Source organism: Acidovorax sp. SRI_002 (assembly GCF_057586455.1).
Genome location: NZ_JBYCZW010000003.1, coordinates 503879 through 560791 on the forward strand (window position 1 = coordinate 503879; position 56913 = coordinate 560791).

At 67.1% G+C, this 56913-nt stretch carries 46 protein-coding genes and 1 pseudogene (1 of these 47 running past the window's edge); 27 read left to right on the plus strand and 20 right to left on the minus strand.

Annotated elements, in window-relative coordinates; genetic code table 11:
* Positions 1-151 precede the first annotated feature (151 nt).
* Genes AC2YJX_RS10490 through AC2YJX_RS10500 form a run of 3 tightly spaced genes read left to right on the plus strand, consistent with a single transcriptional unit; the run spans position 152 to position 3759 of the window.
* Complete coding sequence (locus tag AC2YJX_RS10490) at positions 152-1858, plus strand: NAD(P)-binding protein (protein ID WP_487255999.1); 1707 nt, start codon at positions 152-154, stop codon at positions 1856-1858.
* A 6-nt stretch (positions 1859-1864) separates the two neighbouring features.
* Positions 1865-2386 carry a L,D-transpeptidase family protein gene (locus AC2YJX_RS10495; RefSeq protein WP_487256000.1) on the plus strand — a complete coding sequence of 174 codons (522 nt, stop codon included), beginning with the start codon at positions 1865-1867 and terminating at the stop codon, positions 2384-2386.
* Complete coding sequence (locus tag AC2YJX_RS10500) at positions 2383-3759, plus strand: MATE family efflux transporter (protein WP_487256001.1); 1377 nt, start codon at positions 2383-2385, stop codon at positions 3757-3759. Before AC2YJX_RS10495 ends, AC2YJX_RS10500 begins: the two co-directional genes overlap by 4 nt.
* Positions 3760-3858: 99 nt before the next feature.
* On the opposite strand, the gene AC2YJX_RS10505 is transcribed toward AC2YJX_RS10500, so the two are convergent.
* Entirely contained in the window at positions 3859-4110 is a 252-nt protein-coding gene (locus AC2YJX_RS10505; protein WP_487256002.1) for a hypothetical protein, read from the minus strand.
* Positions 4111-4299: 189 nt separating this feature from the next.
* Here AC2YJX_RS10505 and AC2YJX_RS10510 point away from each other — a divergent pair, with 189 nt between their 5' ends.
* From AC2YJX_RS10510 to bufB, 6 genes are all read left to right on the plus strand, one after another.
* A complete protein-coding gene (locus tag AC2YJX_RS10510; protein ID WP_487256003.1) occupies positions 4300-5655 on the plus strand; it encodes an esterase-like activity of phytase family protein in 1356 nt (451 codons plus the stop codon).
* A gap of 78 nt (positions 5656-5733) precedes the next feature.
* Positions 5734-6438 carry a riboflavin synthase subunit alpha gene (locus tag AC2YJX_RS10515; RefSeq protein WP_121508127.1) on the plus strand — a complete coding sequence of 235 codons (705 nt, stop codon included), beginning with the start codon at positions 5734-5736 and terminating at the stop codon, positions 6436-6438.
* 22 nt (positions 6439-6460) lie between these two features.
* On the plus strand, positions 6461-6961 hold the full coding sequence (locus AC2YJX_RS10520; RefSeq protein WP_487256004.1) for a GNAT family N-acetyltransferase: 501 nt from the start codon (positions 6461-6463) through the stop codon (positions 6959-6961).
* Between the two features lie 35 nt (positions 6962-6996).
* On the plus strand, positions 6997-7485 hold the full coding sequence (locus AC2YJX_RS10525; protein WP_487256005.1) for an NUDIX hydrolase: 489 nt from the start codon (positions 6997-6999) through the stop codon (positions 7483-7485).
* 146 nt (positions 7486-7631) lie between these two features.
* On the plus strand, positions 7632-7925 hold the full coding sequence (bufA2, locus tag AC2YJX_RS10530) for a BufA2 family periplasmic bufferin-type metallophore (RefSeq protein ID WP_121421663.1): 294 nt from the start codon (positions 7632-7634) through the stop codon (positions 7923-7925).
* Positions 7926-8077: 152 nt separating this feature from the next.
* Entirely contained in the window at positions 8078-9739 is a 1662-nt protein-coding gene (gene bufB / locus AC2YJX_RS10535; protein WP_487256006.1) for an MNIO family bufferin maturase, read from the plus strand.
* A gap of 76 nt (positions 9740-9815) precedes the next feature.
* On the opposite strand, the gene AC2YJX_RS10540 is transcribed toward bufB, so the two are convergent.
* Together AC2YJX_RS10540 and AC2YJX_RS10545 are read right to left on the minus strand one after the other, a co-directional pair.
* The gene (locus AC2YJX_RS10540; protein ID WP_121508130.1) at positions 9816-10814 is read right to left on the minus strand and encodes a Bug family tripartite tricarboxylate transporter substrate binding protein; all 999 of its coding nucleotides are present in this window, start codon (positions 10812-10814) and stop codon (positions 9816-9818) included.
* A gap of 21 nt (positions 10815-10835) precedes the next feature.
* Positions 10836-11720: an N-formylglutamate amidohydrolase gene (locus AC2YJX_RS10545; protein ID WP_218300795.1), complete on the minus strand. Its 885-nt coding sequence runs from the start codon at positions 11718-11720 to the stop codon at positions 10836-10838.
* 106 nt (positions 11721-11826) lie between these two features.
* Between AC2YJX_RS10545 and AC2YJX_RS10550 the strand changes: the two genes are divergently transcribed.
* Positions 11827-12771, plus strand: a complete 945-nt coding sequence (locus AC2YJX_RS10550) for a LysR substrate-binding domain-containing protein (RefSeq protein ID WP_487256007.1) — start codon at positions 11827-11829, stop codon at positions 12769-12771.
* Positions 12772-12814: 43 nt separating this feature from the next.
* Here the strand turns inward: AC2YJX_RS10550 and AC2YJX_RS10555 are convergent, their stop codons facing one another.
* The 5 genes from AC2YJX_RS10555 to AC2YJX_RS10575 all read right to left on the minus strand — a co-directional run bounded on the left by AC2YJX_RS10555 (position 12815) and on the right by AC2YJX_RS10575 (position 18599).
* Positions 12815-13789 carry a Bug family tripartite tricarboxylate transporter substrate binding protein gene (locus tag AC2YJX_RS10555; protein ID WP_487256008.1) on the minus strand — a complete coding sequence of 325 codons (975 nt, stop codon included), beginning with the start codon at positions 13787-13789 and terminating at the stop codon, positions 12815-12817.
* A gap of 40 nt (positions 13790-13829) precedes the next feature.
* The gene (gene tcuB / locus AC2YJX_RS10560; RefSeq protein ID WP_487256009.1) at positions 13830-15011 is read right to left on the minus strand and encodes a tricarballylate utilization 4Fe-4S protein TcuB; all 1182 of its coding nucleotides are present in this window, start codon (positions 15009-15011) and stop codon (positions 13830-13832) included.
* Entirely contained in the window at positions 14998-16464 is a 1467-nt protein-coding gene (gene tcuA, locus AC2YJX_RS10565; protein WP_487256010.1) for an FAD-dependent tricarballylate dehydrogenase TcuA, read from the minus strand. The genes tcuB and tcuA overlap by 14 nt, the downstream gene beginning before the upstream one ends.
* 192 nt (positions 16465-16656) lie before the next feature.
* A complete protein-coding gene (locus tag AC2YJX_RS10570; RefSeq protein ID WP_487256011.1) occupies positions 16657-17649 on the minus strand; it encodes a LysR family transcriptional regulator in 993 nt (330 codons plus the stop codon).
* Positions 17650-17771: 122 nt separating this feature from the next.
* Positions 17772-18599: an IclR family transcriptional regulator gene (locus AC2YJX_RS10575; protein ID WP_487256012.1), complete on the minus strand. Its 828-nt coding sequence runs from the start codon at positions 18597-18599 to the stop codon at positions 17772-17774.
* 104 nt (positions 18600-18703) lie between these two features.
* On the opposite strand from AC2YJX_RS10575, the gene AC2YJX_RS10580 reads away from it, so the two are divergent.
* The 4 genes from AC2YJX_RS10580 to AC2YJX_RS10595 are packed head-to-tail and all read left to right on the plus strand — an operon-like array spanning position 18704 to position 22933.
* Positions 18704-19735: a tripartite tricarboxylate transporter substrate binding protein gene (locus tag AC2YJX_RS10580; protein WP_487256013.1), complete on the plus strand. Its 1032-nt coding sequence runs from the start codon at positions 18704-18706 to the stop codon at positions 19733-19735.
* A gap of 29 nt (positions 19736-19764) precedes the next feature.
* Positions 19765-21291, plus strand: a complete 1527-nt coding sequence (locus AC2YJX_RS10585; protein ID WP_487256014.1) for a class I adenylate-forming enzyme family protein — start codon at positions 19765-19767, stop codon at positions 21289-21291.
* Between the two features lie 17 nt (positions 21292-21308).
* Complete coding sequence (locus tag AC2YJX_RS10590; RefSeq protein ID WP_436129394.1) at positions 21309-22103, plus strand: citryl-CoA lyase; 795 nt, start codon at positions 21309-21311, stop codon at positions 22101-22103.
* Positions 22100-22933: an SDR family NAD(P)-dependent oxidoreductase gene (locus AC2YJX_RS10595; protein WP_436129393.1), complete on the plus strand. Its 834-nt coding sequence runs from the start codon at positions 22100-22102 to the stop codon at positions 22931-22933. The genes AC2YJX_RS10590 and AC2YJX_RS10595 overlap by 4 nt, the downstream gene beginning before the upstream one ends.
* Positions 22934-22940: 7 nt before the next feature.
* Here AC2YJX_RS10595 and AC2YJX_RS10600 read toward each other — a convergent pair whose 3' ends face one another.
* The 3 genes and pseudogenes from AC2YJX_RS10600 to AC2YJX_RS10610 form a co-directional block, all read right to left on the minus strand.
* Positions 22941-24014, minus strand: coding sequence for a porin (locus AC2YJX_RS10600; protein ID WP_487256015.1), 1074 nt, complete (start codon positions 24012-24014; stop codon positions 22941-22943).
* 55 nt (positions 24015-24069) lie between these two features.
* Positions 24070-25068: a Bug family tripartite tricarboxylate transporter substrate binding protein gene (locus tag AC2YJX_RS10605; protein WP_487256016.1), complete on the minus strand. Its 999-nt coding sequence runs from the start codon at positions 25066-25068 to the stop codon at positions 24070-24072.
* A 41-nt stretch (positions 25069-25109) separates the two neighbouring features.
* A pseudogene (locus tag AC2YJX_RS10610) lies at positions 25110-26198 on the minus strand (4-oxalomesaconate tautomerase); the annotation flags it as partial.
* A 179-nt stretch (positions 26199-26377) separates the two neighbouring features.
* Here AC2YJX_RS10610 and AC2YJX_RS10615 point away from each other — a divergent pair.
* From AC2YJX_RS10615 to AC2YJX_RS10650, 8 genes are all read left to right on the plus strand, one after another.
* The gene (locus AC2YJX_RS10615) at positions 26378-27319 is read left to right on the plus strand and encodes a LysR family transcriptional regulator (RefSeq protein WP_055398073.1); all 942 of its coding nucleotides are present in this window, start codon (positions 26378-26380) and stop codon (positions 27317-27319) included.
* Complete coding sequence (mnmA, locus tag AC2YJX_RS10620; protein WP_487256017.1) at positions 27316-28446, plus strand: tRNA 2-thiouridine(34) synthase MnmA; 1131 nt, start codon at positions 27316-27318, stop codon at positions 28444-28446. Before AC2YJX_RS10615 ends, mnmA begins: the two co-directional genes overlap by 4 nt.
* Positions 28447-28778: 332 nt before the next feature.
* Positions 28779-29255: a cellulose biosynthesis protein BcsD gene (gene bcsD / locus AC2YJX_RS10625; protein WP_233559526.1), complete on the plus strand. Its 477-nt coding sequence runs from the start codon at positions 28779-28781 to the stop codon at positions 29253-29255.
* Between the two features lie 44 nt (positions 29256-29299).
* Positions 29300-29836: a cellulose biosynthesis protein BcsP gene (bcsP, locus tag AC2YJX_RS10630; RefSeq protein ID WP_121508143.1), complete on the plus strand. Its 537-nt coding sequence runs from the start codon at positions 29300-29302 to the stop codon at positions 29834-29836.
* On the plus strand, positions 29833-30615 hold the full coding sequence (bcsQ, locus tag AC2YJX_RS10635) for a cellulose biosynthesis protein BcsQ (protein ID WP_055400301.1): 783 nt from the start codon (positions 29833-29835) through the stop codon (positions 30613-30615). Before bcsP ends, bcsQ begins: the two co-directional genes overlap by 4 nt.
* Positions 30612-32798 (plus strand): UDP-forming cellulose synthase catalytic subunit, encoded by a 2187-nt coding sequence (gene bcsA / locus AC2YJX_RS10640; protein ID WP_055400303.1) that lies wholly within the window; start codon positions 30612-30614, stop codon positions 32796-32798. The genes bcsQ and bcsA overlap by 4 nt, the downstream gene beginning before the upstream one ends.
* Positions 32799-32828: 30 nt before the next feature.
* Positions 32829-35153 carry a cellulose biosynthesis cyclic di-GMP-binding regulatory protein BcsB gene (gene bcsB / locus AC2YJX_RS10645; RefSeq protein WP_218300808.1) on the plus strand — a complete coding sequence of 775 codons (2325 nt, stop codon included), beginning with the start codon at positions 32829-32831 and terminating at the stop codon, positions 35151-35153.
* A gap of 90 nt (positions 35154-35243) precedes the next feature.
* A complete protein-coding gene (locus AC2YJX_RS10650) occupies positions 35244-39563 on the plus strand; it encodes a cellulose synthase subunit BcsC-related outer membrane protein (protein ID WP_487256018.1) in 4320 nt (1439 codons plus the stop codon).
* Positions 39564-39801: 238 nt separating this feature from the next.
* On the opposite strand, the gene AC2YJX_RS10655 is transcribed toward AC2YJX_RS10650, so the two are convergent.
* The 6 genes from AC2YJX_RS10655 to cysC form a co-directional block, all read right to left on the minus strand.
* A complete protein-coding gene (locus tag AC2YJX_RS10655) occupies positions 39802-41442 on the minus strand; it encodes a hypothetical protein (protein ID WP_228897149.1) in 1641 nt (546 codons plus the stop codon).
* Positions 41443-41862: 420 nt separating this feature from the next.
* On the minus strand, positions 41863-42576 hold the full coding sequence (locus AC2YJX_RS10660; protein WP_436129387.1) for a Bax inhibitor-1/YccA family protein: 714 nt from the start codon (positions 42574-42576) through the stop codon (positions 41863-41865).
* 86 nt (positions 42577-42662) lie between these two features.
* On the minus strand, positions 42663-43238 hold the full coding sequence (locus tag AC2YJX_RS10665) for a hypothetical protein (RefSeq protein WP_431151245.1): 576 nt from the start codon (positions 43236-43238) through the stop codon (positions 42663-42665).
* Positions 43239-43552: 314 nt separating this feature from the next.
* Positions 43553-44113: a single-stranded DNA-binding protein gene (gene ssb, locus AC2YJX_RS10670; RefSeq protein ID WP_055400317.1), complete on the minus strand. Its 561-nt coding sequence runs from the start codon at positions 44111-44113 to the stop codon at positions 43553-43555.
* Positions 44114-44241: 128 nt separating this feature from the next.
* Complete coding sequence (locus AC2YJX_RS10675; RefSeq protein ID WP_487256102.1) at positions 44242-45420, minus strand: MFS transporter; 1179 nt, start codon at positions 45418-45420, stop codon at positions 44242-44244.
* A 193-nt stretch (positions 45421-45613) separates the two neighbouring features.
* Positions 45614-46210, minus strand: a complete 597-nt coding sequence (gene cysC / locus AC2YJX_RS10680) for an adenylyl-sulfate kinase (protein WP_487256019.1) — start codon at positions 46208-46210, stop codon at positions 45614-45616.
* A gap of 113 nt (positions 46211-46323) precedes the next feature.
* Between cysC and uvrA the strand changes: the two genes are divergently transcribed.
* Complete coding sequence (uvrA, locus tag AC2YJX_RS10685) at positions 46324-49380, plus strand: excinuclease ABC subunit UvrA (protein WP_487256020.1); 3057 nt, start codon at positions 46324-46326, stop codon at positions 49378-49380.
* Between the two features lie 67 nt (positions 49381-49447).
* Here uvrA and AC2YJX_RS10690 read toward each other — a convergent pair whose 3' ends face one another.
* Both AC2YJX_RS10690 and AC2YJX_RS10695 read right to left on the minus strand, forming a co-directional pair.
* Positions 49448-50419, minus strand: a complete 972-nt coding sequence (locus AC2YJX_RS10690; protein WP_487256021.1) for an alpha/beta hydrolase — start codon at positions 50417-50419, stop codon at positions 49448-49450.
* 52 nt (positions 50420-50471) lie between these two features.
* Complete coding sequence (locus tag AC2YJX_RS10695) at positions 50472-51107, minus strand: hypothetical protein (RefSeq protein WP_487256022.1); 636 nt, start codon at positions 51105-51107, stop codon at positions 50472-50474.
* A 189-nt stretch (positions 51108-51296) separates the two neighbouring features.
* Here AC2YJX_RS10695 and AC2YJX_RS10700 point away from each other — a divergent pair, with 189 nt between their 5' ends.
* Both AC2YJX_RS10700 and AC2YJX_RS10705 read left to right on the plus strand, forming a co-directional pair.
* On the plus strand, positions 51297-52061 hold the full coding sequence (locus AC2YJX_RS10700; protein ID WP_487256023.1) for a response regulator: 765 nt from the start codon (positions 51297-51299) through the stop codon (positions 52059-52061).
* On the plus strand, positions 52058-53437 hold the full coding sequence (locus tag AC2YJX_RS10705; protein WP_487256024.1) for an ATP-binding protein: 1380 nt from the start codon (positions 52058-52060) through the stop codon (positions 53435-53437). Before AC2YJX_RS10700 ends, AC2YJX_RS10705 begins: the two co-directional genes overlap by 4 nt.
* Positions 53438-53567: 130 nt before the next feature.
* On the opposite strand, the gene AC2YJX_RS10710 is transcribed toward AC2YJX_RS10705, so the two are convergent.
* On the minus strand, positions 53568-55550 hold the full coding sequence (locus tag AC2YJX_RS10710; protein WP_487256025.1) for a methyl-accepting chemotaxis protein: 1983 nt from the start codon (positions 55548-55550) through the stop codon (positions 53568-53570).
* 259 nt (positions 55551-55809) lie between these two features.
* On the opposite strand from AC2YJX_RS10710, the gene AC2YJX_RS10715 reads away from it, so the two are divergent.
* Positions 55810-56250, plus strand: a complete 441-nt coding sequence (locus AC2YJX_RS10715; RefSeq protein WP_055400328.1) for an acyl-CoA thioesterase — start codon at positions 55810-55812, stop codon at positions 56248-56250.
* Positions 56247-56913: the 5' portion of an EamA family transporter gene (locus AC2YJX_RS10720; protein WP_487256026.1), read on the plus strand. 308 nt of this gene lie beyond the right edge of the window; only the first 667 of its 975 coding nucleotides appear in the window; it begins with the start codon at positions 56247-56249; its stop codon lies beyond the right edge, outside the window. Before AC2YJX_RS10715 ends, AC2YJX_RS10720 begins: the two co-directional genes overlap by 4 nt.

Genomic DNA, 56913 nt, shown 5'->3' on the forward strand with positions numbered 1-56913 from the left:
CGCGCCATCCCCCCGCTCTCGCAGCGCTGCGCGCAGCGGGCAGGGGGACGCCCCCAGCGCGGCGGGGCGGCCCTTGCGCGGGGGCCGCTGGTTTGGGCCGCGCCGGTCGCAAGCGGCGCAGGCGTTGCGTACACCCGGAGACACTGACGCCATGCAACGTCGCCATTTCCTAGCCACCGCCGCCGCCTCGACTGCCGCCGCGGTGCTCCTGCCGGGTTGCGACAAGGCCCCTCGCGTCTTGGAAGGCGGCTTCACCGGCATCGATATGGCGCGGGGCCACCAGCTGCGCGACCTGCTCAAGACCGGCACCTTGCCCGCTCCCAGCGTAGTCCGCCGCGCGCAGGTCATCATCGCAGGCGGTGGCGTGGCGGGGCTCGCTGCGGCGCGGTCGCTGCGGCTGGCGGGGGTGGAGGACTTTGCGCTGCTGGAGCTGGAAGACGGTGCAGGCGGCAACAGCCGGGGCGGGGCCGTGAGCGGCATTGCCTGCCCGCTGGGCGCGCACTACCTGCCCGTGCCCGGTGATGATGCGCGCGAGGTGCAGGATCTGCTGGAAGAGCTAGGCCTGCGCCGCCGCGTGGCTGGCCGCTGGCAGTACGACGAACGCCACCTGTGCCACAGCCCGCAGGAGCGCCTGTTTTTTGACGGCGAGTGGCAAGAAGGCCTGCTGCCCGTGCACGGTGTGGGCGAAGCCACGCTGGCCCAATACCGCCGCTTTGCACAGGCGGTGGAGCGAGAGGCGAAGGCCGCGCGGTTTGCCATGCCTGCGCTCAAGCTGTTGGGGCCAAAAAAGCCTCTAGCGCCCGCCCATCAAGCGCTGGATGCCATGACTTTCAGTGCTTGGCTGGCGCAAGAGGGCCTGGATGACGAGCACCTGCTCTGGTACCTGAACTACTGCTGCCGCGACGACTACGGCGCGGGCGTCGCGCGCGTGTCGGCCTGGGCGGGCATCCACTACTTTGCCAGCCGCCACGGGTTTCACGCGCCGGGCGAGGCGGTGGATGAGGCGCGCGAAAGCGTGCTCACCTGGCCCGAAGGCAATGGCTGGATCACCCAGCGCCTGGCCGAGCCGCTTGCCAACACTGTGAATGGGGGCGGCCAGCTGCGCACTGCCACCAGCGTGCTGCGCATCACAGAAACCCGCCACGGCGTGGAGGTGGACGCCTTCAACCATGCCACCGACAGCGTGGAGCGGTGGCAGGCGCCGCGCTGCGTCGTGGCGCTGCCCGTGTTCGTGGCGGCGCGGGTGGTGCACAACCCGCCCGCTTTTTTGACCGGCGCCGCGCAGCGCCTGCAGTCGGCCCCCTGGCTGGTGGCCAACATCCACATCGACAGCCCGCTCACCGACCGCCCCGGCGCTGCCCCCGCGTGGGACAACGTGCTCTACGCCGACCCCACTGCAGGCGGCCTGGGCTACGTGAACGCCGGGCACCAGCGGCTGGACACGGGCGCCGCGCTGGCCGGGCCCACCGTGCTCACCTACTACCAGGCGCTGGGCGATGTGCAGGGCGGCCGCCAGCAGCTGGCCACCCAGCCCTGGCAACCGTGGGCCGAGGCCGCACTGGCCACCCTGGCCGTGCCCCACCCCGACCTGCGCCAGCGCGCCACACGCGTGGACATCACGCGCTACGGCCACGCCATGGCCATCCCGGTGCCGGGTACACAGCAGTTTTTAAGCCAAATTGGCCTCCAGCGCTTATCAGGTAAGCGCAAACAGCTATCAAATGGTGAGCAATCGCCCTGGATTCCCACCCCCACCACGGCGCGGCTCGCGTTTGCGCACAGCGACTGGTCGGGCTATTCGGTGTTTGAAGAGGCCTTCACGCGCGGGCACGGTGCCGGGCTGGTGGCGGCGGGCTGAATGCCGATGGCAGTCCCCGAAGTGCACATCGACGTGGCGCGGCAGCAGCTCCACCTGATGCTGGACGGGGCCACTCTGCGCACCTACCCGGTATCCACCGCCCTGAGCGGCGTGGGCGAACACAACGGCAGCGGCTGCACTCCCCGCGGTCTGCACCGCGTGCGCGCCAAGGTGGGCGCGGGCTGTGCGCCTGGCACGGTCTATGTGGGGCGGCGCGCCACGGGCGAGGTGTATTCCCCCGAGCTGGCTGCAGCACACCCCGGCCGCGACTGGATCCTGAGCCGCATCCTCTGGCTCACCGGCTGTGAGCCCGGCGTGAACCGGGGCGGAGCGGTGGACACGCTGCGCCGCTACATCTACATCCACGGCTGCCCGGACGACTGCCCCATGGGCGTGCCGCGGTCACACGGCTGCGTGCGCATGACCAACGCGGATGTGATCGACCTGTTTGACCGGGTGGCCGTGGGCACGCGGGTGTGCATCCACAGCATCCAGACCCCCGGGCTCATGGAGGGCGCAGCACCATGACGGACAAGGCCCACCCCGGCAGCCCGCCGCCTTCGCTCGACCGGCGCTTTCTCGTGTTCCTGGGCCCCTTGGTGCTCACCAACATCCTGCAGGCGCTCACCGGCACGGTGAACCACATCTACGTGGGGCGGCTGCTGGGTGCGGGCTCGCTGGCGGCGGTGGCCTCGTTCATGCCGCTGTTCCTGCTGCTCAGTGCCTTCGTCTTCGGGCTGGGCAATGGGTCGTCCATCCTGGTGGGCCAGGCCTTTGGCGCGCGCAACCACGCGCGGCTGCATGCCGTGGCGGGCACCACGCTGTGCGCCGGGGTGCTGCTGGGCCTGGTGCTGGCCGCCCTGGGGCTGTTGGCCGTGCGGCCTCTGATGCTGCTGCTGGGCACGCCGGCCGACGTGCTGCCCCAGGCGGTGGCCTATGCGCGGGGGATGATGGTGCTGTTCCCCGTGCTGTTCACCTCCATGCTCACGGCGGCGCTGCTGCGTGGCACGGGCGACACCGTCACGCCGCTGCGCGCGCTGGTGGTGTCGCTGTCGGTCACGCTGGTGTGCGCGCCGCTGTTCATCCGGGGCGTGCCTGCCCTCGGGCTGCCTGCGCTGGGCATCCTGGGTGGCGTGGCCGCGCTGTTGCTGGCCACGCTGTGCTCGCTGGGCTACACGGCCTGGCACCTGCGGCGCCGCGCGCATGTGCTGGCCCCCACGCGGGCGCTGGCCGCGCATCTGCGGCTGGACGCTGCCTTGCTGCGCACCCTGGTGCGGCTGGGCGTGCCCACGGGCCTGTTCTTCATCACCGGCTCGCTGGCCGACCTGGGCCTGCTCAGCCTGGTCAACGCGCACGGCTCGGCAGCCACGGCGGCGTGGGGGGCCGCCAGCCAGGTGATGTCGTATGTGCTGTTCCCGGCGATGGCCGTGGCCATTGCGTCGTCGGTGTTTGCCGCGCAGGCCATTGGTGCGGGCCACGGGCAGCAGCTGGCGGCCGTCACGCGCACCGGCATGCGCATGAACCTGCTCCTCACCGGCGGCCTGGCCCTGCTGATGTTTGGCGCTGCGCCCTGGGTGGTGGGCCTGTTTGTGGCCGACGCCCGCGTGATCGACATCGCCGCACGCGTGCTGCCCATCACGGTGTGGGGCGCGGTGTTTTTTGGATGGGCCAGCGTGTATTCCGGCGTGATGCGTGCCAGTGGCACGGTGCTGGCACCCACGCTCATTTCACTGGGGTGCCTGGCCTGCCTCATCGTGCCGCTCGGCTGGCTGCTGGGGCGCCAGTTTGGGCTGGTGGCCACCTGGGTGGCCTACCCTGCCACGTACCTGTGCGCCCTGGTGCTGCAGGGGCTGTATTTCCACGGGGTATGGCGGCGCCAGGCATTGCAGCGGCTGGTGTGATGCGCCAGCAATTTGCACCAAAAAATGGACCTGTCGCTTATCCATCAAGCGCAAACGCTATGAAAATCATAGCGTTTGCGCGCAGCCCTCGCCTGCGTTTCAGCCGCGCCGCATGTCCAGCCACAGACCCGCACACAGCGCCACGCCCACCGCAAACAGCATCCAGGTCCGCGAAACCGCGTAGGGGTAGAACATGAGCGCCACGCCCCACCAGCGGGTGCGTAGCAGCTGCGCTCTTTTGCCGTGCCAGTAAGCCGCCATGCCGATCAGGCCAAACACGATGGCGCCCGCGATGTAGGCGGGGCTGGGCAGTTCCAGTCCGAGGGATTGCAATGCAGAAAGGGTGTCCATAGGGAATAGGGGCTGTCCAGCGTTGTGGGTGGGGAATGGTGGGGGAGCGCAAGGCGGGTGTGACTCTCGAACCTGGCAAAAGGTCCGTGTCCATCGGCTGTATGCCAGGGCATATCCTGGTGCCTGCCTTTCATGGTGGCGTCACAAGGGCGCGGCATCGTGCGGGTTTTGGCTTTATTCCCCATGAACATGTCCCGACTCTCCTTCATCGCCGCCAGTGCAGCCCTGCTGTGCGCCGCCTCTTCTGCAGCCCTGGCCCAGCAGTCCTACCCCGCCACGCTGACCGGCCACGCGGTGCTGCCCGCCCTGACGATGATTGCCGCGCCCAAGGATGCGCCACACGACCTGCAGGTGGCGGGCAAGTTCACCACGCCCCGCCGGGTGGACGCCGTGGGCAGCGTGATGGGCCAGTCGGGCGGCCGCGACACCGGCGTATCGCTGCCGTTCCAGGGCCAGCCCATTCAGGGCCACTCGGGCATCAAGCGCATGGCCGATGGATCGTTCTGGATCCTGACTGACAACGGTGCCGGTTCCAAGGCCAACTCGCCCGACTTCATGCTGCACCTGAGCCACTACACCGTGGACTTCAAAAGCGGCCAGTTCAATCGCCACAAGACCATCTTCCTGCACGACCCGGACAAGAAGATCCCGTTTCGCATCACGCACGAAGGCACGGCCACGCGCTACCTGACCGGCGCCGACTTCGACCCCGAGAGCTTCCAGTTCGCCGGTGGCGCGCTGTGGATTGGCGATGAGTTCGGCCCCTTCCTCATCAAGGCCGACCTGAATGGCAAGGTGCTGGGCGTTTTCGAGACCCAGGTGGACGGCAAGACCGTGCGCTCGCCCGATGCGCCCGGCGTGCTCATGCCCGGCGCGCCTGATGCCAAGCCCACTGCGTTTGTGGTCAAGCGCTCCAAGGGCTACGAAGGCATGGCCGCCAGCAAGGATGGCAGCAAGCTCTACGCCCTGCTCGAAGGCGCGCTGTGGAACGACGACGCCAAGGCGTATGAAAACGTGGGCGGCAAGCAGTACTTGCGTGTGCTCGAATTTGACGTGAAGACCGAGCAATGGACCGGCCGCCACTGGAAGTACGTGCTGGAGGCCAACCACCACGCGATTGGCGACTTCAACATGATCGACGCCAGCATGGGCCTCATCATCGAGCGCGACAACGGCGAAGGCACGGCCGACAAGGCCTGCCCAGAGGGCCAGAAGCGCGCGGACTGCTTCCACGACCTCGCCAAGTTCAAGCGCGTGTACAAGGTCGAGATGAGCGACGCCAATGTGGGCGGCGATATCCGCAAGATTGGCTACATCGACCTCATGAACATCCAGGACCCCAAGCGCCTGGCCAAGAAGCCGCTGAACAACGGCGTGTTGACCTTCCCGTTCTTCACTATCGAGAACGTGGACATCGTGGACAGCACGCACATCGTGGTGGGCAACGACAACAACCTGCCCTTCAGCAGCAGCCGCGACCCGAACAAGGCGGATGACAACGAGCTGGTGCTGCTCGAAGTGGGCGAGTTGCTCCGGGCCAAGTAACCCGGCGCCAGCGCGCGGTGGGGGCCGGGTGGCAAAATTCCCGGTTCCCGTTCCAACGTACCCGGAAGCCGCGCCACCATGTTCACAGGCATCGTCCAAGCCACGGCAGGCATTGCCGCCATCCACGACCGCGCAGGGCTGCGCACGTTCACGCTCGATTTCCCCGAGGGCTTCTGCCAGGACCTGGCGATTGGCGCCAGCGTGGCCACCGATGGCGTGTGCCTTACCGTCACCGAGATCCTGTCGCCCACGCAAGCCAACTTCGACGTGATGCTGCAGAGCCTGAACATCACCACGCTGGGCAGCTACGGCCAGGGCGACCGCGTGAACGTGGAGCGCGCGGCCAAGGACGGTGCCGAGATTGGCGGCCATCCGCTGTCGGGCCATGTGGACTTCACCGGCACGCTCATCGAGCGGCGCGAGTTCGACAACAACCTGGTGTGGCGCGTGGCCGTGCCCGAGGCGTTTCGCCGCTACATCTTTGCCAAGGGCTACATCGCCATCCACGGGGCCAGCCTGACGGTGGCCGAGGTGAACCGGCAGGAGGGCTGGTTCGAGATCTGGATGATTCCCGAAACACGCCGTGCCACGGTGTTTGAAGCCAAGAAGGTAGGCGACCGCCTGAATATCGAGATCGAGCGCAGCACCCAGGTCGTGGTGGACACCGTGCGCGAGGCCGTGCAGGAGAGCCTGGGCCGCCTGCAGCCCGTGCTGGAGGCGCTGCTGAAGGAAAAGGGCTTGTCGCTCGACGACTTCGTGCAGGCGCCCGTGCTGCCGCACTGATTGACCAAAACCAAGCTCACTCATGTCCGTGGTGGTGCGCCCGCTGGCGCTGAGCGATCTGGCCGACCTGCTGGCCGTGCAGCTGGCCTGCTATGGCGAGGGGTTTGTGGAAAGTGGCGAGGTGTTTGCCCGCCGCCTCGCCAGCCCCGCCAATTGCTCGCTGGTGCTGGAGCGCGGCGGCACGGTGTGCGCCTACCTGGCGGCCTACCGCAGCGTGCACGGCAAGGTCACCCCGCTGCACGGCGACTTTGAGGCCGTGGCCCTACACGACACGCTGTACCTGCACGACATGGCCGTGCTCCCTGCCCATGCGGGGCAAGGCCTGGCCCACGCGTTGCTGCAGCCCCTGTGGGCGCAGGCCCGTGCAGAAGGGCTGCGGCACAGCGCGCTGGTCTCGGTGCAGGGCTCGCAGGCCTACTGGGAGCGGCAGGGCTACGCGCTGCACCCCTTGCCGGACGCCGCCCAGCAGGCCCGCCTGGCCAGCTACGGCGAAGGCGCTGTGTACATGGCGCGCACGCTGTAGGCTTGGCGTCACCGCCCCTCGTCATAATGCGCGCCATGCCCCACCGCTGGAAACCCAACGTCACCGTGGCCGCCCTCATTGAGCGCGATGGCCGCTTTCTGCTGGTCGAGGAAGAAACCACCGACGGCCTCAAGCTCAACAACCCCGCCGGCCACCTGGACCCGGGCGAATCGCCCATCCAGGCCTGCGCCCGCGAGGTGCTGGAAGAAACCGCGCACGACTTCGAGCCCACGGCGCTGATCGGCGTGTACCTCAACCGCTTCACCAAGACGCGCACGGGCGACGACATCACCTACATGCGCTTTGCGTTTGCGGGCTCGCTGGGCACGCACCACGACTGGCGCACGCTCGACACCGGCATCGTGCGCACGCTGTGGCTCACGGCCGATGAGATCCGCGCCTGCCCCGAGCGCCATCGCAGCCCCCTGCTGCTGCGCGGCCTGGAGGACTACCTGGCGGGCCAGCGGTTTCCGCTGACGCTGGTGCACACCGACATTTCGGTGACCGAACCTTCTGCGCAATAGCGCCGAGGCACCACGCAAAAAAGTTTTTGGACTGCATGTAACCCGCAGCGTGCGGGGGACGAATTACCAGGCAGAGAGCGCGGCACGGTGCAGCGCGATCTAACCACCTGATTACTCATCCCTTAACGCCTACGGAGTTACCCGCCATGCTGTCCACGAACACCAAGACCACTGCATCTTTCGCCCTGTCTGCCGCGCTGCTGGCACTGGCATCCAGCAGCTTTGCAGCCGACGCGCCCAAGGGCTCCAAAGGCGCCGCCATCGGCGCCAACGACAAGGTGCACTGCTACAACGTGCACGACTGCAAGGGCAATAGCGACTGCTCCACGGCCGAGCACAGCTGCAAGGGCCAGAACGCTTGCAAGGGCCACGGCTTCAAGGCCAAGACCGCGGCCCAGTGCCTGATGGAGAAGGGCACCATCGGCGACATCAAGGGATAAGGCAACAAGCCCCCCTGAGGCGCTGCGCGCCATCCCCCCAGGGGGACACCGCCAGCGCGGCGGGGCGGCCCTTGCGCGGCGGTGCTGGCATCAGGGCGTGCCAGTCTCGGCGATCATGCCCAGTGCCCGCACTTTGATACCTTGATTTCGCCATGGCACATGACCTCATCGCTACGCGCGGCACCGGCTTTGGCCTGGGACTGCGCACGCAGCACTACGCCGATTTCCTCGCGCGCAAGCAGCCGCTCGACTGGTTGGAAATCATCACCGACAACTACCTCATCGACGGTGGAAAACCTCTGGCGGTGATCGATGCCATCCGGCGCGACTACCCCGTGGCCATGCATGGCGTGGCCATGTCCATCGGTGCGTCGCAGGGCGTGGATGTGCCGTATCTGCAACGCGTGAAGGCGCTGGCTGACCGTATCGAGCCGCTGTGGGTGTCCGACCACCTGTGCTGGACGGGCCCTGGCCCCGAGCAGTTGCACGACCTGTACCCGCTGCCCTACACCGACGAATCTGCACGCCATGTGATCGCACAGATCCGTCGCGCACAGGATGTGCTGGGACGCAGGCTGGTGCTGGAGAACGTGTCGAGCTATATCCGCTACCGGCATGACAGCGCGAGCGAGTGGCAGTTTCTGGCCCACATCGCGCAAGAGGCCGACTGCCTGTTGCTGGTGGATGTGAACAACATCTACGTGAGCAGCGTGAACCATGGATTCGACCCACTGACCTATCTGCATGCCCTGCCCGCGCACCGGGTGCAGCAAATTCACCTGGCTGGGCACAGCGACAACGGCGACCACATCATCGACACGCACGACCACCCGGTGGCGCAGCCGGTGTGGGACCTGTACGCACAGGCCTGCCAGCGTTTTGGCGCTGTGGCCGCGATGATCGAGCGCGACGATCACATCCCGCCGCTGGCCGAGCTGCTGGATGAAATGGCCATCGCCCGGCGCGTTGCCGCGGAGCATGTGGCCCCACCCGAGCCTGTCGCGATCACCTCCATCACCCTGGCCCCCACGGCAGACCTGACTGGGTTGGCTGCGGTGCAGCGCCACTTCGCCGACCGCGTGCTGGCGAATGCGCTGCCGCCCGAAATGCCCGACGACCTCATCACAGGTCGCCTGCCCATCTACCACCATGCCTACCGCGCCCGGCTGGCCGAGGTGCTGGCCGACACCTATGCCAAGACTTGCCTCTACATGGGGTCAGACACCTTCGAGGCCCATGCGCGCGACTACGCCGTGGCCCATCCGCCGCGCACGCGCAGCCTGAACCGCTATGGCGAAGGCCTGGTGGGCACGCTGCGCGCGGCGTACCCCGACAACCCCGAGCTGCATGAACTGGCCCAGCTCGACTGGGACCTGCGCACCCGCTTTGACAGTGCCGATGTGCCGGCCTTGGCGCCCGCAGCAGCCCAGGCGTCGGACACCTGGACCACCCGCCCTGGTGTACTGCACCCCAGCGCCTTGCTGCGCGCGATCACGACGAACGTTGTGGGGGTGTGGAACGCCATCCATACCGACGACGACGTGCCCGAGGCCGTGGCCCTGCCTGCACCGGCCACGCTGCTGGTCTGGCGCAAAGGGCACCAGCCGCACTTTCGCACGCTCGACGCGGCCGAGGCCGCCTGGGTGCAAGCGCTGCACGCCGGTGCCTCGGTGCACGACGCCTGCGCGGCGCTGCTGGGCAGCGGCCTGTGGCAAGGCGACCCCACTGTGCTCGGCGGCTGGCTTGCGCAGTTGCTGGATGATGGGCTGGTGCGAGCGGATGGGCCAGTTGAAGGCGATGTTCCAACGTACTGATGGCTTGCCCACATGCCCACATGCGCACGAGGTCGGGGATATGTTTCGTCCATTCCGCACGGATGGGGAGTGGGCACTATTGATCCACGGAGATCTTGTGGGTCTTCACGATGTTCTTGTAAAAACCGATGCGCTGCTGAATCTCCTTGCGAAACTCTGCGGGCTTCACGGTATCAGGCAGCATAGCGCCGCGGTCATTCCATGCCCTTTGTGTTTGCGGATCACGCAACACGGTACGCATCGCTTCGTAGAGCTGCGCAACGATGGATTCCGGCGTTTTTGCAGGTGCGGCAAGACCTGTCCAGGAAGTCAGGTTCAGCTCCGGCAACTTCAGCTCGTCGAAGGTCGGGACATCCGGCAGCTGGGGAGCGCGGATTGGCGATGCCACCGCCAGCGCGCGCAGGCGACCGTTCTGAGCCATGCTGAGGTTGGAGGACAGGTTGTTCCAGGTCATGTGCACCTGGCCCGCCTGCAGGTCGGTCAGCGCCGGGCCAGCGCCCCTGTAGGGGATGTGGGTGATGGACAGCCCCAGCTTGGCCTTGAGCAGCTCCATGCTCAGGTACGCCAGCGAGCCATTGCCCGAGGAGGCGTAGTTCAGCTTGCCTGGGTTCTCCTTCACGTATTTCACGAACTCGGCGAAGTTCTTCACGGGCAGGCCGGGGGTGATCAAGAGCACATTGGCCAGGCGATCAATCAGCGTGATGGGGGCGAAGTCATTGACCGCGTCGTAGGGCAGGCTGGCCGACAGGGCGGGGTTGATCACATGCGTGGTCTGCGAGGTGACGATCAGCGTGTAGCCATCGGGCTGGGCCTTGGCCACCTGCGTGGTGCCGATGGTGCCGCCAGCGCCCCCTTTGTTTTCCACAATCACGGGCTGCCCCAGCACTCGGCCCAGCCTGTCGGCTATCGCCCGGCCGGAGTTGTCTACGGCGCCTCCGGGCGGAAACGGCACCACCAGCGTGATCGGACGTGTGGGATAGCGGTCGGGCGCCTGGGCCAGTGCCGGCAGGGCAATGGCGCTCGTCACGGCGCTGGTCGATGCGATAAAACGGCGGCGGTTCATGGGGGTGGGCATGGTGGGTCCTCTTGGTTGAAATCAGGCGTTGTCCAGGCAAGCGCTGCGGATATGGGCGGCCATCTCGTGCAGCAGGTCGGTGATGTCCGCGCGCACGCGGTTGGCGTGTGGCAGCGGCTCCCGCGTCTGCTCGTTCAGGTAGATGGCCCGGTTGATCTCGATCTGCAGGCTTTCATGACCCCGCGAAGGCGCCCCGAACCGGCGCAGCAGCTCCTGGCCTGCATAGGGGTCGTTGATGGCCACGCAGTAGCCGCGGCGGCGGAAAGCTTCGGCCACGCGCTGGGTGAATGCGCTGCTGCAGCTGCGACCGTTCAGGTCGCCCAGCACCACGTCGGCCAGCGGGCCGGGCGCCACGCGGCCCAGCCGCTCGTAGGCATTGCTGGGCATGGAATGCAAGTTCAGGTGCCAACGCGGGCCACGCTGGGCGGCGGCCTCCAGTGCCTGTGCCAGCGCATGTTGGTATGGGCGCCAGTAGTGGGTGATGCGATGCGCAACCTCCTGGGCCGACAGGCGGCGCGCGTAGATGGGCTGGTGCGTGGGGGTGTGGCTGGGAACCAGCCCCATGCCCAGCTCCAAAGTGCGGGCGGTAGGGGCGGTATTGCCGGGCCAGGCATCGGCCAGCATGGCGGGGTCGATGTCGTGCTCATGGCGGTTTGGGTCGATGTAGCTGCGCGCAAAGGTGGCGTGCACCAGCGTGCCGCCCACACGCGGCACGGCGTCCCACAGCCAGTGCACATGGGTGTCTTCGCACTTGCGCAGATCGGCGGTGGAGACGGCATAGCCAAAGTCGGGCGGATAGTCGGTGCCGCTGTGCGGAGAGTCGCAGACCAAGGGGATGGCGGCATCGGTGGCGGGCAGGAGCACCTGGACGGGCGTGGCGGGAAGAAGGGCTTCGGGTAGCTGCATGGTTCTCGGGGATCAAGGTGGGGCAGATGGGCGAAGCGTAGGGAGTCAGGTGCCTGCGGGCAAACGACAATTTGATCTGCGCTGATAACCGGATGTAATCACCACCATGCAGTTCAAGTCCCCCTCGCTGCCCGAGTTGCACGCCTTTCTTGCGGTCTGCCAGCTGGGCAGTTTTCGACAGGCGGCGGGTGTGCTGTTCGTGACCCAGGCGGCTGTCAGCCGGGCAGTGCAGCGGCTGGAGCAGCGGCTGGAATGCACGCTGCTGGACCGCTCCGGCCCCCGGGTGCTACCCACGGCGCGGGGCCGCGAATTCCAGCAATTGGTGGAGGCCCATGTGGCAGGCCTGGAGACCGCCGTGAGCCGGTTCGGGGTGCGTGCATCGAAGCGCCGGCTGCGGGTCAGCGTAGTACCCACCCTGGCCACCCGCTGGCTGGTCCCACGGCTGGGCCAGTTCCACGCGCTGCACCCGGACATCGAGATCGAGCTGCGGCCGTTCCACCACGATGAGAGCTTCACGCGCGACGACGTGGACCTGTGGGTCAATGTGAAGCGCCCCGGGCGCGCTTGGCCGCGCGGCATCCGTGCACGCTACCTGACGGGGCGAGAGATCGTGCCCGCTTGCACCCCCGCGCTGGCGGCCAAGCTGCGCCAACCGCGTGATCTGCTCAAGGCAACGCTGCTGCAGCACATCAACTTTCCCGGCAATTGGGCGCTGTGGCTGCAAAAGGCCGCAGGGATAGACGTAGCCCCCGTACTGGGCCCGGGGTTTGATCTGGGCAACAACCTGATCGTTGCAGCCTGTGCGGGCATGGGGGTCACGGTGATCCAGCCCATGCTGATCGAAGCCGAACTGGCGTCGGGCCAGCTGGTGTTGCCCTTCAGCCCGGCCGTGAACACGGACCGGGGCTATTACCTGTGCAGCCGTGCAGCACTGGCCGAGAACGAAGCGGTCGCGCGGTTCACACGCTGGCTGGTGGGTGAGGCCCAGGCCAGCAGCGAACGGGCCGGCTTTTCAGCACGCGGCAGCGCGGCGCGCAAGAAGATGGCCTGACCTGCATGGGGCGGCGGGGCACCGCTTTCCCGCAGAGGCCAGCTCAGTCCGCCGTGAGCTTGCGCTCCTTGATGATGGCAGCCCACTGGGTCGACTCCTTCTTCATGAAGGTGGTGAGTTCGGCGCGTGAGGTGGGCTGGGGCGTCAGGCCGTGCTTGTTCAGTGCGTCCTTCACGGCCGGGTCGTTGAGCACCTTGACGATCTCCTGGTTCCAGCGCTCCAGCAGCGGCACCGGCGTTTTGCCCGGCGCCACAAACGCATACCAGTTGAGCGCCTCAAAGCCCGGAAAGCCCGATTCCGCCACGGTGGGGATATTGGGCAGATAGGCTGGCCGCGTGAGACCCGTGGTGGCCAGCGGGATCAGCCTGCCCGTTTCGATGTGCGGCAGGGCCGTGGGTGGGGCTGCAAAGTAGGAGGTGATGCGCTCGCCCAGCAAATCCTGCAAGGCGGGTGCCCCACCTTTGTAGGGCACGTGGGTCATGTCGATGCCCGCCCGCTGGTTGAACAGCTCGCCCGCCAGGTGCGATGCCGAGCCCGCGCCCGTGGAGGCAAAGTCAACGCTGCCAGGCTTCTTCTTGGACAGCTGCACAAACTCTGCCAGCGTCTTTGCGCCTGCAGCCTTGTGCACGACCAGCACGTTGGGGAAGTTCACGCCGCCTGAGATCGCCGCCAGGTCCTTGAACGGGTCGTAGGTGAGTTTCATCAAGTGCGGCGCAATGGTGAGCGGGCCCACCGAGCCGAACAGCAGCACCGTGCCGTCGGGTGCCGCATTGGCCACGAACTGGTGCGCGATATTGCCGCCGGCGCCACCTTTGTTGTCCACCACCACCGACTGGCCGATGTTCTCACCCAGCTTCTTGGCAATCAGTCGCGCCGCCGCGTCGGCTGCACCGCCCGCGGCAAAGCCCACGACGAGCGTGACGGGCTTCTTGGGCGGAAAGTCTTGCGCGGCAGCGCTGAACGCCAGGGGGGCGGTTGCCAGTGCCAGGGCACAGTGCAGCAGGGTGCGTTTTTTCATGGGTGTCTCCTTCATCGTGGGTGGTGTATGGATCGTTGGCTCAGTCGGCGCTCAAACCGATGGGGTGGGGCTGGCGCTTTTCCACCGCGTGGCGCAGCAGCGAAGCGGTGCGGAAAATGCCGTGCGCAAACTTGCCGTAGGGCATGGTGGCGAACAGCGCCATCACCGCGCCCAAGTGCAGGCACAGCAGCAGCGGGAGGGCAGCGCTTCCGCGTGCCCCCCACAGCGCCAGGCCGCTGGTGGCGGTGAGGAACAGCAGGGCGATGAAGGCGCGGTCCATGGGCTTTTGCGCGGCGTCGCCGTGTTGCGGGTGGCGGCGCAGGTTCAGCCGCCACAGGCCAGCCGTGCCAATCGCCAGGCTGATGCCGCCCACGCCGCCCAGCAGCTTGGGCAGGCTGGGCAGGTCGTAGGGCGCGGGCGCGCCCAGCAGGTAGTGGTACAGCGTGGCCACGCTGGTGGCCGCAAAACACAGCATGAAGCCGTAGAAGGTGAGGTGGTGGAAACGCCTGCGCGATAGGGTGTAGGCATCGTCCTCGTTGTGGCAGCCGTCGCCGTGGCCGCCGTCCAGGTACTTCAGGCGCAGCACGGCATCGGTGGCCTCGGCCGTGTCGGGCGCGCTCAGCGGCGCGCCGCTGGTGGCAGGTGTGATATCGCGCCAGAAACGGCGCACGCCCAGGCCCAGCGCGAGCAAAGCGAACAGGAACACCGGCGCGAACAGGCCCACCAGCAGGTTGTGCGGGAAGATGCCGTAGAAGCCGCCCACGGGCGCGTGCCACAGCGCCGCCAGCCCTTGCCCGTGCAGCGCCACGGCCAGCAGCAGGAACAGCGTGAGCCCGGCCACCAGCGCCAGCGCCAACGTGAGGCCGTTGCGCTGGTAGAGCTGGCCCAGAGCGGGTGGCCAGGCGTAGTCGGCGTAGGTCTGGCCACGCACCTGGGCCATGGCCTGCGGAATGTTCACCGCAAATTCGTGCGGCGGTGCGTACTGGCAGGCGTGCAAGCAGGCGCCGCAGTTGTGGCACAGGTTGGCAATGAAATGGATATCGGCCTTGCCAAATTCCAGCCGCCGTGTCATGGCCGGGAACACGGCGCAAAAGCCTTCGCAGTAGCGGCAGGCATTGCAGATCTGCAGCTGGCGCGCCACCTCGGTTTCGGGGGCCGACAGCACAATGCCGCCATTCGCCAGCGCTTTAGCGTCACGCGCCAGGGCTTCAAGCGTTTGCATCGTTTACTCCTGTTTTTATAGCTGTTTGCGCTTGTGGGATGTTCGCTGGGGCCTGTTTTGATGCCAATGCCGCCTGCGTGCCTGCAATGCGGCCAAACGCGGTGCCAATGCTCATGCCGACCCCGGCGGTGTAGCCTTTGCCCAGCACGTTGCCGGCCATCATTTCGCCAGCCACAAACAGGTTGGGGCTGGGCACGTTGCCAAAGCGCACGGCAGCGGTGTCGTCGGTGTGCAGGCCCAGGTAGGTGAAGGTGACGCCGGGCTTGAGCGCATAGCCATAGAACGGCCCGGTGTCGATGGGCCGGGCCCAGTGCGTCTTGGCGGGTGTCACGCCTTCGGTGTGGCAGTCGTCCAGCGTGGTGTGGTCGAACTGGCCCACGCGGCAGGCGGCGTTGTAGGCATCGAGCGTGTGGGTGAACGTGTCCACGGGCAGGCCAAGCTTCTGCGCCAGCTCGGGCAGGGTGTCGGCTTTCACGCCCGGGAACACGGGCGGCATGAAGCGGCCGATGGCCTTGCTGTCGATGATGGAGTAGCCGATCTGCCCCGGCTGCTGCGCCACCAGGCGGCCCCAGATGGCATAGCGCTTGGGCCAGAAGTCCTCGCCCTCGTCGTAGAAGCGCTCGCCGTTGCGGTTGACCACCACGCCCAGCGATACGCAGTCGATGCGTGTGCAGATGCCGCCGTCGTACAGCGGCGCACGTGCGTCGATGGCCACCATGTGCGCCTGCGTGGGGTCGCCAATGCGGTCCGCGCCATGGTCTTCAAGCAGGTGCCGGAGCAGCACCCCCTTGTTGTAGGCCGTGCCGCGGATCAGGAAGTTGTCGGCCGGCCACTCGCCGCGCTCGTTCTGGCCCCAGGCCTCGCGCAGCCATTCGCGGTTCGATTCAAAGCCGCCGGCGGCCAGCACGCAGCTTTTGGCGGCAATGCGCTCGCCGTTCGCCAGGTGGGCGGCGACGAAGCGGGGGCCCTCCATCTCGATGCGCTCCACGGGCGCTTCGTAGCGGATCTGCACGCCCAGCTGCTCCGCGCTGCGGTAGTAGGCATTGACCAACGCCTTGCCGCCACCCATGAAGAACGCGTTGGTGCGCGCCACATGGAGCGTGCCCGCCAGCGCGGGCTGAAAGTGCACGCCGTGGCGGCGCATCCAGGGCCGGCAGGTGCTCGACTCGCGGATCACCAGGCGCGCCAGGTGTTCGTTGGTGAGGCCGCCCGTTACCTTGAGCAGGTCTTGCCAGAACTCTTCCTCGGGGTAGGCATCCACCAGCACATCCTGCGGCGCATCGTGCATGCAGCGCAGGTTGCGCGTGTGGGCCGAGTTGCCGCCGCGCCAGGCGCGCGGGGCGGATTCGAGCAGCAGCACGCTGGCGCCCGCCTCGCGTGCCATCAGGGCGGCGCACAGGGCGGCGTTGCCGCCACCGATGACCAGCACATCGACCACAGCATCGCCGCTCATGGCCGGTGGCTCCCGGCGGTGCGCTGCGCGGGGGGGAATGAAGAAGGGGGTGTGGGGCCCATGGGGTGTCTCCTGGCGCGGTTGCCGTGTCGTTCATCGGGGTGATGGCGACTGTAGGGAGACGCAGGCCCGCCGTGCAGCGGGTTCAGGTCATGGGGGTATCACGGATCGTGATGGCTGCGGGGTGGCCGCTCAGGCGCTGGTGTCTTGTCCGCCTATCCATGTCGTGCCAAACCACTGGCCGCTCGTCACCAATTCACGCACGCAGTCCGCCAGCACCACCCGCGCGGCCAGGGCGGCGGGCGAGAGCTCTTCGTCGGGCAGGCTGCACAGCAGGTTGACGCGGCGCGCGGGCGCGTCGGTGAGGCGTGCGCACTGAAAGCGCTCGGCCGCATCGGGGTAGCGGCCCATGGCGGCCCAGGGCTGCACGGTGGAGCCCAGGCCCGCGTCCACGGCGGCCATCACCATGGCGAGCGAGTCCACCTCCAGCACCACGTGCGGTGCCACGCGGTCGCGGGCAAAGGCCGTGTCCAGGGTGCTGCGCAGGCCGTGTGGGCCGGTGGGCAGGATCAGCGGCTCTTGCACCAGCTCGGCGACGGTGATGGTTTCCGGCAGCTGCCGGCCATGGGGGTTGCCGGTGCCCTCCCCTCGGTCACGGGCGCAGATGAGGAACAGGTCCTCCTCCAGCAGCGGCGCCATGTCCCAGCGGCGCGCACCGCTGGCCTGCTGCGCCTGGTGCAGGCGCGTGTCGAACAGCACGGCCAGGTCCAGCTCGCGCGCATGCAGCATGGCCGTGAGGTGGCCCGACATGCTCTCCACCATGTGCAGCCGCACGTCCGGGTAGCGTGTGCGCATGGCCTGCATCAGCGGCAGGCCCAGCACGCCCGAGGTGGTGGGCGCCAACCCTACGGTGACGGTGCCCGACAGCCGCGCCTGCTGCGCCGCGCGCACGGCCTGGTCGGCATGGCGCAGGGTGAGCTGCGCCTCGCGAAAGAACGCCAGCCCTGCTTCGGTGGGCGTCACGCCGCGCGGCGTGCGCTGCAGCAGGCGCGTGGCCAGCTCGCTCTCCAGCCGCGTGATCTGCTGGCTGAGCGCGGACTGCACCACGTCCAGGTCCAGCGCAGCGCGGCTCATGGAGCCTTGCTCCACCACACGTACGAAATAGCGCAGTTGTCTCAGTTCCATCGGGGGCCTCGGGGTCCCTCGATGGTCGCACAAGACGGCTTGGCGCCAGCATTGGAGTGAAAACAGCAGGAAGCGTTAGTGCAATATGTCTGAGTAGCTATCATTTTGATAGTTTCAAGCGCTCAAACCCCATGCGGCAACAACGCCGACAGCGCCTCGCGCATCCAGCGCGCAATCAGCTGCTGGCGCTCGCGCGGCATGCGGTCCACGGTCGATGCCACACTGATCGCCGCCACGGGTTCGCCCGCCGCGTTGCGCACGGCCATACCAGCCGCCAGCACGCCCTGCGTGGCGTGGTTGCCCACCACCGACCAGCCGCGCTCGCGCGTGGCGCGCACCAGGATCTGCAGTCGCTCGGGCGTCATGCCGCCGTAGCGCGGCAGCTCTTGCGCGTTGGCGTCGATGCAGGCCTGCATCTCGGCATCGGGCAGCGCCGCCAGCAACGCCAGGCCCGCAGCGCCCACGCCCAGCGGCTGGCGCGTGCCCACCTGAATCACCAGGATCTGCACCGGGTGCGTGCCCACATGGCGTGCAATGCAGTGCGAGGTGGGGCCTTCGCGCACGATGGCAAAGGCTGCGTCACCACAGGCGCGGCTTACTCGCTCCAGCACAGGCGCCAGGCGCACGGCCAGGTTGGGCTGGCCCGGGGGCTCGGCCAGGGCGGCCAGGCGCGGGCCCGCCACGTAGCGAAAGCGCCCGCGCTGCGCTACATAGCCGCTCTCCATGAGCGTGGCGAGCAGCCGGTACACGGGGGCCCGCTCCAGCGCGGCGGCGCGGCACAGGTCCACCACGCGCGCGCCGTCGCGGCCATGGGCCAGAACGGCGTCCAGCACCTGCAGGCCGCGCCGCAGCGTGCGGCTGCCGTGGTCGTCGGCCGGTTCGTCTGCCGTGTGCGCACTCACACGTTCGTCCGGCAGCCGGACGTTTGAATTCGCAGGTCGGGAGGGCATGGGAAAGAATTTGTTCGTCAACGCAACCAGTGCGCAGTGTGCCGCAGAGCACGCAGCAGGGCGCCACGACGGCATTTTTCCAAGAACCACCGGAGACAGACACCATGAGCCCACACACCCCCGCCGCGCTGGGTCAGCGCAAAGCTTCGCCATCCCTGCCGCGCCGCGCCCTGCTGGCGCTGGTCGCCACCCTGGCCTGCGGCGCCGCCATGCCATTGCAGGCCCAGCCCAATGCCTCGGGCTGGCCCACCAAGCCGGTCAAGCTGGTGGTGGGCTATGCGGCGGGCGGCGCCACGGACGTGATTGCGCGCCTGGTGGCCGTCAAGCTCGGCGACCAGCTGGGCCAACCCGTGGTGGTGGACAACCGCGCAGGCGCCAACAGCAACGTGGGCGCAGAGGCCGTGGCGCGCGCGCCGGCCGATGGCTACACGCTCTACGTCTACACCATCGCCAACACCATCAACGCCACGCTGTACCCCAAGCTGGGCTACGACCCGGTCAAGGACTTCGAGCCCATCGGCATGGTCGCCAAGATTCCGAACATCCTGGTGGTCAACCCCAAGCTGCCCATCAAGAACCTGGCCGACTACGTGCGCTACGCCAAGGAGTCCAAGGACGGCATCACGTTTGCGTCGTCGGGCAGCGGCTCGTCCATCCACCTCTCGGGCGAGATGTTCAAGATGCAGTCCAAGCTCAAGATGCTGCATGTGCCCTACCGGGGCAGCGCACCCGCCGTCACCGACCTGCTGGGCGGCCAGGTGGATTCGATGTTCGACAACACGCCGTCGGCCCTGCCGCATGTGCAGGCGGGCAAGCTGCGCGCCATTGCCATCACCAGTGCCCAGCGCTCCCCCCTGTTGCCGGATGTACCCACGCTGGCCGAGTCGGGCTACACGGGCTTTGATGTGCAGTCGTGGTTCGGCCTGGCCGCACCGGCGGGCACGCCGCGCGCCGTGATCGAGCAGGTCAACGCGGCCCTGAACAAGGTGCTGGCCCAGCCCGAGGTGCGCACGCGTCTGCAGGAGCTGGCCGCCACGCCCGATGGTGGCACCCCCGACAAGATGCGCCAGTTTGCCGCCGCCGAGATCAAGCGCTGGCGTGAAGTGGTGAAAGAGTCCGGCGCATCGGCCGAGTGACAGATCACCCATACAACCTCACCTCTTTCATGTTCCCCATCGACTTCTTCTGGCGGGCCGCTCAACGCTGGCCTGACCGCATTGCCATCGACGCGCCAGAGGGCGCCATCCGCTACGACGCGCTGGCCGCCCGCGTTGCCGCGCTCGCGGCGGGCTTCACCGCTATCGACCCCACGCCCCAAAGCCGCGTGGGCATCTGCGCGGGCAACAGCGCCGACCACATCGCCGCGCTGCTGGCCGTGCTGGCCTGCGGCAAGGTGTGGGTGCCGCTGAACCCCAAGAGCACGCGGCCCGAGATCCGCCGCATCATCGACGCGACCGAGCCCACCCTGCTGGTTCTGGACGCCGCGTGCGCTGACCTGCTCGAAGGTGCGCCCGGCACCCGCGTGCTGACCGGAGCGCAGGCCGCCGAGGGCGCCGCCACGCTGGTCAGCCTGGCCGCTGCGCACGCTGGCGCACCCCGCCCGCAGCTGGACCTGCCGGACGACGCCACCCAGGCCATCAAGTTCACCGGCGGCACCACGGGCGCGCCCAAGGGCGTGATGCAGCCCTACCGCGCATGGATGGCCAACATCACCAATCAGATCCATGCCTGGGGCTTTGACGAGCACGAGCGCTACATCGTGGCCGCGCCCATCACGCACGGCACCTCCACATACATCCTGCCCATCCTGGCGCAGGGCGGCTGCCATGTGGTGCTGGCGGGTGCGGGCGCCGAAGCGGTGCGCACGGCCTTCCGCGAGCGCGGCGGCACCGTGTGCTTCATGCCGCCCACGCTGGTCTACATGCTGATGGCGCTGCCCGGCGCGTCGCGCGCGGACTTTCCGCGCCTGCGCCGGCTCATCTACGGCGGTGCCCCTATGCCGCCCGACAAGATCCGCCAGGTGCGCGAGTTCTTCGGCCCGGTGCTGGGCACCACCTACGGCCAGACCGAGGCGCCGCAGATCCTCACCGTGCTGTGCCCCGAGGATTTCGAGGACGAGCGCAATCTGGCCTCGGTGGGCCGCACCACCTGGTTCAGCGACGTGGCCATCATGGCGCCCGATGGCCGCCCGCTGCCTCCGGGCGAAGTGGGCGAGGTGGTGGCGCGCGGCGACCTGCTGATGACCGGCTACTGGCGCCTGCCCGAGAAGACGGCCGAGACCCTGGTGAACGGCTGGCTGCACACCGGCGACCGGGGCCTGATCGACGAGCGGGGGTTTCTCTACCTCAAGGACCGGCTCAAGGACATGGTGATCACCGGCGGCTTCAACGTCTACCCCGTGGACGTGGAGAACGCGCTGGGCCAGCATCCTGCGGTGCACGAATGCACCGTGTTCGGACTGCCCGACGACAAATGGGGCGAGACCGTGCAGGCCGCCGTGCAGTTGCGTGCAGGCGAAGCGGCGAGCGAGGCCGAGCTGATCGCCTTTGTGCGCGAACGCCTGGGCCCGGTGCAGACCCCCAAGCGCATCCACTTTCACGAGAGCCTGCCGCGCTCGCCCGTGGGCAAGGTGCTCAAGTCTGCCGTGCGCGATGCGGCACTGGACAAGCTGGCCGGTACGGCCACTGTCTGAACGAAGGAACCCATTTCATGACCCACCCTGCTTCCAAGAACCCCGTCACCCGCCTGTGCACCCACACCCTCACCAGCCTGCATTACCGCGATGCGGACCTGGTCGAGGACCTGATGGGGAAGAAGACCTTCACTGAGGTGATGCTGATGCAGATCCTGGGCCGCACCCCGCGCGGCGTGGACCTGCGCATCACCGACGTGGTGCTCATCGTGCTCATGGAGCATGGCCTCACGCCCAGCGCCATTGCCACGCGGCTCATCTACATGAGCGCGCCCGAGAACCTGCAGGGCGCCGTGAGCGCGGGCCTGCTGGCCGTGGGCAGCTCCTTTGTGGGCACCATGGAGAACTGCTCGGGCCTGCTCGACCGCATCGCAGCGGCGCAAGACCCTGAGGCGGAAGCGCTCGCCATTGCGCGCCACTACAAGGGCCTCAAATCCCCTGTGCCCGGCTTTGGTCACCACCTGCACAAACCGGTAGACCCGCGCGCCTACAAACTGCTGGAGATGGGCCGTGCCGAGCCGGAGCTGCAGGGCGACAAGATCCGCGCGCTGGAGACGCTGTCCAAGGCCGTGGATGAAGTGGCTGGCCGCCCCATCACCATCAACGCCACGGGCGCAGTGGCCGCGCTGCTGGGCGAGATCGGCGTGCCCACGGCCGTGATGCGCGGCTTTGCGGTGATCTCGCGCGCGGCCGGGCTGGTGGCGCACATCGTGGAAGAGCAGCAAAGCCCCTCGGGCCGCTTCATCTGGGACACGGTGGAGCACGCCATACCCTTTGTCGGCGGCAGTGCCGGCCAGGGCACGGACGCATGAGCGCGCAGCCAGCCCATTCACCTGCCCTGCCGCTCGATTTGTCAGGCCGCGTCGTCTTTGTGGCCGGGGGCGGGTCTGCCGGCCCGGGCTGGAGCATTGGCCGCGCCGCCTGCGTGACCTACGCGCGCCTGGGTGCCAGCGTGTGTGTGGCGGATCGCGACGCAGCCTCGGCCGAAGAAACCACGGCGCTCATCCACGCCGAGGGCGGAACGGCCGCCACCCTGGTGGGCGACGTGGCGGACGCGGCCGATGTGCAGCGCCTGTTTGCCGAGGCGCGCGAGCGCTTTGGCGGCGCCATCGACGTGCTGCACCACAACGTGGGCATCGGCAAGACCGGCGGCCCGCTGGAGACGAGCGTTGAAGACTTCGACCGCATCCATTCGGTCAACGTGAAAAGCCTGCTGCTGGCCTGCCAGCAGGTGCTGCCCGCCATGGTGGAGCGCGGGCGGGGTTCCATCATTGCGATCTCGTCCATCGCGGGCATGCGCTACCTCGGCTACCCGCACCTGGCCTATGGCGTGACCAAGGCGGCCGTCACCCACTTCACACGCATGGTGGCGCAGCAGTACGCGGGCCAGGGCGTGCGCGCCAACACGGTGGTGCCCGGGCTCATCGACACGCCGCGCATTGCCACCACGGTGGCGAAGATGTTCTCGGACACCAGCCTCGACGAGGCCCGCGCCGCGCGCGCCCGGCAGGTGCCCATGGGCCGCATGGGCACGGCGTGGGATGTGGCGCATGCCTGCGCCTTCCTTGCCAGCGATGCCGCCGCCTACGTGACCGGCACCGAGCTGGTGGTGGACGGGGGCATCACCGGCAAGTTCGTGTAAGGCAGGTTCAGAACGTATGCACCACACCGGCGGAGATGCCGGTGGCCGTGGCCTTGTTCGCCGCGCCCTGGAAGCCGTTGCGCCAGCGGGTGTTGTCCAGCTCGGCATACACCTTGGTGCGGCGCGAGAGCTTGTACTCGGCAAACGCCACCAGGCGGCCGTAGCCGTCGTCGGCGGCGCCCGTGCGGGTGCGGTCCACCTTGTAGTAGGCAGCCGTCAGATCGAACAGGGGCGTGACGGACCAGGTCGCGCCTGCCGAGAACACGCGCTGCACCGTGTGTTTGCCGACCGCTGTCTCGGCCTCGCTGCGTGCCGCGTTGGCCGCCAGTCGCACGGTGTTCCATTGGTAGGCCGCGCCCAGGGTGGCTCCGTCCAGGGTGCGCTGGTTCGTGTCCTTGAAGGTCTGGAATGCGCCCGACAGTGTGACGTCGCTGGCCGTATAGGCCATGCCGACCCCGCGCGACGACAGGGCCGATGTCTTTCCAGCCACTTCACCCGTGCCCAACATCGCCCGTGCGGTGAGGCCGCCAAATCGCGCTGTGTACTTGATCGCGTTGTCCAGCCGGTACGAGCCTGACGTGGACCCCGCACTGCCGAACTCGATGCCCAGGCCATGCTGGCTGAGCGCGGCCACGCCGATGCTGGGGTTGAAGCTGGCAAAGCGCATGCCCAGCGGGTCCACGGGCGAGATGGCATCCGCCAATGTGGTGGTCTGGCGGCCCAGGGCCAGCGTGCCCCATCCGCCCTCCAGACCGACCCAGGATGCGCGATCAAAGGTCTTGCTGGCGTTGGCAGAAGCGCCGGTGTCGGCGTTCAGTCCGCTCTCGAACTGGAACAGCGCCTTGGCACCGCCCCCCAGGTCTTCGGTGCCGCGAAGCCCCCAGCGGCTGGTGGTGTGTATGCCGCTGCCCAGGCTATGCGACGAACCGGGGGCTGCCGCATTGGCCGCCGTGAGGCCGCTGCCGTGGCGCAGCCCCAGGTCCACGGTTCCATACAGCGTGACGCCGCTGGTTTGTGCCGCGATGCAGCTGCTGGCCAGTGCGGCACAAAGCGCACCGATGTTGCCTATTCTTTTTCTCATAGATGTCTCCTGCCTGATTGAAATCTGAAACGGGTGCGAGGGTATTTCTGGGGCCTCAATCGGGGGTGAGCTGGGCTTTGTGCACGACGCCCTTCCACTTGGCGATCTCCTGGCGTACGGTCAGGGCCAATTGCTCGGGCGTGCTGGGGTCCACCACGGCGCCTTGTTCTTCAATGCGCCGTGCCACGTCCTTGTCCGCCAGGGCGGTGTTGAGCACTTTGTTGAGCTGATCGACGATGGGCTTGGGCGTTTTGCCGGGCGCAAACAGGGCGTACCACTGCGTGATCTCGACGCCTTTCACGCCCGCCTCTTCCAGCGTGGGCACATCGGGCAACAGCGATGAACGCTTGGGGCCTGCCAGCGCCAGGGCGCGCAGCTTGCCGTTCTTGACGTGGGGGTAGGCTGAGAACAGGCTGGGGAACATGACCTGGGTCTGCCCAGCCATGGTGTCATTCATCGCGGGCGCGGCACCCCGGTAGGGCACGTGGGCCATTTGCGCACCGCTTTCCAGCTTGAAAATTTCGGCGGAGAAGTGCGGGGCTGTACCGTTGCCGGCCGAGGCGTAGTTGAAGTCCTGGGGCTTGGCTTTGGTCAACGCCACCAGCTCGCCCACCGAATTGGCTGGCACCTTGGGGTGAACCACCATGAGCGTGGGCGAGTAGCTCACCATGCCAATGGGCTCGAACTGCGTGATGGGGTCGTAGCGCAGCTTTTGCAGCGCAGGGCTCATGCCGTGGGTGCCGATGTAGCCAAAAAGAATCGTGTGACCATCGGGCGCCGCGCGGGCCACAAACTCCGCCGCAATGGCACCGTTGGCGCCCGCCTTGTTCTCCACGATGACCTGTTGCCCCAGCAGGGTGGACAGCTTGAGCGCCACCACGCGCGCCATGCCATCGTTGCCACCGCCAGCGGCGGTCGGCACCACGAGCGTGATGGGCTTGTCGGGATAGGCCGCATGTGCCAGGGAGGGGATCATTTGCACAGCGGCAGCGAGGGCCGCCGCGGTGAGCAGGGTGCGGCGTGCGCGCGATGGCGCAAAGTGTTGGCGAATCATTTTTTGTCTCCTGTCATCCAAAGGGTTGGGGTGTGAAATCAGTGGGTGAATGCGTTTTCTGAAACGAACAGCGTGCCCTCCAGAATTTTTCGCGCCGTGCGAACCAGCGCGGCCTGCACCAGCTTGAATTGGCCGTCCACTTCGGTGAGTTCCACGTCTACATGAATGCGGCCGGCGGGGTGCAGCACTTCCACACGGCGTGTGCCTGCAATGGCGTGCTGCAGGGAGTCGGTGATCACCGTGCCTGGCAGCACGTGGGCAGCAGCCACGCCAATCGCACCGGTCACGGCGTGTGAGCGGTGGCAGCGGTGGGGTGTGAAATAGCGCGAGACGACGCTGCCCGGTTGATCGCCCGCAGACACGATCACGGGCTTGGGCAGCACGCTGTTCGATACGTCGCCCATGCCCATGCGCAGACCGGCTTCGCACCGCAATGCTTCCAGCCTGGACAGCAGCTCGGCATTGGCATCCAGCTCCGCAGGGCTCTCGTTGCCACGCAGGTCCAGGTCGGCTGCGCGCACCAGCACCATCACCTGGGCGGCATCGATACAGGTGACCTGCAGGCCGTGGATGGTGTCGATGCGCTGGCCGGTCGGGAAAATCTGGCCCGTGACGGCGCCCCAGGCGTCCAGGAAGTTCATCAGCACCGGTGCCGCAGTGCCCTGCACGCCGTCAATATGCACATCGCCGTCGTAGTGCACCCGTCCGCCAGCGGTACACACCTGCACATCAATGCGTGAACGGGTGTTGACGTTGTAGACCCGTACCGTGGTGGTGTTTCCATGGCCGGAAGCGGGCACCAGCCCCTGCTCGATGGCAAAGGGCCCCACGCCCGCCAGCATGTTGCCGCAGTTGGGCCGCGTGTCCACGCGGGCCTCTTCCACACTGACTTGGGCGAAGAGGTAGTCCACATCGCAGTCGGCATGTACCGACCTGGAAACGATCGCCACCTTGCTGGTCAGCGAGTTTCCTCCGCCCAGGCCGTCAATCTGCAATTCATGCGGCGAGCCCAGCGCGGCGATCAGGGTGCGGTCGCGCGCCGCAGGGTCTTGCGGCAGCCAGTCGGCCAGGAAGAACGGCCCCCGGGAAGTGCCGCCACGCATCAGAACGCAAGGAAGGTTGTAGCTCATGGGTCGGCATGGTGCGACGCTTCATCTGTTCTGTGAATTGCATTGTTGACAATGATTGATGCATGCAGCGCAATAGGCTATGAGCCCTTGTACATGGTGAAATCACGTTCGTGAATTGCAATGTTCTGATCGTTTGATGCGTGCTGCGCAACAGCGAAACGTCTTGAAAGCCCATGCCCATGAACAACAAATTCGATCTTGCTGACATCCAGGCCTTTGCCGCGGTGGCTGAGCTGCAGAGCTTTCGTGCTGCGGCCGAGGCGATCCACTTGTCGCAGCCTGCCTTCAGCCGTCGCATCGACAAGCTCGAAGAAGCCCTGGGCGTGCGCCTGCTTGACCGCACCACCCGCCGTGTCACGCTCACGGCCGTGGGCCGTGACTTTGCGCGCAAGACCCGCGTGTGGCTGGATGACCTGGACGGCATGCTCATGGGCCTGGGCGACGTGGCCGCGCGCCGCATGGGCGAGGTGACGATTGCCTGCGTGCCGTCGGCCGTGTATTACTTTTTGCCGCAGGTGGTCAAGCGCTACCACGAGCGGTTTCCGAAAATCCGCGTCAAGGTGCACGATGCCAGCGCCAACGAGGTGCTGGTGGCCGTGGCGCAGGGCGATGCCGACTTTGGCCTCAATTTCATCGGCAGCCAGGAGGCCGAGATCGAGTTCAAGCCCGTGCTGGCCGAGCGCTTCGTAGCCGCCTGCCGGCGCGACCATGTGCTGGCGCGGCGCAAGAAGGTCACCTGGGCAGAGCTGGGCCAGCACGACTTCATGTCGGTGGGCAAGACCTCGGGAAACCGTCTGTTGATGGACCTGGCGCTGGCCAACGTGCCCGACCGCCCCCAGTGCCTGTACGAGGCCAAGCACGTGACCACGCTGCTCGGCCTGGTGGAGGCGGGCCTGGGCGTGGCTGCCGTGCCCAGCCTGGCCATGCCGGGCAAGGACCATCCCACGCTGGTGAGCATTCCGCTGATCGAGCCCGTGGTGACGCGCCAGATGGGGCTGATCAAACGCAGGGGCAAATCGCTGTCGCCCGCTGCGCAGCAGCTCTATGACCTGCTGGTGGCTACGCGTTCTGTGCGCCCACGCAGTGCTGCCACGGCGCAAAAAATACAATCGGGGCAATGACTGCCAATACCAAACCGCCCAAACAACGTGTTGTCGTGGGCCTTTCGGGCGGAGTGGACTCTGCCGTGACCGCCCACCTGCTCAAGCAACAGGGCCACGAAGTCGTCGGCATCTTCATGAAGAACTGGGAAGATGACGACGACAGCGAATACTGCTCGTCCAACATCGACTTCGTGGACGCCGCCGCCGTGGCCGACGTGATCGGCATCGAGATCGAACACGTCAACTTCGCAGCCGACTACAAGGACCGTGTGTTTGCCGAGTTCTTGCGTGAGTACCAGGCGGGCCGCACGCCCAACCCAGACGTGTTGTGCAACGCCGAGATCAAGTTCAAGGCATTTCTGGACCATGCCATGCGCCTGGGCGCGGAGAAGATCGCCACGGGGCACTACGCCCGCGTGCGTCAGAACCCATCCTCCGGCCTGTTCGAGCTGCTCAAGGGGCTGGATCCCTCCAAGGACCAGAGCTACTTTCTGCACCGCCTGAACCAGGCGCAGCTGTCCAAGACGCTGTTCCCGGTGGGCGAGTTGCACAAGACCGAGGTGCGCCGGATCGCCGAGGAGATTGGCCTGCCCAATGCCAAGAAGAAGGATTCCACGGGCATCTGCTTCATTGGCGAGCGGCCGTTCCGCGAGTTCCTGAACCGATACATCAGCCATGAGCCCGGCCCCATCCTGGACGACCGGGGCCGCAAGCTGGGCCAGCATGTGGGCTTGTCGTTCTACACCTTGGGCCAGCGCCAGGGCCTGGGCATCGGCGGAATCAAGGAGAAGGGCGCACAGCGTGGCGGCGGCGAGCATGCGCCCTGGTTTGTGGCCCGCAAGGACCTGGCCAGGAACACGCTGCGCGTGGTGCAGGGGCACGACCACCCCTGGCTGCTTTCCTCCGCCCTGGAGGCGCAAGATGCCAGCTGGACGTCCGGCCCCCCCCCTGTGCCGGGGAACTATGCCGCCAAGACCCGCTACCGGCAGCAGGACGCCGCGTGCACCATCGTCAGCGCGGACGGCGCGGGTTTTCAGCTGCGTTTCCCGCAGGCGCAGTGGGCGGTGACGCCGGGACAGAGTGCGGTCTTGTACGACGGGGAGGTCTGCCTCGGGGGCGGGGTCATTTTTGGTGCGACAGACTGAAACATCTGGGGAACATTCGCCCTCTAGCCGATTGTGGTGCACCCCCACAAATGGGGTTTTCTAATTAATTAAGACTATGGATTGAATAATCCAAATAGTAAATAATTAATTCTTGTGGCGTGACACCCACAAACTTCTACGTAGTTACCGCCAGTTGAACTAAGTTGACCTTTGGTTCGTCGCCACAAGCGTCATTTGTCACGGCGTGGCTTCTAGAATTCCCGAAAACGCTGTTTGAAACCACATGTATCAAAAAATGCACGTGGTAAACCCTTAGTTCATCTTGCTGACGGCCGTCAAAAACGGGCCCGAAGCTTGCTCGTGCTTGCACCATGTCTCAAATTGTTTCCATGCCTTCGAGCCCCGACATCGCCGCGCACCTGGTCCGGCAGCAGTGTTCGGTGCAATGGCGAGGGTTTTTCCAGGCTCTTGCAGCGGAATTTGTCGCGGCCCTGCCACCGGAAGACCTTCGCGCGCTGATGTTCCGGGTGGGCGCGCGGTTTGCGGCAGACCATCCTTTGCCAGCGTGTGCCACTGTGGAAGACCTGCAGCGCAGCATGACGGCGGTCTGGACGAGCATCGACTGGGGCTGGGTCGATTTGACGCAGGAAGTTGCGCAGTTGAACATCCACCACAGCCTCTCGCCCGTATCTGCTGCATTCGGGCCGGACCACGTGCATTGGTCGGGTGGTTTCCTCGAAGGGGTCTACCAAAGCTGGTTCGACCAAGCGGGTGCCGGGCAACTCAAGGTGGTGCAGTGCGCACCTGCAGATGCCTGGGGGTGTGTACACCTTCAGCTGTCGCGCTGAGCACCGGGTTTCGGATCTATATGTTGCGGCATTGGCGGTGACCCATGAAACACTCAGACGACATCGTGAACCTCTTTCAGCAGTTTGGGGCCAAGGCAGACCCCTACCATGAGCTGGCCCGCAAGCAGGAGCACCAACTCTCCAACGAGCGCTGGCCCCTTGTCTCCGCCGTGCGCAATGCCGTGGCCGATGATGTGCCCTCGGTAGACCGAAGCGCCGGTACCGCTGCGGCGCCGCTTCCCCAGCAGGCTCAGGCTTCCGTTTCGGCGCGACCAGAGCCCGTTGTGGCAGTGCAGCGCACTGCACCCGTCGCCGCCGAGTTGCCCCGCCCGGTGGCCGCGCCCGCAGCAGTAGCGGCAGACCGTCTGCCGCCAGCGGCTGCGCTGGCCTCGCGTTCCCCCCTGGCGGGTCTTGCGGGCCTGCGTGGACAGGCTGCGCCGACTGTTGCTGAAGAGCAGGCCGTGCACCAGGAGTCCTTGCCGGTGGACCTCCCATCGGTTTTTGCGCGTCTGGCGGGTGCTCCCGTGGCCGCCGGCGCTGCGCCAGCGCCCGCCTGGCAGCCTCGCAAGGGCCACCTATGAAAGTGATTGCCATCGTTTCTGCCAAAGGTGGCGTGGGCAAGACGACCCTGACTGCCAACCTGGCCACCGCACTGCAGCGCGAAGGTGTTGCGACGTTGCTGGTGGTGGACATGGACCCCCAGAATGCGCTGGGCTTGCATTTCGGCGCCGATCCCCGTTCTCTGGCCGGCGTATCCCGCGCCAGCCTGGCAGGCGAAGACTGGGGCTCGGTCTGCGTGCAAAGCCCATCGGGTGTGCATGTGCTGCCCTATGGCGTGGTGAACGAGTCTGACCGCGTGGCTTTCGAGCGGCACCTGGACGCACACCCGAACTGGCTGGAGCAGCAATTGCAGGGCCTGGAACTGCCGGAGGATGCCGTGGTGCTGATCGACACGCCGCCGGGTCCTTCTGTTTATATGCAGCAGGCGCTGTCGGCGGCCCAGGTGGTGGTGGTGGTCAGCCTGCCCGATGCGGCATCTTATGCGGCGCTGGCCCTGATGCAGCGGCTGGTGCACACCTATTGCACACCGCGCCCTGATTTTTCCGAAACGCTGTACGTGCTCAATCAGGTGGACGGCGCGCGCCAGTTGTCCAAAGACATCACGCGTGTGATGCAGGACAACCTGGGTGAGCGTCTGGTGGGCGTGGTCCATGAAGACCAGGCGGTGCGCGAGGCGCTCGCCTACGACCAGAGCGTGCTGGAGTATGACCCCCAAGGCCAGGCGGCCGATGACCTGCGCAAGTGCGCGCGCGTCCTTGCGCAGCGCCTGCGACTGCCACTGGCTGGAGCCGCGCAATGAGTATCGACCAACGCCCGCAGGCCGACGAGGTAGCTGACGCCGATTCCCACAGTCCCCAGGCACACTGGCGCACCGTGGTGCATGCCATCACCGGGTGGGATCTGTGGCAGCACCCCGTAGCGCGTGTCGCGGCTGTGGTGTTCAGTGCCTTGCTGATGGGGTTGGTCATCAGCGTACCGCTGGATCTCCAGGGGCAGATTCTCTTTTCGGTGGGTTCGTTTGGTGCGGCCTTGCTGCTGAGCAGGACCCCCGGCCGCCTGTCCACGCTGGCAATGATCGTGCTGTCGATCTCGGCCTCGTCGCGTTACATCTACTGGCGTTTTACCGACACCATCGGCTTTACCAACTGGCTGGATGCGGCATTCGGCTATGGCCTGGTGCTGGCAGAGCTGTATGCCTTTGCGGTGCTGCTCATTGGCTACTTCCAGACGGCGTGGCCCCTGCAGCGCCGCCCGGTTCCCATGCCCCAGGACATCAGCACCTGGCCCAGCGTGGATGTGTTCATTCCGACCTACAACGAGCCGCTTGAAGTGGTGCGCCAGACGGTGTTCTCGGCCATGAGCCTGGACTGGCCCGCCGATCGCCTGCACGTGTATGTGCTCGACGACGGCCGCCGTCCCGAGTTCCGTGAGTTCTGCGAAGAGCTGGGCGTGGGCTACCTGATCCGCGACAACAACCACCACGCCAAGGCGGGCAACATCAACGCGGCGCTCAAAGTCACGAGTTCCGAATACATCGCCATCTTTGACTGCGACCACATCCCCACGCGTTCCTTCCTGCAGGTCTGCATGGGCTGGTTCTTCAAGGACACCAACCTGGTCATGCTGCAGACGCCGCACGTGTTCTTCTCACCCGATCCGTTTGAGCGCAACCTGGACACGTTCCACCGGATGCCCAACGAGGGCGAGTTGTTCTACGGCATCGTCCAGGACGGCAACGACCTCTGGAACGCGTCGTTCTTCTGCGGTTCTTGCGCCATCATCCGCCGCAAGGAGTTGCTGGAAGTGGGTGGCATTGCGGTAGAAACCGTGACCGAGGACGCCCACACGGCGCTCAAGCTCAGCCGCCTGGGCTACAACACGGCTTACCTCGAAGTGCCTCAGGCTGCGGGCCTGGCCACCGAGAGCCTTTCCGGCCACGTAGGCCAGCGCATTCGCTGGGCGCGGGGCATGGCGCAGATCGCGCGCACCGACAACCCGCTCTTTGGCAAGGGTCTCAAGTTCGGCCAGCGGCTGTGCTACCTGAATGCGATGCTGCATTTCTTCTACGGACTGCCGCGCCTGGTGTTTCTGACTGCACCGCTGGCCTACCTGTTCTTCGGGGCCCACGTGTTCCAGGCCACGGCGCTGATGATCACCGCCTATGCGCTGCCCCACCTGGCCCACGCCAGCGTGACCAACTCCCGCATCCAGGGGCGCTTTCGCCACTCGTTCTGGAATGAGGTGTACGAGTCGGTGCTGGCCTGGTACATCATGCGCCCGGTGATCGTTGCCTTCATCAACCCCAAGCTGGGCAAGTTCAACGTGACGGCCAAGGGGGGCGTGATCGAGAAAGCCTATTTCGACTGGACCATTGCACGGCCTTATGTGGTGCTGTTGGTGATCAATCTGGTGGGTTTTGCGGTGGGGATCTGGAAGCTGTTCTCCTCCGCAGGCGACGAAACCACCACGCTGGTCATCAACATGGTCTGGACCACCTACAACGTCATCCTGCTGGGCGCCAGTGTGGCGGTGGCCAGCGAGACGCGCCAGATCCGTGGCACACCGCGCGTGGCGGCTGCCCTGCCCGCTGTCATCCGCTTTGATAACGGCCGCACGCTGGTTTGCAAGACCGAAGATTTCTCGCAGCACGGGCTGGGCCTGTCCGTTCCGGCGGACAGCGACATTCCCATGGGCAGCCGCCTTTCCGTGTCGCTGTTCAGGTCCGACGAAGAAGGTGTTTTTCCGGCCGTTGTCACGTTCAGTGGCAAGGGGCGTCTGGGCGTGAAGTTCGACAACCTCAGTCTGCGCCAGCAGGCCGAACTGGCATCGCTGACCTTTGCACGGGCGGATGCCTGGATTGCCACTTGGGGCACGGGCCAGCGCGACAAGCCGCTGCGCTCGCTCTGGAGCGTGATTGCGATTGGAGTGCGCGGCATGGGACAACTGACCGTCTCCGCCGTCAAGTCCCTCAAGCCCCGTTAAGCCTTTCCCTGTTTCCAAAGACTCGACACCATGATTCCCAAAAGACATCCGACAGCGCGGCTGCCGCGCAAGCGCATGCTGCCTGCCATGCTGGCCTTGGTACTGACAGGGACGGCCGTGCCCGTATCCCAACTTGCTGCGGCCCCTGCACCAGCGGGCTTGGCTGGGGCGGAAATGCTGGCTGCGGCGCAACCGACCGAGAGTGGAGTGCGTGTACACCGCACCAGTTTCAAGGATCTGGGGGCCCTGTTTCCGCTGCAATTGCGGGGTGTGGACGGCACCAGCGGTGTGGCGTTCAGCGTGCGCAACGACGAAGTGGTCACAGGCGCGCGACTGAAGCTGAACTACTCCTACTCGCCCGCCCTGCTCCCCAACCTGTCCCATATCAAGGTGCTGGTGAACGAGCAGGTGGCCGCCACCATTCCGGTGACCACGCAGCAGGCGGGCGAAAACCTGCAGCGCGAGATCGTCATCCCGCCGCGCCTCATCACCGAGTTCAACCGGCTCAACCTGCAGCTCATCGGCCACTACACGATGGAGTGCGAAGACCCGCTGCACTCCAGCCTGTGGGCCAACGTCGGCAACGACAGCGTGCTGGAACTGACGGTGGCGCCCGTGGCCCAGACGAACGATCTGGCGCTGCTGCCGCAGCCTTTCTTTGATCGCCGGGATGTGCGCCCGCTGGAGCTGCCGATGGTGTTCGGCGCAGTGCCCAACACGGGCACCTTGCAGGCCGCAGGCACGATGTCATCCTGGTTTGGCGCGCTGGCGGGTTTCCGGGGAGCGAGGTTCCCGTCACTGGTGGGTGAACTCCCCGCGCGCGGCAACGCGGTGGTGATGGTCGCTGGCAAGGCGCAAGCGCCCGCCGGGCTGACCCTGCCAGACATCCAGGGCCCCACCGTGGCCGTGGTGAGCCACCCGGCAGACCGTCATGGCAAGCTGCTGCTGGTCATGGGGCGGGACGAGGCCGAGCTTGGCGTTGCCGCCAAGGCACTGGCCATCGGTTCCTCGGCCCTGTCCGGCCCGCTGGCACGGATCACCGAGGTCACGGAACTCAAGCCCCGCAAGCCGTACGACGCGCCCAACTGGCTGTCCAATGACCGGCCCGTGAAATTTGGTGAACTGGTCGAGGCCGATGCACTCAACGTGTCCGGTTACTCGCCAGACCTGATCCGCCTGAACTTCTTCCTGCCGCCCGACCTGTTCGCATGGCGCCAGAAGGGCATCCCGGTGGACCTGCGGTATCGCTATACCCCGCGCCCGAACCCGGACAAGTCCACCCTCAACATCAATGTGAACCAGCAGTTCCTGCGTTCGTTGCCCCTGCACGCAGTGAATCATGAAGAACCCGGCGCTTTGGACCGCCTGCTGACCAAGGTGGTGCCCAAGGGCGAGATGGCGCCGGAGCGCGAGACTTTCCACATCCCGCTGTTCAAGCTGCCCGCCCAGTCGCAGCTGCAGATGCATTACTACTATGACGTGGTCAAGCAGGGCGCCTGCAAGGACGTGCCACTCGACAACGTCCGGGGCTCTGTCGAGGCCGATTCGACCATCGACATCTCCGGTTTTCCGCATTTCATCGCCATGCCGGATCTGGCGGCCTTTGGCAATGCAGGGTTCCCGTTCACACGCATGGCAGACCTTTCTGAATCTGCGGTGGTGATGCCCGACAAGCCGGGTGCGCAGGAGTACGCGGCCTATCTGGGCCTGATGGGTGTCATGGGGCGTGTCACGGGATACCCTGCCCTGGGCGTGACCGTGGCGCAGGCCCAGCAGGTGGAGCGGCTTGCCGACAAGGACCTGCTGGTCATTGCCTCCGGCGGCAACCAGCCCCTGCTCAAGCAATGGGCCAGTTCCATTCCGGCCCTCCTGCAGGGCGAAACCAAGAGTTTCCAGATGTCGGATTTCGCCAACCGCCTGCTGCGCTGGTGGGGCTTTGGCGAGGACTCCAGCGTGCACGCACGGCGCAGCCAGGTTGCGTTTTCCAGCGACAGCACCGATGCTCTGGTGGCAGGTTTTGAATCGCCTTTGCGCGGAGGCCGCAGTGTGGTGCTCGTTGCCAGCAACCAGCCTGCAGGTCTGTCGCAAGTGATGGATGCACTGCTGGATGCCGAAATGCTCAAACACGTGCAGGGCAGCACCACGGTCATCCGGGGCAAGCAGGTGGACAGCCTGGTGGCCGAGAAAAACTACCATGTGGGTCAGTTGGGCCCCTTGCTGTATACCCAGTGGTTTCTTTCGCGCAACCCGCTGTTGCTGATTGTCCTGGGCGTGTCGGCGGCGGTGCTGATAGCGATCATCATGTACCTGTCGCTGAGAGCGCGCGCACGGGCCCGGCTGAAGCAAAAAGGCTGAGGCGGTGCAAAGCACGCCCGGCTGTTTCTGAATCACGCAACACATTCCCGGCACCTCGGTGGCCGGGAGCCTCGCAGGGAGAAGGAAGGCATGTCCTCCAAACGTCGTCGTCATCAAACACTTGCCATGGGGCTGCTGGCCTCGCTGATGGCCCCCGTTGCCTGGGCGCAGACTGGGGCCGAGCAGACCCTGCTGGACCAGGGGCAGTACTGGCAGGAGCGCGGCGACACGGAGCGCGCGGGTGAGGCATGGCAGAAGCTGCTGCGCATCAACCCCCAGAACGCCCAGGCCCTCTATGGGATGGCGTTGGTGGAGCTCAACGCCCGCCGCCCCGAGGGCGCCCAGCGCTACCTGAACCAGTTGCAGGCAGCCCATCCGCGCAGCCCGCTGGTCAGCCGGTTGCAGGAATCCATCCGCACGGGCCGCAGCGCACCCCAGATCGAAACTGCGCGCCAGCAGGCCCGCAGCGGGCAGGCCAGCCAGGCCTTGAGCACCTACCAGGCGGCACTGGGAGACCGCGCTCCCACCGGCCCCCTGGCGCTGGAGTACTACCAGACGCTGGGCGCCACAGCAGGCGGCTGGGACGAGGCCCGCCGGGGTCTGAACCGCCTGGCGCAGGAATCGCCCGAAGACCCGCAGATTGCGCTGGCCCTGGCGCAACACCTGACCTACCGCGAATCCACGCGCCGCGAAGGCATCGCCCAGCTGGCGCGGCTGGCCGGGCGCCCCGATGTGGGCAAGGCGGCGACGGAAAGCTGGCGCAAGGCGCTGGCCTGGACGGGCAATCGTTCGGCCGACATCCCGCTGTACCAGGAATTCCTGCGCGCCAATCCCGGAGACACGGCCGTGCAGACGCGCCTGGTGCAGGCCCAGAACCTGCAAAAACAGTCCCAGGCAGCTTCCGTCCGGACGGCCGACCCGCTGCGCCAGCGGACGACAGCAGGGTTCCAGGCCCTGGACGATGGCGAGCTGGATGCTGCAGAGGCCGCATTTCTGAACGTGCTCGAATCCCGTCCCACCGACGGCGATGCGCTGGGTGGCCTGGGCATTCTGCGTTTGCGCCAGGAACGGTTTGCCGACGCGCGCGGGCTGCTGGAGCGGGCCTCGCGTGCGGGCTCGGCCAGCCGCTGGAAACAGGCGCTCGACAGCGCCACCTACTGGAGCCTGGTCGAGCAGGCCACCTCCGAACGCGAACGCGGCGAGACAGCGGCAGCGCGGCGTTCGCTGGAGCAGGCTGTGCGGCTGAATCCGGCCGAAGTCACGGCCGAAACCGACCTGGCAGACCTGTTGGTCGAAGATGGCCAGTACGACGCCGCCGAGGCGGCCTACCGCCGTGTGCTCGCGCGCCAGGCCGACAACCCCGACGCGGTGCGGGGACTCGTGGGCGTGCTGGCGCAGAACAACAAGGCGGCCGAAGCCCTGGCGCTGGTGGAAAAGCTGTCACCCTCGCAGCAAGAAAAGGTGGGAGCCCTGGGGCGCCTGCGTGCTGCGCAGGCATTGGGCCAGGCCCGCGCAGCGACGGAGCGTGGCGATACCGCCGCCGCCCGCGCAGCGCTGGAAGATGCCCTGCTGAACGATCCGGCCAGCCCCTGGGTGCGGCTGGACCTTGCCCGCCTGTACCTGCGCATGGGCGCGGTGGCCGAGGCGCGGGGCGTGATGGACGGACTGCTGCTGTCCAACCCCAACATGCCCGAGGCCCTGTATGCCAGCGCCCTGCTCGCCTCGGAAGCCGGCGACTGGCCCAACGCCCTGGCCCTGCTGGACCGCGTTCCAGAAAAGCACCGCACCCGTGACATCGCCGCGCTGCAAAAGCGGGTGTGGGTGCATGTGCAGGCATCGGCTGCGTCGGCGTTGGCGGCCGAAGGTCGCCAGACGGAAGCCCTGGCCACCCTGGCCCAGGCCGAGTCCTTTGCCACCCAAGACCCCGAATTACTGGGCGCCATGGCCTTGGCCTACGCGGACGCTGGCGATCCGCAGCGCGCACTCGGCATGGTGCGCCAGGTGCTGGCGCGCACCCCCCGGCCCGATGTCGGCCTGCGCCTGCAGTACGCAGCCACCTTGCTCAAGACCCAGCAGGATGTGGAGCTGGCGGGCATCCTGCGGCAGCTGCAGACGGCCCCGATGAATGACCGCGAGCGCAAGAGTTTCAGCGACATCCGCCGCGCCTACATCGTGCGCCAGGCCGATGGCCTGCGCGAGGCGGGCGACCTGGTCGCGGCCTACGACACGCTCGTTCCCTTGCTGGCCGAGCAGCCCGACGAGCCCCTGGCCATGGCGGCACTGGCCCGCATGTACGCGGCCAACAACGACTATGCCCAGGCGCAGGCGCTGTATGCGCGGCTGCTGGAAAAGTCTCCCAATGACGTGCCCCTCATCCTGCAGACCGCAGCCATGGCCACGGGCGCCAAGGACTATGGCTATGCGGAGTCGCTGCTGTCCGTGGCGCTTGCGCGCGCTCCGCGTGATCCCGAAGTGCTGACGGCCGCTGGTCGGTTGTACCGGGCGCAGGGCAAGAATTCCAAGGCCACCGAGTTCTTCACGGCTGCCGTTGCTGCCGAAAACGCGCAGCGCGATGCCGTGCTGGCGGCCAGTGGCGTGGCGGCGGGGCCTGCACGTTCGGGCAATCCATTTGCCCAGCGCGCGGCGTTGCAGCAGCGTGCCGGGGGCGGCCTGTCAGTGCCTGGTGCCGCAGCCGTCGCACGGTCGCCGGTGGGCTACACCCCCCAGCAGTACGCGCCCCAGCCAGTAGCGCGCAGCAACAACGCACCTGCAGGCCTCTACATTCCCGACCCGGCCGGTGCAAGCCGCTTTGGCACGGCGCCGCAGGCCTATGCGCAGGCCGCTCCCATGACGCCCGCCAGTTACTACCCCGAAGCGTCCAGCCCGGTGGCGGCGGCTGACACGGCGGCTTCGACCAGCGCTGCGCGGCGCAACGCGGCGGCACTGCCTTCTTCGACCCCACGGTCGGTGGGTGCCACTGCGGCGGCGCCGGCCATGGCACCTGTGTACGTGCCGCCTGCACAACCCATGCAGCCGATGGGCGCTCCGGCCCCGGCTGCGGCGGGCTACTACACGCCTGCACAGGCCTACGGTGGTGGGTATGCGGGCGGCGCCCAGTCCTTGCCTGCGCAACGCGCAATGCCTGCTCCTGCAGCACCTTCTGCCTGGTCCACGGCGGGGCTGGGCAACGTGCCCGACCCCACGCGGCCCCGCACGGCCCGCGACGAGCTGCGCGAAGTGCAGCAAAGCCAGATTTCTTCGTTCTCCGTGGGCGCAGTTGCGCGCGCACGGCAGGGCGAGGCGGGCATGAGCCAGCTATCCGAGATCGAAGCGCCCGTGCAGCTCAAGATGAGCGTGGGTGACGGTCACCTGCTGCTGGGCGTAACGCCCACGGGCGCCAGCGCAGGTTCGCCCGGCTCGCCCTACGGCACCATCAGCCGCTTTGGTGGTGGTCCGGTCACGGCCCTGGCCATGCCCGAACGCGGTGCGGGCTCGCAAAGCGACAGCGGCGTCGGCCTGAGCGTAGGCTATGAAAGCGGAGGCTTCCGGGCAGACATCGGCAGCACGCCGCTGGGCTTCGGCCAGTCCGATGTGACGGCAGGCGCGAGATACCGCACAGCCCTCACCGACGACCTGACCGTGGCCGTGGACCTCTCGCGCCGCCCGGTGACCGACAGCCTGCTGTCGTTTGCCGGTGTCCGTGATGCCCGGACCGGCGACCGTTGGGGCGGCGTGTCCGCTTCCGGGGGCCGCGTTGATCTGACCTGGGACGATGGTGAACTGGGGATCTATGGGTACGGTTCGCTGCATGGCCTGACCGGTACCCGCGTGCGCAGCAATGCGCGGGCCGAGCTGGGTGGCGGGATGTACTGGCATGTGCACCGCACATCGAACGCCGACCTCACGGCGGGCCTGAGCTTTACGGGGCTGTCGTACCAGCGCAACCTGCGCTACTTCACGGTGGGCCACGGTGGCTATTTCAGTCCCCAGCAGTTCGTGTCCTTTGGCATTCCCGTCGAATGGGCGCAGCGCAATGGCCGCCTGTCCTACCAGCTCAAGGGCTCGGTAGGCGTGCAGTATTTCAAGGAAGATGCGGCGCCGTACTTCCCCAACAGCCCATCGCGGCAGGTGTCTGCCGTCCAGGCAGCGGCCGACGCGCTGGCCTTTGGCGAAACGGGCGCCACGGCCATCTACCCCGGCCAGTCCCGCACGGGCCTGGGCTACAACCTGGGTGCGGCCATGGAATACCAGATGCATCCGCAGGTGTTCGTGGGTGGACACCTGTCGCTCAACAACGCACGCAACTACCGCGAGTTCGCGGGTGGCCTGTATGTGCGCTATGCCTTCCAGCCCTACAACGGCCTGCAGGCGTTCCCGGTGAACCCGCTGCGATCACCGTATAGCTACTGAACTTTTCCAGGGCGCTCACCCGCTCTCTGCAAGCCACAAAAAGGCCCGTCGCACGTGAAGTGCGACGGGCCTTTTTTATGGGCAACCCGCTTGTGGCGGGAGCACTGTCTGCGTGCCACATGGCGCTTGCGCGGGGTGAAGGCGCTGTAAGCCCAGGCCCATGGGCCGATCACGGGGGCACCGCAGTGATTGCCCGGTTGCAGCACCCCCCGCCTAGCGCGAGGGGTGCTCCCTGCCGTTACGGCGTGGTCTGCTTGGCGCCCACAAACACGGTGTGGGCACGTGTGCCAGCCACGGACAACCCGGCAGTCAGAATGCGCAGGCCAATGACCTTGCCATTCGCATCGAACTGTGCCGATGCCGAGCCGGACTGCGGCGGGCCTGAGGACAGGCCGCAGGTGATGGGTGCGTTGGGGCTGTTGAGGTAGCCGAATGCCTCGACGCGGTACAGGTTCAGACCACTGCCCAGTTCGCCCAGGAGCTTGCCCGCCACTTCACAGCCGCTGGTGGTCAGGCCCGTGATGGCGCCATCGGCAAACACCGTCAGCGTTGTGGTGTCGCCACCAAAACCCGTGCCAGCCATCTTGTAGGTACCAACGATCAGAGCCGCGTTGGGCACCTTGCCGGAGGGCAGGGCGTACAGCGGGTCGGGCGTCACGCTGAAGCGGGTGGGGAAACCGCCTGGCTGCGTTGGGTAGCTGAAGCTGCCGCTGAACAGGCCGGCGGTGCTGGTGCCATCGCCACTTTGGAGCGTGCCGTCGATCAGCACGGACTCGTTGTAGGCGCCCGTGTTGGCCAGCAGGCGGTTGAAGAACACGCCATCGTTGGCCGTCACAAAACGGTTGTTCGTGACGTTGTTCTCGTAGCGGATAAGGCGGCCATACAGCGCGTTGTGGTCCAGGCTGCTGTTGGTGTAGAAGAACAGGCCGCCGTCCGGCAGCACGCTGCCCCAGACGGTCGTATCGCCAATCACGCCTGCAGGCAGCGTGAAGGAGCCCTGCCAGTTGCCTGCCACCGACAACGGCGTGGTGGAAGGCGGCACGGTGGTGCGGGGGTCGGCAATGCCGTTGAGGGTGAAGGTGTTGTTCGGGCCCGTCGCATTGCGCGTGAACACCCAGATGCCGTTGGGCACCCCTGCCGCATCAAACCGCAGCACGGCGATGCCGGATTGCTGCGTGCCGCTGGCCTCGCAGGAGGTGGTGTCGCCCGACAGATTGAGCGTCATCGAATACAGCGGGGAGTCTGCGGCGCGTGGCGTGGCCGTGCCCGTGACCAGGCAGCCGCCGATACGGCCCGAGAGCTGGCCCTGTGGGGTGACGGTGAGTACCCATCCACCGCCAAACAGGCCGGTACCCCGGTAGGTGCCCTCGACCAGGCTCGCGCGTGCGGGGTGGAAGTTCAGGCTGCTGTACGAGAGCTTGATCGGCACCACCGCGCCGGACGCAGCCGCCGTCTGCACCGGGTCGGAGTAATTGCCGCTGATGCCGTCGGTGCGGCCGATCTTGCCGCTGTTCGATGCCGTGCCACGCAGCGTCAGGCCCGTGGCAAATTTGCCGTCCTGGACCGAGTAGTACGTGACGCCAGTGGCCAGCACTGCCGTGACGTTGACATTCAGGCGCCCGTAAAACGCATCAAAGCCCGCTGCGCCCGGGGCCTCGCGTGCCATGTAGAACTCGCCCCCGGTGCCCAGCGGGCCGGGATCGATGTAGCCCACCACCTGCCGCTGCGCAGCGCCGGTGCCCACCGTGCCCTCCCACACACCGCCGGGGTATTGCTGTACGCCAGGGGCGGGGCCCACGTCTTCGCCGTCGGACGAGCCGCCGCCGCAACTGGCGAGCAGGGCCGCACAGGTCAAGGATAGCCAGAAGTATTTGCGCATGATGGACAGAAAGAGGATCAGTGGGTAATGGGGAGTCGTCGAGATGCCGCCGTGGCGCGCGAGGCGTTATCGACGGGCCAGCGAGCGCGCACTGGTGCATGCTGGCTGTCTTGCTGTTTCTAATTGTGCCAGCAGCGGGCGCAAGGGACGACAGGAAAATGGCATGCCGGAGTTGGGCGGCGGGCTGTGGGGCTGCGGTGCGCCCACGGGGAATGCGACCTCGGATGTCGGCTGGGCCACGCCTGTCAGGTGCACCTGAATGCATTTGCGATCAGTTGCTATCAATAATATAGCTATTGCCGCTTGTTCATCAAGCGCTAGAGCCTGATTTTTCTTGGATTTAGCCTGCTGCAAAGAAAAGGGCCGACACCTTTGCAGGAGCCGGCCCTTGCCACAGCACGGGGCTTCGAGGATGGCGGCTCAGTCGTCGTTGGTCGCCAGGCTGATCAGGATGCGCAGCACGTACCAGAGCATCAGCGCGATCGATGCAAACAGGTGCAGCGCAGCGCCCGCAGGGCGGTCGGCGGGGTAGTCGTGGATGATGCGCGAAGTGTCGTACAGCACGCAGGCGCCGGCAAACAGCACCATGATCCCCGAGAACCAGATGCCCAGCTTGAAGCCAAAGATGGCGCCGGCAATGATGGTGCCCAGGGCCACCAGGCCGCCCACCTTCAGGATGCCCCCCAGGAACGAGAAGTTGGTCTTGGTGGTGAACGCCGTCCAGGTGAGCGCGCCCACCAGCAGCAGCGTGATGAAGGCCGCAGCGCCAATGGCACCGGGGGCCACGATCTGGGCGATGCCGAACATCGGCGCGAAGATCAGGCCTTCGGCCAGCACATACAGGCCCAGGCCCATCAGCTGTGTTTGCGAGCTCTCTGCGTTGTCGGCCATGTACGAGGCCAGCCAGCCCACCAGCATGAACGCGCCCATGACGCCCAGCCACAGGAACTTGTTGCCGCTGGCCAGCAGCATCTTGGCCGCTGTGCCGGAAAATCCGGTCGCCATCAGGACGGCGGAAAGCACCACGAAGGCCAGCATGGCCACACCGAGGTGCTTGTAGGTAGCAACGATGAAATCGCGCCGTTCAAACGGTGCGCCTTCCGGCGTCGAAGGGGTCAGGACATTGGGATTCATGGCGTATTCCTCGCTCTGTGTGTTGGTTGTGAAATCACGGGAGGGGCGCACCAGGCGCCTCCTCCCTCCCTCTCTGTGAAAAATTCTCAGGCCGCGCTGAGTTGCTGGCTGGAGTCCGCTGCACGCAGCCTGCGGTTGGACCACACACCGGCGGCGCCGATCAGCGTCAGCAGGATCGCGAAGATCCAGGTGCCAGCGCCGCTGAAGGACCTGGCGGAGGACGCTGCCTCGGCCTGCAGGCGCTGCCTGGTGGTCTCATAGCTGATCACGGGCTTGCCATCGACCGCCACTTCGTACACCAGGTCGTTGTCGCTCTTGTCCACCAAAGCGGTGATCTTTTCGTCGATCAGGTTGCCCACCAGTTCCTGGGGTGTGCTGTAGTCGATGCGCAGCTTGCGGGCCTCGGCGCCTGCGCCATCGGGCTGGACGCTGATTTCGTAGAACTGCTTGGTAGCGCGGCGCTTGCGCTTGACAGTGACCTCCGAAGCCTGCGTCACCGTGCCTGTCACGGTCTGCAGGCTTTCCCGCGCTGCGTAGGCATGGTCGCCATCGGCCTTCCAGCCGCTGTACAGCGACAGGCCGATCAGGCCAGGCCCGGCCAGTAGCAGCAGCCACGCGTAACCGGTGATGAAAATCAAAATCTTGCGAACAAAGCCTGGCATGGCTATCCCTCTCTTGTGCTGTTGAATGTTGTTGTGACTAACCAAAAATTGCTGGCGGCACCGCAGGCCAGCCGCCAACAAGCGCCCGATGATCTTCGAGTTGGGCGCAACCGGTGTAAGAAAGTGTTGGCGCCGTTGTCCCCGTGCCGCACTGGACAAACTGAGGGGGTGGGGAGGGCGCTGGCCGTTGTAGAAGAAGCGCCGCGTGCCGTTGCCTCAGCCTCTCAGCGCTTCTTGACCATCATGCGGGCGCAAAAAAAGGCCCGCAGCGTCTGTGCTGCGGGCCTTTTTGCAAAAGCTGGAAAGCGCGGCTTTTAGAAGGGGATGTCGTCATCCATGTCGTCAAACCCCGAAGCTGCGCGGGGTGGCTGTGCCACGGGCGCAGGCGCAGGGCGCTGGGCAGGGGCCGCCATGGGGCGTGGTGGGGGCGCGGCGCGGCGGGGGGCCTGGTCGTAGCCGCCGCCCTGGTCGCCACCGCCGTAGCCGCCATCGTCGTATCCGCCGCCTTGCTGGCCACCACCCTGGCCGCCGCCCATGCCCTGGCGGCTGCCCAGCATCTGCATCTGGTCAGCACGGATTTCGGTGCTGTACTTTTCCACGCCGCTCTGGTCGGTCCACTTGCGGGTGCGCAGGCTGCCTTCCACGTACACCTGCGAGCCCTTGCGCAGGTACTGGCCAGCGATCTCGGCGAGGCGGCCGTTGAAGACCACGCGGTGCCACTCGGTGGCTTCCTTCATTTCGCCAGACTGCTTGTCTTTCCACTTGTCGGTGGTGGCAATCGTCACGTTGGCCACCTGATCGCCACTGGGGAAAGTGCGCATTTCAGGGTCGCGGCCCAGGTTGCCGACGATGATGACTTTGTTTACGGATGCCATGGTGCTGTTTTTGCCTTAAAGGGATGAAAGAAGCGCCGGATTTGGAGAAGGATTCCGGGCGCCAAACGCGCCATTGTGCCGCAACCGGCTCGCAATGGAAGCTCTGGCGGCATGGCTCGATCCACCACTCAGTGGCCGCCGCGCCCCACGGGCCGCAGGGGCCAGGTCAGTACCAGCCACAGGGCCGTGAGCACGGTGGTGGCGGCAAACAGGCCCGGCGCGCCGGCCCATTTCACCAGGGCGCCGCCCAGCGCGCCGCCCGCAAACAGGCCCAGCGATTGCAGCGTGTTGTAGCTGCCCAGCGCCGCGCCGCGCAGCTGCGGCGGCGCCATGCGCGACACCAGGCTGGGCTGGCTGGCCTCCAGCGCGTTGAATCCGCAGAAAAACACAAACAGCAACGGCCCCAGCACCCACAGTGTGGGTGTGCTGCCGCTGCCCGCCAGCAGGCCCAGGCCTGCCTGCACCAGCAGCACCAGTGCGATGGCACCCAGCAGGGCGGCGCGCAGGCGGCCCGCGCGCTCCAGCGCAAAGAGCCCGCCCATGGCCGCAAACGAGAGCACCACCGCAGGCAGGTAGACCTGCCAGTGGTGGTCTTTGGAAAGGCCCGCCTGCACCAGCATGGCCGGCACGGCCACCCACATGGACAACTGCACGGTGTGCAGAACGAAAACCCCCAGGTTCAGGCGCAGCAGGTCGGGGTGGGCCCACACATCGGCCAGGCGGCCCCGGGGCGCATTCTGGTGCTGCGCGGTTTCTGCAGGCACCCACCAGATCACCACCGCCACGCCCGCCAGCGCCAGGGCGCAGGTCAGGCCAAACAGGCCCGTCAGCCCGATGTGGGCTGTCAGCACCGGTGCGGCCACCAGCGCGACGGCAAACATCAGTCCGATGCTGCCGCCCACCAGCGCCATGGCCTTGGTGCGCACGGCATCACGCGTCTGGTCGGCCAGCAGGGCGGTCACGGCGGCCGATACGGCCCCGGCGCCCTGCAGCGCGCGGCCCACCAGCAGTCCCGTGAGCGAATCGGCCAGCGCGGCCAGCAGGCTGCCCGCCGCAAACACCAGCAGGCCCAGCACGATCACGCGCTTGCGCCCAAACCGGTCGGAGGCCATGCCCAGCGGCAACTGCAGCACGGCTTGCGTCAGGCCGTAGATGCCCATGGCAAGCCCCACCAGCGCGGGGTCATCCCCACCGGGGTATTTGCGGGCCTCCAGCGCAAACACGGGCAACACCAGGAACAGGCCCAGCATGCGCAGCGCAAAGATCAGCGCCAGGCTGAGGCTGGAGCGGCGCTCCTGCGGGGTCATGGCGTTGCCGGAAGGCGATGGCGACAGGGGCGGTGGGGCAGCGCCCGCAAGTGAAGAAGGAGAATCCGGCACGGTGGTGCCCTATGGGGCAGGTAAAGCAGGGATTTTCGCCCATTGGGCAGGAGTTGTGATTCGCGTGGGCATGTGCGGGGCGTGGCACGGCCAGCAAGGCATGGCTGACCGGCCCAAAGGCTCACAGCAAAGCGCAGAGCCGCTGCACGCATTCCTGGGGCGTGAGCTGGGCTGTGGGCAGCACCAGCTCGGCGGCCAGCGGTGGCTCGTAGGGCGAATCAATGCCCGTGAACTGGCGCAACTCGCCCGTGCGGGCCTTGCGGTACAGGCCTTTGGGGTCGCGCTCTTCGGCGAGTGCCAGCGGCACATCGACAAACACTTCCAGGAAGTCGCCTGGGGCAAACAGTTCCCGGGCCGCCTGGCGTTCTGCACGAAAGGGCGAAATGAAAGCCACCACCACGATCACGCCCGCGTCCACAAACAGGCGGGCCACTTGTGCGACACGCCGGATGTTCTCTGCCCGGTCCGCGTCCGAAAACCCCAGATCCCGGTTCAGCCCCTGGCGGATGTTGTCGCCGTCCAGGATGTAGGTGCGTTTGCCCTGGCGATTCAGTTCCCGCTCCAGCGCATTGGCAATGGTCGATTTGCCCGCACCCGACAGGCCGGTGAGCCAGACCACCCGGCCGGGGTGGCCTCCCAGCTGCTCGCGCTCCGCACGGGTCACGGTCAGCGCCTGGGCATGGACATGGGGGACGTGGGGTGGTGTGGGGTCGGTCACTTTGGCGTTGGCAAATGAATGTGGCGTGCAATGGTACTGGCATGGCAGCAGCTGCAACACAGGGCATGGGGCTTGACCTATCATGGTCGGTTTCCCTGCTGTTTCCCCACTCCGTGACCGACTCCCATTCCCCCACCGATGCCCAAGCTGCCGACAGCAGCGGCCTTTACCTCGCCCGCGCCCTGCGTGAGCAGCGCATCAGCATCCGGGGGGCGCGCACGCACAACCTCAAGAACATCGACCTCGACATCCCGCGCAACCAGCTGGTGGTGATCACCGGGCTGTCGGGCTCGGGCAAGTCCAGCCTGGCGTTCGACACGCTGTATGCCGAGGGCCAGCGGCGCTATGTGGAGAGCCTGTCGGCCTATGCGCGGCAGTTCCTGGGGCGGCTGGACAAGCCCGATGTCGACCTGATCGAAGGCCTTTCGCCCGCGATTTCCATCGAGCAGAAGGCCACCAGCCACAACCCGCGCTCCACCGTGGGCACGGTGACCGAGATCCACGACTACCTGCGTCTGCTGTACGCCCGCGCTGGCACGCCGTATTGCCCCGACCACAACCTGCCGCTGGCCGCGCAAACGGTGAGCCAGATGGTGGATGCCGTGCTGGCCCTGCCCGAAGACACCAAGCTCATGCTGCTGGCGCCCGTGGCGCGCGAGAAGAAGGGCGAGTTCACCGAGCTGTTCGCACAGATGCAGGCGCTGGGCTACGTCCGCTTTCGGGTGGATGGCCAGATCTACGAGCACGAGAACCTGCCCGCGCTCAAGAAAACCGAGAAGCACAACATCGACGTGGTGATCGACCGCATCAAGGTGCGCGCCGACCTGCAGCAGCGCCTGGCCGAGAGCATCGAGGCGGTGCTGCGCGTGGGCGGGCATGAGGGCAATGGCCGCGTGCTGGCGCTGGAGATGGACACGGGGCAAGAGCACCTGTTCAGCAGCAAGTTCGCCTGCCCCGTCTGCAGCTATTCGCTGCCGGAGCTGGAGCCGCGCCTGTTCTCGTTCAACTCGCCCATGGGCGCATGCCCGGCCTGTGACGGCATTGGCCAGCGTGATGTGTTCGACCCGGCGCGTGTGGTGGCCTTCCCCACGCTGAGCCTGGCCAGCGGCGCCATCAAGGGCTGGGACCGGCGCAACGGCTACTACTTTGCGATGCTCGAGAGCCTGGCCAAGCACTACGCGTTTGACATCGAGGCGCCGTTCGAGTCGCTGCCCGCGCCGGTGCAGCACGCCATCCTGCACGGCTCGGGCGAGGAAGAAATCGCCTTCAGCTACATCATGGACAGCGGTGCCTCCAAGGGCAAGGTGTATGCCAAGAAGCACCCGTTCGAGGGCATCATCCCCAACATGTCCCGGCGCTACCGCGAGACCGATTCGGTGGTGGTGCGCGAGGACCTCGCGCGCTTTCGCAGCACCCAGCCCTGCCCCGAATGCCACGGCACGCGCCTGCGCCGCGAAGCCCGCCACGTGCGGCTGGGCGAGGGCGAGCAGGCCCGCGCCATCTTTGAAGTGAGCCACGCCACGCTGAGCGATGCCCATGCCTGGTTCAAGGCCCTGCAACTCACGGGCGCCAAGGCCGAGATCGCCGACAAGGTCGTGCGCGAGATCGCCACGCGCCTGCAGTTCCTGAACGACGTGGGCCTGAGCTACCTGAGCCTGGACCGCAGCGCCGAGACCCTCTCCGGGGGCGAGGCGCAGCGCATCCGCCTGGCCTCGCAAATTGGATCGGGCCTGACGGGCGTGATGTACGTGCTGGACGAGCCCAGCATCGGCCTGCACCAGCGCGACAACGACCGCCTGATCGCCACGCTCAAACACCTGCGCGACATCGGCAACAGCGTGATCGTGGTCGAGCACGACGAAGACATGATGCGCGCCGCCGACCATGTGATCGACATGGGCCCCGGTGCGGGCGTGCACGGCGGGCGCGTGATGGCGCAGGGCACGTACGACGAAGTGCGTGGCAACACACAGTCGCTCACGGGCCAGTACCTGTCGGGCGTGCGCTCGATTGCCGTGCCCCCGCGCCGCACGCCCTGGCTGCCGGTGCTCGAGCAGGCTGCACCCGTGGTGGAGGCCAAGGCCAAGTCGCGCTTTCCGCAGACCGAAGCCAGCAAACGCCGCGCCGAACGCATGGCCGAGCACCACGCACGCCAGGGCGCCCTGCAGGCGCTGCGGGTGGCAGGCGCCACGGGCAACAACCTGAAGGGTGTGACGGTGGACTTCCCCGTGGGCCTGCTCACCTGCGTGACGGGCGTGTCGGGCTCGGGCAAGAGCACGCTGGTCAACGACACGCTGTACGCCGCCGTGGCCCGCCAGCTGTACCGCGCGCACGAAGAGCCTGCCGCGCACGACGAGATCGTGGGCATCGAGTACTTCGACAAGGTCATCAACGTCGACCAGAGCCCCATTGGCCGCACGCCGCGCAGCAACCCCGCCACCTACACCGGCCTGTTCACCCCCATCCGCGAGCTGATGGCCGAGGTCAATACCGCCAAGGAGCGCGGCTATGGCCCCGGGCGCTTTTCCTTCAACGTGGCCGGAGGCCGCTGCGAGGCCTGCCAGGGCGATGGCGTGGTGAAGGTGGAGATGCACTTCTTGCCCGACGTGTACGTGCCCTGCGACATCTGCCACGGCCAGCGCTACAACCGCGAGACGCTGGAAGTGCTGTGGAAGGGCAAGAACATCGCGCAGATCCTGGAATTGACGGTGGAAGACGCCGCCGCCTTCTTCAAGGACGTACCGACCATCGCGCGCAAGCTGCAGACGCTGCTGGATGTGGGCCTGTCGTACATCCGCCTGGGCCAGGCGGCCACCACGCTCTCCGGTGGCGAGGCGCAGCGCGTGAAGCTGGCGCAGGAGCTTTCCAAGCGCGACACCGGCCGCACGCTCTACATCCTGGACGAGCCCACCACGGGCCTGCACTTTGCCGACATCGACCTGCTGCTCAAGGTGCTGCACCAGCTGCGCGACGCGGGCAACACCATCGTCATCATCGAGCACAACCTCGACGTGATCAAAACCGCCGATTGGCTCATCGACATGGGGCCGGAGGGTGGTGCGGGCGGTGGCACCGTGGTGGGCGTGGGCACGCCGGAGGAGTTGGCGGCCAACCCGGCCAGCCATACGGGGCGGTATCTGGTGCCCTACCTGCAGGCGAAATATGAATGAAAATGGCTGCTAGCGCTTGTCTATAAAGCGCTAGCAGCTATTGATTCAGTATCAAATTGCCGCTGCATCACTGCAAGCGACGGGCCACCTCAGCGTCCAGCGATCCCATGAAGGCCTCCACCGCGCGGGTGTAGTCGCTGTCCAGGCCCAGTTGGGCGTTGATTTCGCCATGGTCCAGGTCCTGCGGCAACACCTCGGCGCGGCCGCCCTGGTTGCGCACGTGGCGGGCCATGGCATCGGATTGCTGGCAGGGGTCGTCCGCACGCTGGGTGGAGCACACCATCTGCATCGGCGGAGCGCCCGCCGTCCACTGGTGGAAGGGCGACATCGCTACCCAATAAGCAGGGTCAGTGCCAAAGGCGTCGTCGTACAGCGGAAGGTGCGGGGCGCGCATGCGGGCGGGCACGTTCATCATGGCGCTGTCCAGCGAGACCGTGCCCAGCCACGGCCAGGCGCCTTCGCGCAGTGCCTGCGGGGCGCTGGCATTGAGCAGGGCCACCAGGTGGGCCCCGGCCGAGTGCCCCATGAGGATGAAGCGGCTCGGGTCTCCCCCCCAGGTGCCCGCGCGCTGCTGCGCGGCCATGAGGGCGGCCTGCACATCGCGCTCCTGCACGGCCACGGGCGCGTCGGGCAGCATGCGGTAATTGATGGAGATGAGGATGAAGCCCTTGGGCACCCAGCGGTTCACCTTCTCCTGCACCACGCGGCCCATGGCCTTGTCGCCATGCCGCCAGCCGCCGCCATGCACCATGAAGATGACCGGCGCGCGCACCGCGCTGGCTACCAGGCTGTTGGTGCCTGTGGTGGGGCTGGTGGGTACATACACGTCCATGCGCTGTGCCGGGTCGGTGCCGTAGGGCACATCGGCGATGCGCTGCACGCCTGCAGACAGGGCTGCCGGTGCGGCGGCTGCCTGCTTTTGTGCGATGAGAGCGCGCAGGCGGCCGCCGTTGTGCGTGGTGGTCTGGGCCTGCACGCTGGCGGTGGCCAGCGTGAGCGCGGCGAGGGTGGTCAAGGTGAGGGTGCGGCGCAGGGACATGGCAAGGCTCCTGAGGTCAAAGGGGGCAATCGATGGCTGGGTCCAGACGGTGTTAAGGCCGCGTCGGACAAGCCATGGCCGTGCCGCTCGCGTCATAGCAGGTGGCACTGCGGCTCAAGCCGCTGTCCTTGCTGTAGCTGCTCTGCGTCTGCACGCTGTTGCCGGTGGCCGCACTGGTGGCGGTGGTGCTGCGGGCCTGCTCCACGCTGCCGTCGGCATTGCGGCTCGCCCCGCCGCTGCTGTGCAGGCTGCCCTGGGCATTCTGGGCGGACACCGTGCCGCTGTGGCTGGCGCTGCCGTCAACACTGCGGGTGGTGCTGCCCTGGCGTGCGGCCACCCCGCCCTGCGCGCCCACGGTGGCGCCACGGCGGGTCACGCTGCCGTTGCCCTGCCCATCGGTGGTGGCGGTGCGGCCGCGCAGCATCGCACCATTCGGGCCGCTGCGCGCCACGCCGGTGTGGGCGGTGGTACTGCCATCGGCGTTGTGTTCCACGCTCCGGCGGGTGCGGGCCTGCGCTTCGGTGGGGGCTGCCAGCGCCAGCACGGCGCTCAGCCCCAGGGTGGCGAGGGCGGGTAACACGAGCACACCCGCTGCCAGCGCGGGGCTGGGTAGCAGGTCGTTGTCAGCGGGGTGGGGCAGCAAAGGCATGGTGGTCAACTCCTTGGGGTTTGCCTTGGGGTGTGGCATGGCTGTACTGTGGGTCCCGGGTGTGAGCCATTGATGGCAGAAATCCGCCGATGTATGACAAACCATGACAAACGACGGCGGCTCCGTCATGCCTTGTCATGGCTGGGGGTGCATGGCGCGCCGTACCGTCCAAGTAGCGCCTACCATTGCCACCACGCCGCCTTCACTTGCCACGTTGCTCCCTGCCCCATGACCGACCCCCTGGCCAAAATCCTGGTCGCTGATGACGAGCCCGACCTGCGTGCCCTGCTGCAGCGCTACCTCAGCGACCAGGGCTACACCGTGCGCACGGTCGATGGCGCGGGCCCGCTCGACGTGCTGCTGCAGCGCGAGCGCTTCGATGTGCTGGTGCTCGACGTGATGATGCCGGGCGAGGACGGCCTGGCCATCTGCCGCCGCCTGCGTGCGCAGGGCGAGACCATTCCCATCCTCATGCTCACCGCGCGCGGCGACCCGGTGGACCGCATCGTGGGGCTGGAGATGGGCGCCGACGACTACCTGCCCAAGCCCTTCAACCCGCGCGAGCTGCTGGCCCGCATCCAGGCCATGGTGCGGCGCCAGCGTGTGCTGGGCGCCCACACCGGGCCGCGCCAGGCGGGTGGGCGCATTGTGTTTGGCGCGTTCACGCTGTGGCTGGACGAGCGCCGGCTGGAGCGCAACGACGGGAACGACGGCCACGGTGCGCAGGACGTGCCCCTGACCACCGGCGAATTCGCGCTGCTGCAGGCGCTGGCCCGGCAGCCACACCGACCGCTCGGGCGCGACCGGCTTATCGCGCTGGCCTACGGGCCCGACCACACCGTCACCGACCGCAGCATCGACGTGCAGGTGATGCGCCTGCGCAAGCTCATCGAGGCCGACCCGGCCCAGCCGCGCCACATCCGCACCGTATGGGGCGTGGGCTATGTGTTTGTGCCCGATGGCACTGCGCCGGGCGGGGGGCGCCAGCCATGATGGCCTTCGCAACCACCCGCCGCTGGGGGCTCTGGCCGCGCAGCCTGCTCGGGCGCAACCTGCTGCTGATGGCCGTGCTCATCGTGCTGGGGCAGCTGGTGGCGGCGGTGTTGGTGCGGCAGATGATCTTCAAGCCCCGTGTGGCGCAGGTGGCCGATGGCGTGGCGCGCAACGTGACTGCGCTGCGGGCCGGGCTGCAGGCGCTGCCTCCGGCGCAGCGCGTGGCGTTTGTGGAGGCGTTCAACCGGCAGGCCGCGCAGGCCACACCGCCCGCTCTGCCAGAAAGCGCAGCGCGGCGCGGTCTGCTGTCGCCCTTGGAGCGGCAGTTTGTGCAGGCGGTGTCGCGCCGCCTGGGGGCGGGCGATGCTGAAACACAACCCCCGCAACCTGTGTGGCGCCGCGACAGCACCGGGGTGCTGGCCTTGCGCATGGTGCACGAGGGCACTGACTACTGGCTCAACCTCCCCAGCGTATTCCCCACCCGTGAGTTCACCGGCGCCTGGCTGGCCGCCACGCTGGCCAGCATGCTGCTGGCGCTGCTGGGCGCGTGGTGGCTGCAGCGCCACATCAACCGCCCGCTGGTGCAGGTGGTGGGCGCGGCGCAGCAACTGGCGCAAGGCCAGCCGCCCGCAACCCTGCCGGATGATGGGCCCGAAGAAATCGCCACCGTGGCGCGCAGCTTCAACCAGATGGCACAGAGCCTGGCCACCGCCGACCACGAGCGCGCCCTGATGCTGGCCGGTGTGTCGCACGACCTGCGCACGCCGCTGACCAAGCTGCGCCTGGGGGTGGAGATTGCCGGCGCGCAGGTCGATGCGCCGCTGGCGGCCAGCATGGCGCGCAGCATCGACGAGATGGATGGCATCGTGGGCCAGTTCCTGCAGTTCGCACGCAGCGGTGAGGCCGAGGCGCCCACCACCGCATCGCTCAACGACCTGGCCCAGGCCGTGGCCGAGGCGCAGGCCGACCATGGCCGCGCGCTGGTGCTGGAACTGGGGGCCCTGCCCGACGTGCCCGTGCGCCCCCAGGCCCTGCGCCGCGCGCTGGACAACCTGGTGGAAAACGCCTGGCGCCACGGTGCGCCGCCGGTGGTGCTGCGCACAGGGGCAGACGCCACCCAGGTATGGCTGGAGGTGCAGGACCAGGGCCCCGGCATCACCGCCGAAGAGATCGACCGCATGCGCCAGCCTTTTGCACGTGGCGGCGGCACGGCGCGTGCGGGCGCACCGGGGGCCGGGCTCGGGCTGGCGATTGCCGAGCGCGTGGCGCGCGCCCAGGGGGGTGCGCTGGAGTTGCACAGCGCCCCCGGCCAGGGGCTGCGCGCGCGGCTGGTGCTACCGCAGACGGGGCCGGGTGGTGAGCCTGCGACGGCGTGAACGGATGCGCAACGGTGGAGCGAGCGGGCTGCCCGGTCCATCCACCGCTCCGCGCAGCGCCGCGGAGCCACGGGGGGCGCAGAATTTGAATAAAAGTTGCCGCTAGCGCTTGTTGGATAAGCGCTGATAGCTATTGAATTCGTAGCGAATTTGTGGGGCGTGGTGCCCTGTGCTGGCCCTGGCCTTCGTCCCCCAGACGGAACACCGACACCACCTGCACCAGGTCTTCGGCCTGGTTCTGCAGGCTGCTGGCGGCGGCGGCCATTTCCTCGACCAGGGCGGCGTTTTGCTGCGTGACCTGGTCCATCTGCGTCACGGCCTCGCCCACCTGGGCCACGCCCAGCGATTGTTCGTGGCTGGCCGCACTGATCTCGCCCACGATGTCGGTCACGCGGCGGATGGACGCCACCACCTCGGTCATGGTGCTGCCCGCGCGGTCCACCAGGGCGGTGCCTTGTTCCACGCGCTCCACGCTGGCACTGATGAGGGCCTTGATCTCGCGCGCGGCCTCGGCACTGCGTCCGGCCAGGCTGCGCACTTCGCTGGCCACCACCGCAAAGCCCCGGCCCTGCTCGCCCGCGCGGGCCGCCTCCACAGCGGCGTTCAGGGCGAGGATATTGGTCTGGAAGGCGATGGAGTCGATCACGCCGATGATGTCCGAGATCTTCTGCGACGCGGCGTTGATGCCCTGCATGGTGTTGACCACCTGGGCCACGACCTCGCCGCCCTGGGTGGCCACGGTGCTCGCGCTCGCGGCCAGCTGGCTGGCCTGCTGGGCGCTGTCGGCGTTCTGGCGCACGGTGGCGTTGAGCTGCTCCATCGAGGCGGCGGTTTCTTCGAGCGCACTGGCCTGGCTTTCGGTGCGGGCCGAGAGGTCGGTATTGCCCTGGGCAATCTGCACGCTGGCCGTGGCCACGTTTTCAGAACCGTTGCGCACCTGGCGGACCACCTGCGTGAGCTGGCTGCGCATCTGCTGCAGCGCTTGCAGCAGCTGGCCGACTTCGTTGGTGCCGTGGGCCAGCGGGGCGCCGCTCAGGTCACCCTGCGCCACGGCGCGTGACAGCGCCACGGCCTGCGACAGCGGCACCGTCATCGAGCGCACAAACACCAGCGCCATGCCGCTGGTGGCCGAGAGCGTGATGACCAGCGCCAGAGCCACCCACAGCAGCCCCCGTTGCAGGTCGGACACCCGGGCCTGCAGCGCCTGGTCCAGGCTGGCCAAGGACAGGTTGTTGAGCGCGTTCAGCGCTTCGATGGTGCGGGTGAAGGCGTCGAAATAGTCCTTGGACGCAAGCTGCAGTTCGGTGGCGTTGATCACGTCGCGTTCGGCCATCTGCAGCGATTGCTGGATCTGGCCCTGCACGGCCTGCGCGCTGCTGCCCAGGGCGCGTTGGAGATCGGGGTTGCCTTGCAGGGCGCGGTCCAGCCCCCGGAAGGTGTCGGCCTGCAGCTCGGCCACACGCTGCTGCAGCACCAGCAATTGGCCCTTGCCCTGGGGCGTCAGCTCGCGTTTGCCCAGGGCGCTGGCGCCTTGCGCGCGCAGCATGCCCAGCTTTTCGCCCAGCATGGGCGCCTGCACCAGCGAGGCCTGGATCAGCGCGTGCGTGTCGGCGTCGGGGTCGATCTGCAGGCCATAGGCATGCAGCAAGGATTCGTTGAGCTGCAGCAGCGACGCGATGAGCTGCGTGTGCTGCGCCGTGCTCTGGGCCTGCTCGATGCTGCGTGCGGCCACGGCCTGCTCCAGCGTGCGCCAGGTCTGCTGGGCCTGGGTCCAGGCGGCCATCTGGGTGGCGGGCACCTTGGCGGCCGCAAAGCGGGTGGTGGCCTCGTCCAGCGCCGCGTTGACGGCATCGCGCGCAGCGGGGCGGCGTGCTGCCAGGGTTTCGTCGCCGCCCAGCATGCCCACCGACAGGCCCCGGTGCACCTGCATCTGCTGCACAAGGCGGGTGAGTGCCTGCGCAGGGACCATGCCCTGCGCCTCGTGGCGCGCATGGCCAATGGCGTGCAGCGCATCGCGCACCGTCAGGTAGGTGGGCAGCGCACTCATCATGAGCCCGAGTGTCCCCAGGATGAGGAATTTTTCGAGCAGGTTCAAGCGGTGAAGAAGGGACATGGCAGTAGGCGCACGGTGGGTGTGTGCGCAAAAGGGTAGACCTCAGGGGGCGGGGTGTCGGCACCCGCCGACTGGGATGCGGCCCTCCATCAGGCCGCGCGGGATGTAACGCAATGTAGGGGGCTGTTTTGAGTAGGGTTTTGACTCAGGTCAATTTTCGCCGACCTGCGGGGCGTCTTTGGAGGCATGCAGGCGGGGAGGCAGCAGAGGGCGCGCTGGAGAATAATGGCCCCAACACCCGCCCCTTGGAGCACCTGGCATGCAATCGATCACCCTGCGTTTCCTGGCGTCGCAAAGCACCCTGCCCCAGGCCGGCCGTGTGCCCGGTGGCACTGTGCTGCGCTGGGTGGACGAGGCCGGCTTTGCCTGCGCCAGCGCCTGGGCCAAGGGGCCGTGCATCACCGAGTTTGTGGGCGGCGCGCATTTTGTGCACCCCATTCGCCCGGGGGATCTGGTGGAGGTGCATGCGCGCCTGGCGTCCACCACCGACACCGCCATGCACCTGGCCGTGGAGGTGCGCAGCGGTGGCATCCATGGCGAGCCGCTGCAAGAGGTGCTGCACTGCGTAGCGGTCTACACCGCAGTGGATGCCGACGAGCAGCCCCGTGCCATCGACAAATGGAGCCCCGAAACCCCCGGCGACATGGCCCTGGCCCAGCGGGTGAAGGCGCACATCGACGCTGCGCGGGCTGCGCAGTGACGGCACCTGTATCCGGCCCTCCAGGCCCGGTAGGTGGCCCGCTGCGTGCGCGCGACCTGCTGGCCGCCCTGGTGGTGGTGGTTCTGTGGGGCGTCAACTTCGTTGCGATGAAATGGGGGCTGCGCAGCTTCAGCCCCTTTCAGCTGGGCGCCGCGCGCTACCTGTGTGCCGCCTTGCCGCTGGTGCTGCTGGTGCGCCCGCCGCGCATGCACTGGCGCTGGGTGCTGTTGTTCGGGTTGTTCCAGGGCGTGGGGCAGTTCGGTTTTCTGTTTGTCGGGCTCAAGGTGGGCATGACGGCCGGGCTGGCCAGTGTGCTGCTGCAGACGCAGGTGTTCTTCACCGCGCTGTTCGGCTTTGCACTGCTGCGCGAGCGGCCGGGGTTGCCCTTGCGGTGGGGCATGGTGCTGGCCGCGCTGGGGCTGGTGTGTTTTGCGATGAACTACGTGGGGCCGGGCTCCGGGGTGGGTGTGGCGGCGGCCACCACGCTGGCCGGTTTGCTGCTGACGCTGTGCGGCGCTGCCATGTGGGCCTCGTCCAACATCGTGGCGCGCCTGGCGCAGCAGCAAAGCCCGGGGTTTGATCCGCTGGCGTTTGTGATCTGGAGCAGCCTGGTGCCGGTGCTGCCTTTTGTGGCGCTGTCTGCCGTGTTCGACCCTGACGCCG

Coding starts and splice junctions, on each gene's coding strand:
- AC2YJX_RS10490 (WP_487255999.1), top strand. CDS start 152: ATGCAACGTCGCCATTTCCTAGCCACCGCCGCCGCCTCGACTGCCGCC.
- AC2YJX_RS10495 (WP_487256000.1), top strand. CDS start 1,865: ATGGCAGTCCCCGAAGTGCACATCGACGTGGCGCGGCAGCAGCTCCAC.
- AC2YJX_RS10500 (WP_487256001.1), top strand. CDS start 2,383: ATGACGGACAAGGCCCACCCCGGCAGCCCGCCGCCTTCGCTCGACCGG.
- AC2YJX_RS10505 (WP_487256002.1), bottom strand. CDS start 4,110: ATGGACACCCTTTCTGCATTGCAATCCCTCGGACTGGAACTGCCCAGC.
- AC2YJX_RS10510 (WP_487256003.1), top strand. CDS start 4,300: ATGTCCCGACTCTCCTTCATCGCCGCCAGTGCAGCCCTGCTGTGCGCC.
- AC2YJX_RS10515 (WP_121508127.1), top strand. CDS start 5,734: ATGTTCACAGGCATCGTCCAAGCCACGGCAGGCATTGCCGCCATCCAC.
- AC2YJX_RS10520 (WP_487256004.1), top strand. CDS start 6,461: ATGTCCGTGGTGGTGCGCCCGCTGGCGCTGAGCGATCTGGCCGACCTG.
- AC2YJX_RS10525 (WP_487256005.1), top strand. CDS start 6,997: ATGCCCCACCGCTGGAAACCCAACGTCACCGTGGCCGCCCTCATTGAG.
- bufA2 (WP_121421663.1), top strand. CDS start 7,632: ATGCTGTCCACGAACACCAAGACCACTGCATCTTTCGCCCTGTCTGCC.
- bufB (WP_487256006.1), top strand. CDS start 8,078: ATGGCACATGACCTCATCGCTACGCGCGGCACCGGCTTTGGCCTGGGA.
- AC2YJX_RS10540 (WP_121508130.1), bottom strand. CDS start 10,814: ATGCCCACCCCCATGAACCGCCGCCGTTTTATCGCATCGACCAGCGCC.
- AC2YJX_RS10545 (WP_218300795.1), bottom strand. CDS start 11,720: ATGCAGCTACCCGAAGCCCTTCTTCCCGCCACGCCCGTCCAGGTGCTC.
- AC2YJX_RS10550 (WP_487256007.1), top strand. CDS start 11,827: ATGCAGTTCAAGTCCCCCTCGCTGCCCGAGTTGCACGCCTTTCTTGCG.
- AC2YJX_RS10555 (WP_487256008.1), bottom strand. CDS start 13,789: ATGAAAAAACGCACCCTGCTGCACTGTGCCCTGGCACTGGCAACCGCC.
- tcuB (WP_487256009.1), bottom strand. CDS start 15,011: ATGCAAACGCTTGAAGCCCTGGCGCGTGACGCTAAAGCGCTGGCGAAT.
- tcuA (WP_487256010.1), bottom strand. CDS start 16,464: ATGAGCGGCGATGCTGTGGTCGATGTGCTGGTCATCGGTGGCGGCAAC.
- AC2YJX_RS10570 (WP_487256011.1), bottom strand. CDS start 17,649: ATGGAACTGAGACAACTGCGCTATTTCGTACGTGTGGTGGAGCAAGGC.
- AC2YJX_RS10575 (WP_487256012.1), bottom strand. CDS start 18,599: ATGCCCTCCCGACCTGCGAATTCAAACGTCCGGCTGCCGGACGAACGT.
- AC2YJX_RS10580 (WP_487256013.1), top strand. CDS start 18,704: ATGAGCCCACACACCCCCGCCGCGCTGGGTCAGCGCAAAGCTTCGCCA.
- AC2YJX_RS10585 (WP_487256014.1), top strand. CDS start 19,765: ATGTTCCCCATCGACTTCTTCTGGCGGGCCGCTCAACGCTGGCCTGAC.
- AC2YJX_RS10590 (WP_436129394.1), top strand. CDS start 21,309: ATGACCCACCCTGCTTCCAAGAACCCCGTCACCCGCCTGTGCACCCAC.
- AC2YJX_RS10595 (WP_436129393.1), top strand. CDS start 22,100: ATGAGCGCGCAGCCAGCCCATTCACCTGCCCTGCCGCTCGATTTGTCA.
- AC2YJX_RS10600 (WP_487256015.1), bottom strand. CDS start 24,014: ATGAGAAAAAGAATAGGCAACATCGGTGCGCTTTGTGCCGCACTGGCC.
- AC2YJX_RS10605 (WP_487256016.1), bottom strand. CDS start 25,068: ATGATTCGCCAACACTTTGCGCCATCGCGCGCACGCCGCACCCTGCTC.
- AC2YJX_RS10615 (WP_055398073.1), top strand. CDS start 26,378: ATGAACAACAAATTCGATCTTGCTGACATCCAGGCCTTTGCCGCGGTG.
- mnmA (WP_487256017.1), top strand. CDS start 27,316: ATGACTGCCAATACCAAACCGCCCAAACAACGTGTTGTCGTGGGCCTT.
- bcsD (WP_233559526.1), top strand. CDS start 28,779: ATGTCTCAAATTGTTTCCATGCCTTCGAGCCCCGACATCGCCGCGCAC.
- bcsP (WP_121508143.1), top strand. CDS start 29,300: ATGAAACACTCAGACGACATCGTGAACCTCTTTCAGCAGTTTGGGGCC.
- bcsQ (WP_055400301.1), top strand. CDS start 29,833: ATGAAAGTGATTGCCATCGTTTCTGCCAAAGGTGGCGTGGGCAAGACG.
- bcsA (WP_055400303.1), top strand. CDS start 30,612: ATGAGTATCGACCAACGCCCGCAGGCCGACGAGGTAGCTGACGCCGAT.
- bcsB (WP_218300808.1), top strand. CDS start 32,829: ATGATTCCCAAAAGACATCCGACAGCGCGGCTGCCGCGCAAGCGCATG.
- AC2YJX_RS10650 (WP_487256018.1), top strand. CDS start 35,244: ATGTCCTCCAAACGTCGTCGTCATCAAACACTTGCCATGGGGCTGCTG.
- AC2YJX_RS10655 (WP_228897149.1), bottom strand. CDS start 41,442: ATGCGCAAATACTTCTGGCTATCCTTGACCTGTGCGGCCCTGCTCGCC.
- AC2YJX_RS10660 (WP_436129387.1), bottom strand. CDS start 42,576: ATGAATCCCAATGTCCTGACCCCTTCGACGCCGGAAGGCGCACCGTTT.
- AC2YJX_RS10665 (WP_431151245.1), bottom strand. CDS start 43,238: ATGCCAGGCTTTGTTCGCAAGATTTTGATTTTCATCACCGGTTACGCG.
- ssb (WP_055400317.1), bottom strand. CDS start 44,113: ATGGCATCCGTAAACAAAGTCATCATCGTCGGCAACCTGGGCCGCGAC.
- AC2YJX_RS10675 (WP_487256102.1), bottom strand. CDS start 45,420: ATGACCCCGCAGGAGCGCCGCTCCAGCCTCAGCCTGGCGCTGATCTTT.
- AC2YJX_RS10690 (WP_487256021.1), bottom strand. CDS start 50,419: ATGTCCCTGCGCCGCACCCTCACCTTGACCACCCTCGCCGCGCTCACG.
- AC2YJX_RS10695 (WP_487256022.1), bottom strand. CDS start 51,107: ATGCCACACCCCAAGGCAAACCCCAAGGAGTTGACCACCATGCCTTTG.
- AC2YJX_RS10700 (WP_487256023.1), top strand. CDS start 51,297: ATGACCGACCCCCTGGCCAAAATCCTGGTCGCTGATGACGAGCCCGAC.
- AC2YJX_RS10705 (WP_487256024.1), top strand. CDS start 52,058: ATGATGGCCTTCGCAACCACCCGCCGCTGGGGGCTCTGGCCGCGCAGC.
- AC2YJX_RS10710 (WP_487256025.1), bottom strand. CDS start 55,550: ATGTCCCTTCTTCACCGCTTGAACCTGCTCGAAAAATTCCTCATCCTG.
- AC2YJX_RS10715 (WP_055400328.1), top strand. CDS start 55,810: ATGCAATCGATCACCCTGCGTTTCCTGGCGTCGCAAAGCACCCTGCCC.